Raw genomic sequence first — 53419 nt, 5'->3', positions numbered from 1 at the left:
CGGTCTCTTGAAAACTCTTGGGGAAAGGCGGGAATCCGGTATTCGCGAGCGGCTTGCTTATTACAACAAGCTCGACGCCAACTTCGCAGTCACTCCCGCGGCTGTTGCGATCGGTCGGCTGCCGCTGGAAAAGAGCCTCTATTATTACGACCTCAAGGAGCATGCCCGCTATTTCGACCGGCATCTGCGGTTCGACTACCTGTTCGGCGACGTGGCGCACGTCCCTCCCGTGCCGACTCTGCTGAAGAGCAGGCCGATATCCGGAGATAACAGCAACTCGGTCCTGATGAACCTCGACAAGCTGCGGCACTTCAGGAAGGTCGCGGATCGGGTACCGTTCGACAAGAAACGTCCGATGGCTGTTTGGCGTGGAGCCGCGAACCACCCAAGGCGCGCCCCGTTCGTGGAAAACTGCATAGGTTTGGCCGCCTGCGACGTTGGTTTCACCAGCGGTGGCAAGGTCGAGCACCGCCGGCCTTATATGTCGATCGCCGAGCAGCTGGACTTCCGTTACGTCATATCGATCGAGGGTTATGACGTGGCGACCAATCTCAAATGGATCATGGCCTCGCAATCGCTGTGCATCATGCCGGAGCCGTCCTGCGAGACGTGGTTCATGGAGGGGCGGCTGGAGCCGGGCGTGCATTTCGTGCAGGTCAAGCCGGACTTCTCCGACTTGGAGGAGACGATCGACCATTTCGAAAGCTCGCCGCGCGAGGCACTGACCGTCGTTGCCAACGCCAATGCCCATGTAAGGCGCTTCTCGAATCGGGAAGACGAGCAACTCATCTCCCTGCTGGTCCTCTACAAGTATTTCGTCCTGAGCGGCCAGTTGGATCCGGACGTGGAGGTTGGACGGCGCTTCGACTTGGGTTTCGCTAACTCACCCTCTCATTTTCTTGCCAAGTCACTTCCCCGGTCGGACGACGAACGAAACCATGCCTGCCGAACCAGCTTGGGGCATTTCGGGACGGCTTGATCGTCACTCGGCTATCCCTTCTTCGTATTCGGCGGAAAGCGTCAGCCAGGTCTCTTCGTGGCCGGCCAGTGCATGGGAGAGATCCGAGCGTTCCTTGGCAAGCTGCGTAGCCGCGGTCGGGTCTTTTTCGTAGAGTTTGGGATCCGCTAGCTGATCCTCGATCCCGTCGATGCGCTTGCGGATCCGGTCCATCAAGGCTTCCGTCGCGCGGATCTGCTTTGCCAGTGGCTCCAGCGCCTGACGGCGCCGGGCCGCGTCGCGTCGCCTCTCTGCCTTCGACGCCTTCTCGGCCTCGCGTTTCTCGTGTCGGTCGGGCGCCACGCCCGTGACTTCCTGCCGGTAATCGCCGAGATCGCCGTCATAAGGACGGACGGAGCCGTCGCGCACCAGCCAGAGCCGGTCGGCTGTCGCTTCGATCAGATGCCGATCATGCGAGATCAGGATGACGGCGCCGGGAAAATCATTCAGCGCGTGCACCAGCGCCTCGCGCGAATCGATGTCGAGGTGATTGGTGGGCTCGTCGAGGATAAAAAGATTGGGGCCTTCGAAGGCTGCGAGTCCCATGAGCAGTCGGGCCTTTTCCCCTCCGGAGAGGTCCTTGGCTGCCGTGTTCATCTTTTCCGTCGCCAGTCCGAACTGCGCCACACGGGCCCGCACTTTCGACTCCGGCGCATCCGGCATCATGCGCCGGACATGTTCATAGGCGTTCTCCTCGGGACGCAGGTCGTCGAGCTGGTGTTGCGCGAACATCGACACTTTCAGGCCTGGCGCGATCGTCATCGTGCCGGTTTCCGATTCGAGCCGGCCCGAGAGCAGTTTGGCGAAGGTCGATTTGCCGTTGCCATTGGCGCCGAGCAATGCGATGCGGTCATCCGCATCGATGCGCAACGACAGCTTCTTCAGGATCGGATGTCCAGGCTGATAGCCGACCGACACGCCGTCCAGCGCGACGATGGGTGAGGCAACCGCCTTGACCGGCTCGGGGAAGCTGAACGGCCGAACCGTGTCGTCGACGAGCGCCGCGATCGGCTTCATCTTTTCCAGCGCCTTGATGCGCGATTGCGCCTGGCGGGCTTTGGAGGCCTTCGCCCGGAAACGGTCGACGAAGGACTGCAAGTGCTTGCGTTGAGCCTCCTGCTTGACGCGGCTCTTTTCCTGTAGCGCCTGCTGCTCGGCGCGCTGGCGTTCGAACTGATCATAGCCGCCACGCCAGAAAGTGAGCTTTTTCTGGTCGAGATGGACGATCGAATTGACGGCACGGTTCAAGAGGTCGCGATCGTGGCTGATCAGAAGCACCGTATGAGGATAGCGGGCGACGTAGTTCTCGAGCCACAGCGTGCCTTCGAGATCGAGATAGTTGGTCGGCTCGTCGAGCAGCAGCAGGTCCGGCTCGGCGAAAAGCACGGCGGCGAGCGCTACACGCATACGCCAGCCGCCGGAGAAGGAGGAGGCCGGCCGCTTCTGGGCCTCGGCATCGAAACCGAGTCCAGCGAGAATGGTCGCGGCTCGCGCCTCCGCGGAATGGGCGTCGATGTCGGCGAGCCGGATATGTATTTCGGCGATGCGATGTGGATCCGTCGCCGTCTTCTCTTCCTCGAGCAGGGCTGCGCGTTCCACATCGGCCCGGAGCACGATGTCGATGAGGGGCTCGTCCGTGCCTGGCGCCTCCTGGGCGACCTGGCCGATCCGCGTATTCTTCGGCAGACTTATCGAGCCGGTCTCTGCGGAAATATCTCCCGTTATCGCACGGAACAGCGTCGTCTTTCCGGTGCCATTGCGGCCGACCAGACCGGCCTTCGCTCCGGCTGGGAGGCTGAGAGAGGCATGATCGAGGAGAAGGCGTCCGGCGATCCGGAGCGAAAGATCGTTGATGGTAAGCATGGTTCAAGGCTTTTGCACTGGATGCGAAGGCGGCGCAAGAAGCGGAGCTCACGCGAAGGCGCGCCCTTCCTCCGTCCGTTGGAAGGCGACAAGGTCGAGCACCGGTGAGGGCTGGCCGAGAGCCGTGAGCACCGCATGAGCCTGGCCTCGATGATGAGTCTGGTGGTTGAAGAAATGGGCGAGCGCCGGCGCCAGTCGCTGCGAGATCGTGCGCATATCGGTCGCCGTCATATAGGTGAAGCGTCCGGAAAAGGACTGAGTGGTAAGCGAGGCGATCCAAGTGATGATGCGCGCGTCCTCGGCCTCACGGGCAAGGCGTAGCCGATCGAAATCCTGGTGCAGGATCGCGTCGAGGGTCGTCGGCGCGTCACCTTCGCCGGTGAAGCGTTTCATCCAGATCCGGTCGGCCACCAATATGTGGTTGAGCGTTCCCATCAAGGATTTGAAGAAAACGCCGGCATCGCTGCGGAACTCCTCATCCGTGACCGCGGCTGCCGCCTCGTAGAGCCGGTTGTTGGCCCAACGATTATAGGCCGCGAACATCGTAAAATGCTGCTTCATGGGCTTCCCTTCGGAGAGCGAAACGGAAAATATGCGGCGAAACTAGACGGCCGAACCAGGGACGCCAATGGCCATTCTGCTTTACGATCTTGTCGGCGCTGATACATCGCGCCCGTTCAGCCCCCATTGCTGGAAGACGACGATGTCGTTGGCGCATAAGGGGCTCGCGTTCGAAACTGTTCCGACTCGTTTCCTCGATGTGCCGAGGGTCGAAGGAGGTGTGTCGAAGACCGTTCCCGTGATCCGGGACGGCGAAAGGATCGTCGCGGATTCCTTCGCGATCGCGCTCTATCTCGACGAAGCCTATCCCGATAGACCCAGCCTTTTCGGCGGCAAGGGTGGTGAGGCGCTCGCCCGCTTTGTAGAACGCTGGTCGCAAACGACGCTGCACGGTTATCTCGGGGCCGCCGCCCTGATGGACATTTATGACCGGCAGGATGCCGAGAACCAGGACTATTTCCGCAAGACGCGCGAGGTGCGTTTCGGCAAGAAGCTGGAGGGCGTTCCGGAAGGTCGGGACGCCGGGCTTGGAGCGTTCCGAGCCTCGCTCGAGCCGCTTCGCAACATGCTGACCTATCAACCCTGGATGGGCGGGGCCGGGCCGCTCTTTGCGGATTATGTCGTCTTCGGCGCCTTGCAATGGGTCCGGGTAGTGTCGCCATTCCGCCCGCTGGCGGAGGATGATCCCGTGGCCGAGTGGTTCGGCCGTTGCCTTGACCTCCATGGCGGGCTTGGGCGGAAAGTTCCGGCCGCCGCCTGAAATTGGGAACGGCGCCTTCGATCCTAGTGCGCTGCGGGCCTTGGCAATAGGGCAGGTGGCCTGTATAGAGCCGCCACCTTTCCAAAAACATTCCATCAAAGGGACCGACCATGGCGATCGAACGTACGTTTTCGATGATCAAACCCGACGCGACGAAGCGAAACCTTACCGGCGCGATCACCAAGATGCTCGAGGATGCGGGCTTGCGCGTTGTGGCCTCGCGCCGCGTATGGATGAGCCGCCGCGAAGCCGAGGGCTTCTACGCCGTTCACCGCGAGCGCCCGTTCTTCGACGAACTCTGTGAGTTCATGTCGTCGGGCCCGACGGTGGTACAGGTCCTGGAGGGGGAGAATGCCATTGCGAAGAACCGCGAAGTGATGGGCGCCACCAATCCGGCCAACGCCGACGAGGGAACGATCCGTAAGGTGCACGCGCTGTCGATCGGCGAGAACTCCGTTCATGGCTCGGATGCTCCCGAGACGGCCGCCCAGGAAATCAAGTATTGGTTTTCCGACACGGAGGTTGTCGGCTGAAATCCTTCTGCCCGATACAATTGATCTCGAAAGGCCGGGGCGCACGCTCCGGCCTTTTTCGCTAAAGAGGCGCGGTCAAGCGCCGTGTGAAAAATGCAGGATTTCCTTGCCGTCCTTGTCCTTGAGAGTCAGCCTGCCTTCCCTGATGTCGAAGCTTTCCGCTTTGCGCAGCGTCTCGAAGAATGCTCTCTCCCGATCCATGACGTCCGGAGCGCAGGCCATTCGGGTCGAACCCACTTCGCCGACCGCAATGGTTCCATCGCCTATTTCCGCAGTGCCGAAATAGCTGTTGCACGGTCCCTTGCCGAACATCTTGCCGTCCGTCTTGACCGAGAAGGTCGGAGGCATGCCGACGCTGGCGGGGTCCTCTGAAACCCAGATTGCATCATAGATATTTGCGGCCGGCGCCGGCGTTTCCGATCTACGGACCATCTTCAACAGGAGCGACGGCGCCGTGTCGGTCAGGGGGGCGATCGTGTAGCGCGCGTCGTTGATGAACCACAGCGTATCGTTCACTGTGATGCGGGCCTGCAGCGCATATTGCATGTTCGGCTGGATGACGGCCGGATCGAAGCTGATGGTGAACTTGATCGGGACCTGCCCGGCAGGGTCGATCACCTGCTTGCCGATGATCGACGCCGGCGCGTCGGCGAGCGAGACGTCGGCCAGTTCGACGGTGAGAACCGCGTTCGGAGGCAGCGCGATGCGTTCACGATAGAGGATTTCGCCCGAGATCGTTTTTTCGGCAGCGAGCGGCGCAAACGGAAATGCGAGGGCGCCGACCACGAACGGCATAAAACCGAAGATGAAGAATTCCGCGATCCGCCCCAGCATGGCACGCCTCCTCCTGGTTTCTTGTTCGGAAGCGGATCAGACGATTACGTTTGTTTCGTGACCTCAGTTTTTCGCCAGCGCGCGGCCGCCTCGTCATCCACCGCCTTGGCCTTCACCCAGTTTCCGGCGTGACCATCGGCGCGATGCTCCTTTTTCCAGAAAGGCGCCCGCGATTTCAGGAAATCCATAAGGAAATTCGCGGCATCGAAGGCGGCCTGACGGTGCTTCGAGGCCGATACGACGAGCACGATGTTCTCGCCGGGACGGATCTGGCCATGGCGATGGATGACTGTCAGTCCCGAAAGCGGCCAGCGTTGCGCCGCCTCGGCGGCGATGCGGCCGATTTCAGCTTCGGCCATGCCGGGATAATGCTCGAGTTCCAGCGCGGACAAGCTTCCGGCCTCGTCGCGGCACAGCCCAGTGAAGGTCACGACGGCACCGACATCGGCCCGCCCCTGTGTCAAGCGCCCGATCTCGGCAGCCGTGTCGAAATCCTCGGCCTGGATGCGCACCATCGGCGCGGCCGGCATGCTAGCCTCCCGTCATTGGCGGGAAGAGCGCGATCTCGCGCGCGCCGGCGACTGGCTCGCGATGCTCGACATGCTCCTGGTTGATAGCGACGCGAATGACCTCCGGATGGGCAAGGGCGTTCTCGTAGCCTTCTCCGCGCGACTTCAGCCAGCCGAGTAGGTCGGCGACAGTCATGACGGTTTCTGGAAGCGTCACCTCTTCCTCGGGCTTGCCGATCCGCTCGCGCACCCAGGCAAAATAGATGAGCTTGGTCATGTTCGTTACTCGTCCACGATGTGCTTCAGCCCCGCACGGAAGTAGTCGTACCCTGTATAAAGGGTGACGATCGCGGAAATCCAGAGCAGTACGATGCCGGCTTCGGTCGCGTAGGAGATGATCTTGTCGAGGGCGGGGCCGGCGAGCAGCACGGCGATCGCGACCATCTGGATGGTGGTCTTCCACTTGGCAAGCTGCGTCACCGGCACGCTGACCTTCAGCCCGGCCAGGTATTCGCGCAGGCCCGATACAAGGATCTCGCGGCAGAGAATGATGATCGCCGCCCAAAGCGACCAGCCGGCGATCGTGCGGTCCGTGTCGGCGGCAAGCAGCAGAAGGCAGGTCGATACCAGCAGCTTGTCGGCGATAGGGTCGAGCATGCGGCCGATATTCGACGTCTGCTGCCAAGCGCGCGCCAGGTAACCGTCGAAATAGTCGGTGACGCTTGCCGCGATGAAGATGGCGAGCGCCGACCAGCGGGCGAAATCGCTCGATTGAAGGCGCCCTTCCAGGAAGAAACAAAGCACGACCAGCGGCACCGCGAGGATGCGGCCGTAGGTGAGCATATTCGGGAGGTTGAACGCGCGCCTTGCCATCGAAAAACTCTTTTGCCTCGTCTACTCAAAACAGATGGGAATGTACCGGGTCAATCGGCAGTAACTGCTATGCAGGCCAATTTTAAGGGATCGTGGCTCAACTCTCGTGAAAATGATTGTAGACCAGCCTCGCCGTCGATTCCGAAATACCTTCCACCGCCATAAGATCCTCGACCGCGGCCCGGCTCACCGCCTTGGCTGTTCCGAAATGATGAAGTAGGGCTCGTTTGCGGCTGGGGCCGATCCCTGAGATTTCATCGAGTGGGCTCTTGACGAGCTCCTTCTTGCGGCGGGCGCGATGCGAACCGATCGCGAAACGGTGTGCTTCGTCGCGCAGCCGCTGGACGAAATAGAGCACAGGGTCGCGAACCGGCAAGGTGAAGGAAGGTTTGCCCTCGACGAAGAAGCGCTCGCGGCCGGCCTCACGGTCTTGGCCCTTGGCAACCCCGAGTGCCACGATCTTGTCGGCGATACCGAGTTCAGAGAGGATCGCCCGGACCGCCGACATCTGACCTTGTCCGCCGTCGATCAGGATGACGTCCGGCCAGGCCGGAAAGGCGGAATGTCCGGCATCCTCACTGTCTTGCTCGGCTGCCCCATCCGTGGGCGCGCCGTGTTCCCTGAGCAGGCGCGAGAACCGCCGCTGCATCACCTCGCGCATCATGCCGAAATCGTCGCCGGGGGTGATGTCGGTCGAGCGGATATTGAACTTGCGGTACTGGTTCTTCACGAAGCCTTCCGGCCCAGCGACGATCATGGCACCTACCGCGTTGCTGCCCATGATATGCGAGTTGTCGTAGACTTCGATCCGTTCGGGCGTCCTGTCGAGGCCGAAGGTCTCGGCGAGACCTTCCAGCAGACGGGCCTGCGTCGACGTTTCGGCGAGCCGCCGCCCGAGCGCCTCGCGAGCATTTTGAAGAGCGTGATCGGTGAGGTCCTTCTTCTCGCCCCGTTGCGGCACGCTCACCTGCACCTTGTGGCCGGCCTTCGTCGAGAGCGCTTCGCCGAGGAGTTCCTGCTCGTCCACGGCCCGCGACAGCAATATGGCGCGTGGCGCGGGTTTGTCGTCGTAGAACTGCGCCAGGAAGGAGCCGAGCACTTCGCCGGGCTCCAGCGCCGGATCCGCCTTGGGAAAATAGGCGCGGTTGCCCCAATTCTGGCCGGTGCGGAAGAAGAACACCTGGATGCAGGTCTGGCCACCTTCCTGATGGATCGAGAAGACGTCCGCCTCGTCGACGGTCTGGGGGTTGATGCCCTGATGGCTTTGGACATGGCTGAGCGCCGCGAGCCGGTCCCGATAAATCGCGGCTCGCTCGAAATCGAGATCCTCTGCCGCTTGCTGCATCGCTCCGGAGATTTCCGCCTTCACGCTCTGGCTGCGTCCGGAGAGGAAAGCCTTCGCTTCGGCGACGAGTTCGGCATAGTCGGCGGGCGAAATCTCACCGGTGCATGGGCCGGAGCAGCGCTTGATCTGATAGAGCAGGCACGGTCGGGTGCGGCTTTCGAAAACGGAATCGGTGCAACTGCGCAACAGGAAGGCGCGCTGCAACGCGTTGATGGTCCGGTCCACCGCGCCGGCCGAGGCAAAAGGCCCGAAATAGTCGCCCTTGCGCGAGCGCGCTCCACGGTGTTTGAAGATGCCGGGAGAGGGATGATCTCCTGTCAGGAGGATATACGGGAACGATTTGTCGTCCCGCATCAGCACGTTGAAACGAGGCCGCAACCGCTTGATAAGATTGGCTTCGAGCAGCAGGGCCTCGGTCTCGGTGCGGGTGACGACGAATTCCATCGTCGCGGTCTCGCGCACCATCCGGCCGATGCGACTGGTGTGGAAGCGGCCCTGCGCGTAGTTGGTCACGCGCTTTTTCAGGCTTCGTGCCTTGCCGACATAGAGCACGTCGCCGGCGGCATTCATCATACGGTAGACGCCGGGCGAATTGGGAAGGCGTTTCACAAGCGTCTGGATGACGTCGGCGCCGATCCTGTCGTTGGCAGTGCCCGTGACAGTCGTTTCCCAGTCGATCCGCGTGAAAGGCAAAGAAGGCCCACCCGCCGCTTCAGCCGGGATGTCCTCCTCTTCCTCGCCGTCAGGCATGTAGCCGGCGACGTCGTCGGAGGCGATACCCTGGCGGGTTCGCGCGAGTGGCGGCTGATTCTTCTGCTGATAGCCTGTCATTCCTTCATGCCTGTCACATCCGGCGTCTGCCACGCAAGGTGCTGTCCTCCGTCGAGTGCGATCATCTGACCGGTGATCGAATGCGTTTGCCAGAGATAACGCACCGTCGCGCCGAATTCGGCCAAAACAGGGCCATGACCAAGGATCAGCCCGTCGACCTGCGCCTGAAAATCCTCGGGTTTCTGGCGCGAATTGGCGAGCGTCGGACCGGGCCCTATCGCATTCACCCGCACCCTCGGCGCAAGCGCCTGCGCCATCGTCTGCGTCGCGGTCCAAAGGGCGGATTTCGACAGCGTATAGGAAAAGTAGCGAGGCGTCGGGCGCCAGACACGCTGATCGATGATGTTCACCACGAGGCCCTGGGCGCCGGCTGGCAAGGCTGCGTCAAGGTTGCGGGCAAGGAGCGAGGGAGCCTTCAGATGCACGTCGAAATGACGGTCCCACAAATCCCATGCGAAGTCTCGTATCGAATCGTCTTCGAACAGCGAGGCGTTGTTGACGAGAATGGAAATGGGGCCGATGGCCGTCTCGGCCTCGCGAAAGAGACGCGCCGCCGCGTCGAGATCCGCAAGATCGGCTTGGACCACCACTGCCTTGCCGCCTCGCTCGCCGATTGTCATGGCGAGCTGTTCGGCCTCGTCGCGCGAGCGGTTGCAATGAATGACGACGCCGAAGCCATGCGCCGCGAGATCCTCCGCGATGGCCCTGCCGATTCGTCTCGCAGCACCTGTTATCAGAACATTGGTCGTTGAGTTCACGCTGTTTTCCACCTTGTCATAATCGCGTAACTTTCTGGGCGGGACTGTGGCGAGATTTTCGGTCCGGGCACTGTATATAGGGAGGCTTCGAGGCCTGGCCAAGCGACCAAGGCCTTGGAAAACATAGGCTTCCTGACAATGCTGTTGCCGAAAGGCAACGTCTATTTTCCGCCACTTTGGCGCCAGGGAATGATCGAATTTCAGGTGCGCTTCAGCCGCAATTCGAAACCAAATTCGGGTTGTTGGGCGCCCGAACCGTTCTCCCCTAAATGGTAGGGACGCTCCGAATGGGACTCGTATCGGAAATACCCAGTTTCCTGTGGTTAATGGAGTAATATCAATGTCAGCCATGATCAATTTCGCCCGGCCGATGGCCGCGGCCCTCGGTCTCGCTGTCCTCGCTGGCGCGGTGCCTGCCTATGCTGCCGACGCCATCGTCGAGATGCCGCCGGCACCGGCTGCACCGATGATCGAAGCGCCGGTCGCTTCCTGGGCGGGCCCGTATGCCGGTGTTCAGCTCGGTTACGGCTTCTCGGGCCGCACCGAAACGCCGGCCGGTGACATGGACACGGACGGTTTCATCGGCGGGGCGTTTGCTGGCTATAACTTCCAGAACGGCATGTTCGTGTACGGCGGCGAAGTCGACCTGAACTACGCCAACCTGGAGGGCGACATGCCGGGCGTGGAATCGAAGACGACCCTCGATGGCTCGCTGCGTGCTCGCCTCGGCATTGCCGCCACCGACAGCATCCTCGTTTACGGCACCGCCGGTGGCGCTGCCCAGAGCCTCAAGATCGAGGACGCTTTCGGCAGCGACCGCAACACGCTGCTCGGCTGGACGGCCGGCGCCGGCGTGGACGTCAAGGTCACCGAGAACATCTTCGCCCGTGCCGAATACCGCTACACCGATTTCGGCAGCAAGGACTTCAACACCGGCAGCGGTGCGCAGTCCGTCAGCTCGCGCGACAATCGCGTGATGTTCGGCCTCGGCATGAAGTTCTGACGCTGCGGCGTGCAGGTTCCAGCCCGGTACGGCTGAAACCATGTTGTTGCGTAAGCGCGCTTAAAGCGTTGGGAAGCCGGGCCTTGCGCCCGGCTTTTTCACTTGGGAATCAGCGCGGCGAGCTCCGGGAACTTCGTGTCGAATCGGGCTGCCCAGCGGGTAAGCTTGCCGCGGCCGCGTTCCCACTGGCCGCCAAAACGCAGCGCCAGATAGCCGAGCGTTGCACGCAGCGCGATGTGACCGGCTGTGATCTTCTTGGGCAGCTTCGGCGGTTCCGCGTTGAGCCTGTCGAGTGCGCGCAGGGCTTTCGACCATTGCTTGTCCAGCCACGCCTGATGGATCTTGTCCTCGGGCCGCGACCGCCGCTCGTAGACATGGGCGAGCAGACAGTCGCAAATGCCATCGGCCAGCGCCTCTAGAACCTCGGCGTGCGTCCTCTTGTCGGCGTGGCGCGGGAAGAGAGCATTGCCTGAAACGCGGTTGAGATATTGGGTGATGGCGCGGCTGTCATGGATCGACTGCCCGTCGTCCGTGATCAGCACGGGAATCTTGCCGAGCGGATTGGAATCGATCAGCTCGGAAGGCTCGGCATTCGTGTCCACTGCCACCGCCTGCACCGGCAAGCCGGCATAGGCGGCCGCCATGCGGACCTTCGCGCTGTAGGGGGACGCGGACGAATAGAGAACTTTGGGCATGCGGGCCGCTCCTTTCTGCTGCAAATGCTTTAATCGAGAATTTTCCGCCTCACATCGCGCTCTCACGCCGATGAATTGCGCCAGCCAGCGAGCTCATACGGCCTCATTCCGTGGCCGATGGCGTCGCTGATCGGCCACGTATCGGCGGCATGACTGCCTTGTCCAATCGGCAGGCCCGCCGATCGATCTCGGGGCAGGGGCGGAATCCCAATTCCTTGGTGAGGCAGATGCGGACCTCTCTCACATAACGATCGTCGCAGGTGACGGCGATGCCTGCCGGCTGAAGCGAGGGATTTGAGCGCAAGAACGCATCTTCAGCCTCGGTCGGCGCGACAGTGCGGTAGGTGTCGAGGCCGTTGAAACCCTCTGGGATGACGACCTTGTCGCGCGCCGCGCGCAAGGTCGCGAAATAGTCTTCCTGCGAAAGACCCGAGCAGGTGCCGTGCTTCTTCCATTGGTGACGGATAAGCCCCGCCGAGGGCATCAAGTCGTAAAGCCCGCGAAGCGCCTGGTCGGGAACTTCCGTGCGGTCGGTCGGGCAGTCCTGCGGGTAGCCGCGCTCGAATTGCGGCCACAGCCCGTGGACGATGAAAGCATGGTGCCGACCGGACGCGCATTGCTGGCGATTGGCATCGGCGCCCTCGGCCTCGCAGTAGGAGGGAGACCAGGACAGGGCAAGCACGTAGAAATCGAACCCGGTACCGACGGCGCCTGACGGTCTCGTGGAGGGCGCCTCGGCGATTGGATTTTCGTCGGCGCCCCGCTGGTCCAGCCAGATTACGAATCCGGTCGCGACCAAGAGGGCCGCTATGGCGACCACGCGCAATATCTGTCCCGGCCGAAAGGCCATATTCTGAGATGTTTCCGGCTAGCGCAGGACCCTGCAGGCGCCGTTATAGACATACCACCGATCAAATCCCGCAACGCAGAACTCGACATTGTCGCCGACGCCGGCGAAGCCCTGTCCCTCTTCGATAAGGTACCAGATGTCGCGGTTGTAGCCGTCGGACAAAGCTACCGTCGCACCGCAATAGGTGCGTCCGATCGGATGGTCTTCATCGGAAGGAAGGTAACGGCGTTCGTGGATGCCATGGAAATCGGCGATCGCAACGTTCGGCAGATTCGGCACATGAGTCACCTGGTGGCGGAAACGATGGGTGATCGCCCGCAGGACCCACGATTGAGAGCATATGCCGGAATACTCGACATAGCTGCGGGCGAGATCGGCGGCCGCCGCCTTGCCGCCGCCCGTGAACGCCGTGCCGGCGGCAACCAGGGCGGCAAGCGCAAAAGGAGCAAGGCGGTTCATGATTTCCCTCCATCGCAGCTGCGATTCAGCACAGCCGTCCGGTGCACTCTGCTTGCGAAGTTGCACACGGTCAAGTCGGCCGCTCAGGCGCTGCGCGATCGCCGGGTCAGCGATAGCCCGTCACGTCCGAAGGCTTACCTGCTTCCCGCACCTCCTGGATGTAGCGCCAGCAGTCCGGCTGCGAACCATCGAGATCGGTGAAACCATATTCTCGCGCGAGCTGGCCGCTCGACAGGGATTGGCCATTCCAGCGGGAGACATGATCGTCCGCCGCCAATGCCGCTATCGCACGGCCGACGAAACGAGGCGTCTCCGAGATGGCGAAATCGGGCTGGGCGGTGATGGCGTCGCGCCATGTCGGCTCCGTAACATTGTAATGTTCGAGCATCATTTCTGAGCGCATCCAGCCCGGCGTTATCGAGACCGCCGTGGCTCCATACGGCGCAAGATCCTTGGCGTGAGCCCAGGCCATGCGATCCACGGCTACTTTGGCGAGATCGTAGAATACGGAAAGGCGGTAGTTGCGGGCGTTGTAATCGCGGGTGCCGTCGGTCACCTCGACCAACAGGCCGCCGGGACGCGAGATGAGGAGGGGCAGCGCATAGTGAGCTGTGATGAGATGGGTGTCCACGGCCAGACGCAACATCTTCAAGCCGTTATCGAGATCGTGGTCCCAGACCGGCTTGTTCCATTCCATCAGCAGTTCACCGCCCCAGATGTCGTTGACAAGCACATCGAGCCGGCCATGGTCGCTGCGTATTCGTTGGATCAAGTCCCGCACCGCTTCCTTCTCGAGATGATCGACCCGAACCGGAATAGCGGTTCCGTCTTCGGCTGCGATGATCTCGGCAGTCTCTTCGATCGTCTCGCTGCGGTTGATCTCGGATTTTTGCGCGCGTGTCGAGCGCCCGGTGGCGTAGACCGTGGCGCCTGCGATGGCCAGTTCGACCGCAATGCCACGTCCCGCACCACGCGTGGCGCCTGTGACAAGCGCCACCTTTCCAAGCAACGGCTTCATCCTGTCCTCCTTTCCCGGCAAAACGGCAACGCAGGCGCAGCTACGCTGCTCCTTGCTCCTTTCCTCGAAAATATATAAACGAATATTCACTTATATAACGGAAACTGCCGTGCCGCGCAAGAAAACTCTCTCCGATAATGATCTCCTGGACCGTATCCTGGGCCTTATGCATCGTGCGGGACCGGACGGTGTGACTTTCGCGGCCGCGGCATCGGAAACTGGCCTCTCCGCTGCGACCCTGGTGCAGCGTTTCGGCACGAAGGACGCACTGCTCCATGCGGTCCTTTTGCGCGCCTGGGACCTGCTCGAGCAACGCACTGAGGCGGCGATAGCGGCTGAGCCCAGGACGCCGAAAGGGGCGGTGGCGATACTCGTCGCCTTGTCGGGCGACTATGGCTCCGGGGAAGACTACGCGGAGGGCCTGCTCGTGTTGCGCGAAGATCTTCGCAATGCCGAGTTGCGGGCGCGCGGCGAACGTTGGGGTGGGAGACTGGCCGATGCGCTAGGAGATTGCCTAGCCGATACCGAGGGCCCGCGCGCCGATCTCGGACGCTTGCTCGCAGGGCAATGGCAGGGCGCGTTGTTGTGGTGGGGCTTTTCCCGCATCGGAACGCCGGCCGAAGCCATCGAACGCGACCTTCTCGCATTCTGCGCGGCGATCGGCCGAAGAATATGAGGCTATGGCACCCGCTTAGGTCCGAGTCGAAAAATCAGCTCCTCAACCCGACTGCACTTCGCCGGCAAGCCATTCGACCGCCCATCGCGCCTGAGGCGTTTCCGCCAAGGCAGTCTTCAAGGCGGGCAGCAGCATCTGCAGTTCGCGCTGCAGCGGGTAGGGAGGATTCACCACGATCATGCCGGTCCCGTCCAGGCGCGCCTCCGGCGAGGGCTGGCGGATATGGAAGCGGATGTCGAGGATCTTTTCGATGCCCGTGGCTGCCAACTCCGCGCGGAAGCTATTCACGGCCGCCCGATCCTTTATGGGGTACCAGAGTGCATAGATGCCTCCTGGCCAGCGGCGATGGGCCTTTGCCAGGCCGCTGACCAGCCGCCTGAACTCCCCCTCCTTCTCGAATGGGGGATCGATGAGCACCAGTCCGCGCTTTTCCTTGGGTGGCAGATGCGCGCCCAGCGCCAGCCAACCGTCCAGTTCGATCACACGCGTCTGGAAGTCGCCCTCGAAGCGCTTCTTGAGGGCGGCGGCATCCTGGGCGTGGAGCTCGATCGCGGAGAGCCGATCCTGCTTGCGCAGGAGACGGCGTGCGACCATTGGCGAACCCGGGTAAAACCGCAGTCCGCTTTGCGGATTCATTGCACGAACAACGTCGAGCAAAGGCTTCAAAAGATTCGCTGTTGCCGGATCGAGCTTGGCACTGAGCAGCTTGCCGATGCCGTCCCGCCATTCCCCGGTCTTCTGTGCCTCGTCGGACGACAAGTCATAGACACCGATCCCCGCATGGGTGTCGATGATGCGGAATGCTTTGTCCTTGAGTTTCAGATATTCGACAATGCGGGCGAGCACCGCATGCTTGACCACATCGGCGAAGTTGCCGGCATGATAGGCGTGGCGGTAGTTCATGATGGCTTTCCCATGCCTTGCCTGTGACAATCATTTTCACGGCCCGCGTCTACACGGCCTCGAAGAAAACCGCTAGCTTCGCGCCATGAACCAACACGCCAACGTCAGAATCGGGCATTCGGCATGCCCGCACGATTGTCCTTCGACCTGCGCGCTCGACGTCGAGATCGTCGACGGCAAGCGCATCGGACGCGTCCACGGCGCCAAGGAAAACAGCTACACGTCCGGCGTCATCTGCGCGAAGGTGGCTCGCTACGCGGAGCGTATCCACCATCCCGACCGGCTGCTGAAGCCGCTGGTGCGCGCCGGCGGCAAGGGCGACGGCAATTGGAAGGAGGCGAGTTGGGACGCCGCGCTTGATCTCGTCGCGGAAAAGTTCATCGCGGCGGAAGAGGCATATGGCAGCGAGACGGTCTGGCTGAATTACTACGCCGGCACGATGGGCCTCGTGCAGCGCGACGGCATCAACAGGCTGCGCCATGCCAAGAAATACTCCAATCTCTTCGGCACCTTCTGCACCAACCTGGCTTGGACCGGTTTTACCATGGGTACCGGCAGGCTCATCGGGGCCGACCCGCGCGAGATGGCCAAGTCTGATTGCGTAGTGATCTGGGGCACCAATGCAGTGGTCACCCAGGTCAATGTTATGACCCATGCCGTGAAGGCGAGGAAGGAACGCGGCGCCAGGATCGTCGTCATCGACGTTTACGAGAATGCGACGATGAAGCAGGCCGACATGGGCATCGTCGTGAAGCCCGGGACCGACGGCGCGCTGGCCTGCGGCGTCATGCATGTGCTGTTCCGTGAGGGGCTTGCCGATCGGGCCTATCTCGAACGCTACACCGATGATCCCCTCGGACTCGAGGAGCATCTGCGGTCGCGTACGCCGGAATGGGCCTCTGCTATATCGGGTGTTTCCGTCGCTGAGATCGAAGCCTTTGCGCGCCTCGTCGGCACCACCAAACGAACCTTCTTCCGCCTAGGGTTCGGCTTCTCGCGTCAGCGCAACGGCGCGGTCAACATGCACGCCGCCCTTTCGGTCGCGGCAGTGACCGGCTGCTGGCAATATGAGGGTGGTGGCGCGTTTCATTCCAATTCAGACATCTTCAGGCTGGATAAGTCCGAACTGGAGGGAAGCGCCTATCTCGATCATGGTGTCCGGTATCTCGATCAGTCCAAGATCGGCCGCGTTCTGACCGGCGATAGCGAGGCTCTTTACGGCGGGCCGCCGGTGACGGCGATGCTGGTCCAGAACACCAATCCCGCCAATGTCGCGCCCGAGCAGAGGCTGGTTCGACAAGGCCTGATGCGCGAGGATCTCTTCCTGTGCGTCCATGAGCAGTTCATGACGGATACGGCCAAATTCGCTGACTTGGTGCTGCCCGCGACCATGTTCATGGAACATGACGATATCTATCGGGGGGGCGGGCATCAGCACATCGTCCTTGGACCGAAGCTGATCGAGCCTCCGGCCGGTCCCCGCACCAATCATTATGTCGTCGAGGAACTCGCCAAACGCCTGGGTGTCGGCCATCTGCCGGGCTTCGGCTTGACGGAACAGGAGCACATCGACCTCATGCTGCGCAAACGCGGGCTCGGCACATTCTCCACTTTCAAGGAGGAGCGCTGGGCGGACGTACAGCCTCCCTTCGAGGAGGCGCATTTCGTGAAGGGCTTCGCCTTTCCCGACGGCAAGTTCCGTTTCCGCCCAGATTGGACCGGCAGTCCCGCGCCCAACAGGCCGCCGAAGAGCATGGGTCTGCAAGGATCGTACGAGCGACTGCCTGAATTCCCCGATCATGTCGACCTGATCGAGATCGCCGATGCCGAGCATCCGTTCCGGCTTGCGACATCGCCGGCCCGCTCCTTCCTCAACTCGACCTTCACCGAAACCCCGAGTTCTAGGGGCCGGGAGGTGCGGCCCGAACTGCTGGTCCATCCCGATGACGCTGCCGCCCTCGGCTTCGCCGACGGCGATCGTGTCGAGATCGGCAACCGCCGCGGCGAGGTGGTTCTACACGCCAAGCTCTTCGATGGGGTGCGGCGTGGTGTAGTGATCGCCGAAGGCATCTGGCCGAATGCGGCGCATGAGCGAGGCGAGGGGATCAACGTGCTGACCGGGGCCGATGCGAGCGCGCCTTATGGCGGCGCGGCGTTTCACGACAACAAGGTCTGGCTGCGGCCGGCCGGTTAGCCGGAACTCAGCCCAGATCTTTGGGCCGCAGGCAATGGGTGAGCTGGGCTTCGGCCAGCCCTTGCCAAGTGCCTTCGAACACGAAGCGGGCGACTGCGGCAGTCGGGAATTTTTCGCCCAGGCGGGCGAGGGCCCTAGCTTCGGATCCCTTGTCGGCAATGGCGAGGGCAAGGTTTTGGAGGCCAGGGTTGTGGCCGACGACGAGCAGCGTTTCAGTCTTTTCTTCCACGCCATGCAATTCGGCTAGCAGTTCGTCGGGCGTGGCGTCGTAGAGAGATTCGACCGCGACTACCGTCGGCCCGCCGGAAAGCTCCCCAGCAACGAGTTCCCAGGTCTGCTGTGTCCGAAGCGCCGGCGAGACCAGGACCAGGGTCGGCACCCACCGGCGGGAGACGAGCTCGCGTCCGATACGCTTCGAAGCCTTTATGCCTCGCTGCGCAAGCGGGCGTTCGAAATCGGCGAGGGACGCATTGTCCCAGCTCGATTTCCCGTGGCGCATGAGAAGCAAGGTCTTCATCGGCCCGTCACGGCGTGAAACGCGCGAGGTCTTCCAGGCTCCTGGCTTCGCTCCACAGTTCGGGAGCCATGATGAATTGGGCGCCATTGCGCTCGGCGAGACCCGCGGGATCGAGAGCGGTGCGCCCGTTCTCCATTCGAGCCTTGCCTTCGCACAAAAGCGCCAGCGCCATCGGGTAGAGCCGGTGCTCGACCTTGAGGACGCGCGCTGAGAGGCTCTGTTCCGTGTCACCCGCGAGCACCGGGACCGCGGCTTGAGCGATGATCGGGCCGTCATCCATCTCAGGCGTCACGAAATGCACGGTGCAGCCATGGATCCTGCAGCCGGCATCGAGTGCACGGCGATGCGTATCGAGCCCTTTGAAGGCGGGCAGCAGCGCGGGATGGATATTGATTATGCGCCCTTGCCATCGCTGGACGAACGGAGCACCAAGGAGGCGCATATAGCCGGCGAGGGCAACGATTTCGGCCTTGAAGCTCGCGAGAGCCGCGTCCATCGCCGCGTCATGGGCCTGCTTGTCCGGATGGTCACGGCGGGCCACGACCCTGGTGGCGATGCCGTTCGCCGCCGCGACGGAGAGACCGGCAGCGTCGGGCTTGTCCGAGATCACGCCGACAATTTCGGCTGGATAGGAAGGCTCCTTGGCCGCCTCGATCAACGCGGCCATGTTCGAGCCGCGTCCGGAGATCAACACTGCGACGCGCTTGCGTGTGCTTTTCATAGCGAGATCGATCCGCGATAGATGACGCCGGCGTCGCGTCGCGGCACGATCCGACCGATCGGCGCGACCGTCTCGCCCGCCTCCTGCAGCACCGCGGCCACCTGGGCCGCCTGGCCGCGTGCCACCACGGTCACCATGCCGATGCCGCAATTGAAAGTCCGCATCATTTCGTTGGCAGCGACGCCGCCCGTTTGCGCCAGCCAGGAGAAAACCGGGGGGACGTCGATCGTGTCGAGATCGACTTCGGCTGCGAAGTCCGCGGGCAGCACGCGCGGTATGTTGTCGGGAAAGCCGCCGCCCGTGATATGCGCGAGCGCCTTGATCCCATGGGTGCCGCGGATCGCCTTCAGGATCGACTTGACGTAAATGCGGGTCGGCTCGAGCAGTGCTTCGGCCATCGTCTGTTTTACCGCGAAAGGCGCGGGATCCTGCCACGAGACGCCAGCCTGCTCGACGATACGGCGCACCAGGGAGAAGCCGTTGGAGTGCAACCCGGAGGAGGCGATGCCGAGCAACACGTCGCCTTCGACGATATCGTCGCTGGGCAGCAACTGGCCGCGTTCGGCAGCACCGACGGCAAATCCGGCAAGGTCATAATCGCCTTCCCTGTAAAGTCCCGGCATTTCAGCGGTCTCACCGCCGATCAGCGCACAACCCGCCTGCCGGCAGCCTTCGGCGATGCCGGCCACGATCGAGGCGCCCTGGTCGGGATCGAGTTTACCGGTGGCGAAATAGTCGAGGAAGAACAACGGTTCGGCGCCCTGGACGACGAGATCGTTGACGCACATGGCGACGAGATCGATGCCGATCGTATCGTGCTTGCCGGATTCGATGGCTATCTTGAGCTTGGTGCCGACCCCGTCGTTGGCAGCGACCAGAATCGGGTCGACGAAGCCCGCCGCCTTCAGGTCGAACAGCCCGCCGAAGCCCCCGATCTCGCCATCGGCCCCGGGCCGCCGGGTCGATCGTACCAGCGGCTTGATCTTCTCGACCATGGCGTTGCCTGCATCGATATCGACACCTGCCGCAGCATAGGTCAGCCCGTTCTGCCGTTTGCTCATGGTGGCTCCGTCCTTCTCTTCGGCGCTCTTCGCACGAAGCGCCGACTGTCGCAAGAACATGGCACGAAATCGAGCGCCCGGGTGAGTAGAGCAGCCGGTTCTGGCATTGCCATCTTGCGATCCCAAACTCGCTGGATCATCTATCGTTATGCGTGGCGGGCGGTTCGGAAAGGAGCAATGGTGACAATTCCCAACATGATCACGCTGTTGCGCCTGCTGCTGGTGCCCGCTGTGATTCTGGCCTTGCTCACCGGTCGAATGGGGTGGGCGCTGGCAGGTTTCCTGGTAGCGGGCGCGTCGGATGCCGTGGACGGTTTTATCGCCCGCAAGTTCAACCAGCGTTCCGAACTTGGCGCCTATCTCGATCCGATGGCCGACAAGCTCCTCCTCGTGAGCGTCTTTGTCGTGCTCGGCTACATGGGGGAATTGCCCCTCTGGCTGGTCGTCGCCGCCGTCTCGCGCGACGCGCTGATCGTCGGCGCGGTGTTGTTGTCCACAATCATGGCCCATCCGGTAGCGGTGAAGCCGTTGACCGTGTCCAAGGCCAACACCGCCGTCCAGATCGTGCTGGCGGCTTTCGTCCTCGGCGAACTTGCGTTTGGAACCGCCTTTGAGACGCTTCGATACCTGCTGGTAATGGGCTCCGGTATCTTGACCGTGGCTTCGGCCGCAGCCTATCTCGTAGCTTGGCTGAGGCATATGAGCGGCTATGGCGGAACCACGAAACCGGATGGATGAGGGCGGATCGACGCACCTCGCGATGGCGGCGTTCCGTCGCCAGCTCCGCTTCTGGCTGCTCGCAGCCCTCTTTTTAGCGGCCTTCGTCTATCTCTTCAGCGACATTCTCCTGCCCTTCGTGGCAGGAATGGTCCTCGCCTATTTCCTCGACCCCGTGGCCGACCGGCTGCAGCGTCTCGGCATGTCGCGCTTCATGGCGACGGTTCTTATTCTGATCGCCTTCGTGATCGGGCTGACGCTGGCGCTGATCATCCTGATCCCCTTGCTCGCCACTCAGCTCACCGATTTCATCAGCAGATTGCCGAGCTATTTGAGCCAGTTGCAGGGACTGATCACCGAGATCGATCCGAGCTGGCTGGAGCAGCGTTTCGGCATCAATCCGGACAGCCTGCGCGACGGGCTGAATTCGCTGTTGAGTTCGAGCGTTGGTTTCCTGACGACAATCATGCAGTCCATCTGGGATTCAGGGATTGCGCTGTTCAACATCGCCGGCCTGTTCGTTGTCACGCCTGTTGTCGCCTTTTACATGCTGCTCGACTGGGACCGCATGGTTGCCAAGGTCGATAGCTGGGTGCCGCGGGACCATGTCGAGACCGTCCGCGAGATCGCAGCCGACATTAATGTCGCAACCGCCGGCTTTGTCCGCGGGCAGGGTACGCTCTGCCTCGTGCTGGGCGTGATGTACGCGGTCGGACTGACGGTCGTCGGGCTGAATTTCGGCATTCTGATCGGCCTCTTCGCCGGGCTGATCAGCTTCATCCCTTATGTCGGCTCGCTGGTCGGTCTTGTTCTGTCGATCGGCGTCGCGATCGTCCAGTTCTGGCCGAATTACTATATGGTGGCCGCGGTCGCCGGCATTTTCTTCCTGGGCCAGTTTATCGAAGGCAACATCCTGCAGCCGAGGCTGGTGGGCAAGAGTGTCGGCCTGCATCCGGTCTGGCTGATGTTTGCCCTCTTTGCCTTTGGCGCGCTCTTCGGCTTCGTTGGTCTTCTGATCGCCGTGCCGGCTGCGGCGGCGGTCGCGGTTCTTGTCCGCTTCGCGATCACACGGTATCTCGAATCGCCGCTCTACACGGGAAATCATGAAGACGATCCGGGCAAGCCGGCTCCCGCGTCACAACCGAAGCCGCGCGCAAGAAACCATGTCCGGAAATAAGCCGCGCCAATTGCCCCTCGACCTCGTCCATGCGGAAGGCCGCTCGCGAGACGATCTGGTCGTGTCGGTGGCGAATATGGATGCAGTGTCGCTGATCGACCGCTGGCCGGACTGGCCCTCGCCAGTGGTCGTCCTGGCCGGCCCGGCCGGAGCGGGGAAGTCGCATCTCGGCGCGATCTGGTGCGAGATCTCTGCCGCGCGCTCTCTCTCGCGGCAGGATCTCGGAGCCGAGGCGGTGGATGCCGCGACGGCCGGCCCGGTGTTCGTCGACGACGCCGACGCCGGAGGGTTGGACGAGAGCGGATTGTTCCACGTGATCAACGCGGTACGCGCGGCGGGCACCCATCTCATGCTGACCTCGCGTCGTTTTCCCGGAGCCTGGGGCGTCAAGCTGCCTGATCTTGCCTCACGGCTGAAGGCGGCGGCAACGGTGGAGATCCGTGAACCGGACGACGTGCTGCTTGCCGGGGTCATCACCAAGCTTTTCGCCGACCGACAGGTCGAGGTCGAGCCGCATGTCGTGCAGTATCTGGTCCGGCGCATCGAACGGTCGCTGTCGACCGCCATTCGAGTGGTCCAGCGCCTCGACGCCGCCGCGCTCGAGCAGCAGAGCAGGATCACGCGTGCAATGGCGGCCGAGGCCGTCAGCGCCCTCGACGAGGGCCAGGGTGAACTGTTCTGAGGGCGTGCTGCCGGGTTGCCGAAACGTTAAAAAAGTGCCAACCGCAGGCGGACAGGGAAGGTGGGAAGTGGTCGGAGTGGCAGGATTCGAACCTGCGACCCCCTGATCCCAAATCAGGTGCGCTACCAGGCTGCGCTACACTCCGAGCCTTGCGGGCTCATAGGGTTTGCGTGTTTGGAAGGCAACCCCCGGAAACACAAAAACCGAACAAACGGCACTGTTTGCGTCCGTCCGAACCAAAAGTACCACGGAAAGCCACACGGAAAATTCCGTTGTGTGTTCTCCAGGTCCCTCGTTCGTCAGCAACGCTGGCGAATCAGCATACAAGCTGGGGACGGGGGTGGGGGAGGGACCTCTGAATGATCACATATGAGTGCCGCGGTGCAATGATTCCAGAGAGGCATGGGACATCGGCTGGTCACTCGTCGTCGGCCTGCTGCAGCGCACCTGAGCGCCAACGGTCGACCACCTGCTTCAGCCATTAACCATTCGTTAACTTTGCGCGAGCGTCGCTGGGGGATTTCGCCTAGCTAGTCATTGTTGGGGTGACTGGAGATAGGGTGATGACCACCGCTGAGACGAGCAACGATGCAGGTACGGCAATTCCGGCCTATGACCCCTACCGGGATGCGGATAGCTTGGAGTTCAAATTCCGGGCGAAAAGGTTCCGAGCGATTCAGGCGCTAATCGAGGCGGTGCTGGCCGAGCGCGGCCGCTGCGATATTCTTGATCTCGGAGGCACCGAGACTTACTGGCTGATCGGCGATCGTTTCATCCGGGAGAACCGCGGCCGCGTCACGATCACCATCGTAAACACCGAGGAGCAGACGCTTAGACGCACGGATCAATTTCGTTTCCTGTGCGGCGATGCAACTAAGCCTGACCTTTTTGCTGGGCGCCAGTTTGACCTTGTCCATTCGAACTCGTTGATCGAGCACGTCGGCTCGTGGCGTCAGATGGCGATGTTTGCCGCCAATGTAAGACGCCTTGCCAGCCGCTACTATGTGCAGACGCCGAACTATTGGTTTCCGTACGAGCCCCACTTTCGCGTGCCGGGATTCCAGTTCCTGCCAAAGGCAATGAGAGCTCGATTAATTATGCGCTACGCCCTTGGCTTCTTTCCGAGGATCACTGAGCGTTCCGAAGCAAACCAAATCGTCTTACATCACCAATTGCTGTCGACCAGGCAAATGCGCGCACTTTTCCCAGACGGAGTGATCTCGCATGAGAAGTTCATGCGCATGAATAAGTCGATCATCGCTACCCGCGACATAGCATGAGGGCTTCCGCTAAGCTGTCTCTGAGGTGGCACTAAACAATCTGGCGCTCACCTAGTTCGGAGGCCGGTAGCTATTCGAGTAGGCTGTTGACCCGCCGCTACGCTGTCTTCGCCTCGTTGGAACGAGGATCACATGGCCAAAGCAATAGCCGCGGCGACGATGATCAGTAGTGTCATTCCCATTACGATTACGGTGACCGTTCGCATTTGCGTCTCCGGCCTGTCTCGAACTTATAAGCGAAGCGGACGTTCCCGCGATCTTTGCCTCTCTCCCGTGCCGGTCGGCGGGCAAATTCCACGAGGCTGTCAGTTATCGGAGCTCGCCCTGAGGTTGCTGTGACAGCAACCGGCGATCCCGGCTTCGGCCCGTCGCGGAAATCCACCGCTCGGCCAGCAGCAACGCGGCGGCACCGTAGACCAACCCGGCAGGCATCCACATGACCAGTCCCGCCAATTGCTGGTCTTCGAGTGCGCTCAAGCCCCATTGTTCGACTTCGAGGGGAGCGGACGGATACCAAAGGCGGGGCGACACGAAAAGAAGGACGCCAAGCAAGCCCGTGTGCAACGATGTCAGGAAGAGGTGCAGGACAGCAGTCCCTTGCGCTCGGGTCCTGGCGTTGCGCGGCAGGATCGTCCACCAGAACAGAAGTCCGGTGCCGAGGAAACTCGCATGCTGAGCATAATGCAGGGGGCCGCGCTCCAGTGCCGCTTCGAACAATATCGGCAGGTGCCAGAGCCAGATGGCGAGCCCATGCAGAACTGTTGCAACGGCAGGAAGGGTGAGGACAACCCAAGCCGATGAAATGAGGTGTGCGCGTGTCACGCGGGCCAGTGTCAGTCGCCAAGACTGGGGAAGTGCCCACAACATTTCGGCAATTGGCGCGGAGGCTGCCAGGAGAGGGGCGGAGACGACCATCATCATCTCGTGCTCGATCATATGGGCCGTGAACAAACGTTCGCTGAGTGCGTGGAGCGGTGTGACCAGCGCGATGGCCAGTGACAGCCAGCCGGCCCAGAATAGGCCGATGCGCGCCAGGTTCGTCGGGCGTCCGCGGCGGCTTCTTCGCCACAGCCGCTGCGCCCCTGCGCCATAAAGAAGCGCCGTCAGTGCCAGCGGCAGGGTTATCGGCAGCCCGATCGTCCATCCTGCCTGCGTGCTGGCTGAGCCGAAGCAGATCGATGGATCGAGCCAGTTCATCTTGTGCAACTGTCCAAGACGAGCGAGGCGGCGCCCTGCATCAGGATGACAAGCGCAAAGAGCAAGGCTGACAGGATACCGAGCAGAGCCAGGAAACGTTCGGTGCCGATCGTGCGGTCCGGTTGGGAGGATGCCCCTCCGAGGCGCAACGCCTGCCAGGACAGGCTGCCGCCGGCCGCGCAAATCAAGACAAGCGCCAGCGCCACGAGCGGGATGACCGGCAGGTCATGTGCACATTGCCAGGAGACGAGCGCATAGTTGAGCTGGGTCGACAGTGCCCAGGCGAGCGGGCCGGCCAGCAGCCCGGCCCAGGAAACACCTGTGCGAAGAGCTCGCATTATCCCATCCTCGGGGCCCAATAGATGAGGAAGTAGATCGGCAGCCAGGCAAGGACCACGAAGTCCCAATAGAAGACGTTGTCCTCGACGTCCGCGAAGCGCCTGCCGCTTCTGCCGTAGCGGGTGAACATGAGTACCGTCAGGACCAGCGTGTCGCCGACGTCGGTCAGCAGATGCGTCGTATGGAGGCCGAGCAGCACCCAAAGCATGGAGCCATAGGCATTCGCATCCCAGTAGACGTTGAGCGCGGGAAACTCGAACCAGCGGACGACCAGGGGCGCGATCCCGAGCAGGGACATCACGACCAGTCCTATGCGCACCGGCAACAATGCGCATTCCTTGGCATAGCGGTTCAGGACGTGATTGGGAACGATACTGACGACGAGCAACAGGGTGACGATCGTGCCGGGCCAATGGTTCGGAAGTGGCGCGTTCATTGGCCACTCCGGCGCGAGATAGGCGAGGTAGAGATAGGCACCGGCTGCCAGAGCGAAGCCGGTGCCTTCCAGTGCGATGAAGCCGAGGGTTCCCCACCAGGTGGGGCTGCGCGGACCGGACGCGAAGGTAGGCAATCCGGAAAGATCAAGAGTGGTGCGCTGCCGCGTCATTCGTCCTCCGGCTCTCCCTTGGGCCAGAACCATCCGATGAGGGCGACCGCGATTGGCGGGGCGCCCCATACAACGGCCCAGGGAGTGAAGATCGAATAGAGAAATGTTCCACCCACGGCGGCGGCCGCGAAAAGTGGCCAGATCGACGGCGCGGCCGATTTTTCCCGGACATCGGCATGTGCTTCCGCCACGGTGGAAATCACCAGTTCGCGCGCATCGACGCGAAGCCCGCTTGCAACGGAAAGGCCGTCTCGCTCTGCCCATAGCGGTTCGGCATGGCCGACGACCGGTATGCGCGCGAAGTTGTAGCTCGGAGGGGGAGAGGCGGTGGCCCACTCCAACGTACCGGCGGCCCAGGGATTGTCGCCGGCGAGTTCTCCGACAGTGGCGCTCCGCCCCAGGTTGAATGCGAACAGAACGAAGCTGAGGAAGAGTATGACAGCGCCCGTGGTGATGAATAGGTTGATGTCGCCCCAGCCTACATCGGCGGGATAGGTGTAGACCCGCCGAGGCATTCCCCACAGGCCGACGATGTGCATTGGGAAGAAGGCTGCATTGAAGCCGATGAAGGCCAGCCAGAAATGCCACTGGCCGAGGCGCTCGCTCATCCTTCGGCCGGTGATCTTGGGGAACCAGAAATAGGCGGCGCCCAGCATCGGGAACACCGAGCCGCCGATCAGCACATAGTGGAAATGAGCGACGACGAAATAGCTGTCGTGCACCTGCAGGTCGAGCGGAACGGAGGCCAGCATGACGCCGGTCAGGCCGCCGGCCACGAAAATGAAGAAGAAGCCGAGGACGAAGAGCAACGGCGTGCGGATGACAGGCCGACCACCCATCAAGGTGGCGAGCCAGCAGAAGATCTGCAGCCCGTTCGGGATGGCGATCAACATGCTCGACGCCGTGAAGAAACTCGCGCCGAGTTTGGGCAGCCCGGTCGCGAACATATGATGAACCCAGAGGCCGAAGGATAGGAAACCGACAGCGATGAGCGAAAGCACCAAAGCGAGATAGCCGAAGACCGGTCGGCGAGCGAAGGCAACTATGATGGAGGACACCATGCCGGTGGCGGGCAGAAAGATGATGTAGACCTCCGGATGACCGAAGAACCAGAACAGGTGCTGAAACAGAATGGCGTCGCCGCCTTCGGCGGGATTGAAGATATGAGTTCCGACGAGCCGGTCCAAGATCAAGAACGTCGAGGTGATCATCACTGCGGGCATTGCGAAGACGACCACGAAGGAGGTTACAAGCATGGCCCAGACGAAGAGCGGCATGCGATCGAGCGACATGCCGGGCGCGCGTTGCTTGAGGATGGTCACGATCGTGGCGACGGCCACGGCAAGGGAAGAGACTTCCGTATAGGTAATCATCTGGGCCCACACGTCGGACCGCTTGCCGGGGCTGAATTCGGGGCCCGAAAGCGGGACATAGGCAAACCAGCCGACGTCGGGTCCCATATTGAGGACGAAGGACACCCAGGCGAACACGCCGCCCGAGAGATAGACCCAATAGCTGAAGGCGTTGAGGCGGGGGAAGGCGATGTTGCGTGTTCCGACCATCAACGGCACGAGATAGATGCCGGCCGCCTGCACCATGGGCACGGCGAACAGGAACATCATGGTTACGCCGTGCATGGTGAAAAGTTGATTGTAGAGGTCCGGTCCTACCAGGCTGCGTTCCGGCCCGGACAACTGCAGCCTCATAACAACGGCACTCAGCCCACCGAGGCAGAGAAACATGAAGGCCGTTATGAAATAGCGTCGTGCGATGACCTTGTGGTCGACGCTCGACAGCGCCCCGATGACACCGCGTTTCGTCCGCCATGTTCGCGAAAGCTCGCTGTGGAGCGCGTCATCGGCGAGACCTGTATCGAGAACGCCGCCTGGTTCGGGAGCAAGATCGGCGCTGGTCATTTCAGCCTGTCCAAATAGGCCACGATCGAGCGTAGCTCGTCGCCGCCGAGGTCGACCACCGGCATGTGCGCTCCCGGCTTGATGCTCTGCGGATCCGTGATCCACGCGGCCAGGCTGGACTCGTCCATCGGCAAGGTGCCTGCCGCAAGCGTCGTTCGGCTGGAGACATGTGTGAGATTGGGCCCGACAATGCCGCCCGCAGTGGTGCCTCCGATCTTGTGGCACATGACACAGGGCCTGTTCATGAACAGGTCGTGGCCTGCCTGCTCCTCGCCGGAGGCGGGTTGAGGAGCAGGTTGAAGCTGATGTTCGAGCCAGGCGTCGAATTCCGCGCGCGGTTCGGCGATGATCACGATGCCCATGTGGGCATGTTGAAAACCGCAAAACTCCGCGCACTGACCGCGATAGACACCGGGCTTGTCTGCCCGGAGTTCGAGTACGTTCTCATGGCCGGGGATGAGATCGAGCTTGCCGGCAAGGCTTGGCACCCAGAAGGAATGGATGACGTCGGTTGAGGCGAGCACCAGCCGCACGGGTTCGCCTGAAGGGATGTGGATTTCATTGGCGGTTGTCAGCACTCTGCTGGGCTGCTCGTTTTCGTAACGGATCTCCCACCACCATTGGTGGCCCGTTATACGAATGGTGAGGGCCGCATCGGCGCCGATCCCGGCGAGCGTGCGGTTTGAGAAGTAGCTCAACAGCGTCAGGCCGATAAGAACGATCGCCGTCGCCCCGGTCGCGACGGTCACCCAGCCTGTCGCCCTGCGTTCCCGCGAGGCGTCCAGCGCCAACGGATCCGCGCGCGCCCGGTCTCGCCGGACGAGGGCTGTAATCATGACGCCAATGACCGCCAGCCAGATCACGGCGCTCAATGCCGTGAAGAACCAGATGAGCCTAAAGAGCTCGGCGGAAGCCGGCCCCATGGGTTCGAGAGCCGATTGGGTGGCCCCCGATGCTGGAGCACATCCCTGAAAAGCGGCAACGCAAACGATTGTCAAGAAGCGTCTCATGGGGATTTGCCGAGCGTCGACGCATTCGGCATGCGGTTTTCCGACGGTCGCGCCATCATATCGTCGTTCCGGCTGGGAGATGCCGCGGAGGGCGCATTGCCGCCGAGCGAGCGGACATAGGCGGCGATCTCCCACATCTGGTCGTCGGGGATCTTGCCGGAAAATGTCGGCATGCCGTTCGGGCGGCCGTCCCGAATGCTGGCGTGGATGCTTTCTATAGCGCCTCCATAAATCCATTTGTCGTCCATCAGCGCCGGGCCCATGCCGCCGCCGCCATTTGCGTGGCAGCCCGAACAATTGAACCAGCTGAACAGCCGCTTGCCTTCGCTGAGGTGGAAGGCATTCGCCTCGAACGCCCGCGGCTTTACGCTCCAGAAGGCGGGCCGTTGCCCGCCCGGCGCCAAAGTCGTGAGCGGGACGGGTGTCTGGCCATCGCCAAGGGATGACTGAGGGCGCGTTTCCCGTTCCTCCCGCTGGCACGCTACGACTTGAAGCGCGACAAATAGAAGGGCCAGGAAGAGCTGAATTTTCATCTTTGCGCCCTTCGCTCGATCGTGAGGCGAGGTACGCCGTAAGTGGAAAGGATTGCGTCTATTTCCGTCCGGCGCTTGGCGAGAGCAGTTTCGATTTCCCCTCGCAAGGCGTCCTCCCCACGACGCACGCCCATCGAAATATCGAACGCCATCGAAGGGGAGGGCCCGTCATGGGCGGGCGAAACGAGCGTCGTCCGCAGGGGAACCGTTTGTCGTTCCGCGAAGTACCCCGCCAGAGGCCCCCATACGATCGCCACATCGATTTCTCCGCGGGCGACAGCCTCGATGATCCGCGCGGGCGGATTAGGCAGCGAGTAGTCGCCATAGACCGGGTAGCCCTTGAGGTGGCCGACGATCCCGCGCCGGCCGAGAGCTTCGACCGGAGGAGGGTTCGCGCCGTCGTCGCCGATGAGCTGGACACCGATGCGCAGTTGCCGCAGGCGAGGGTCGTCGAACGACGCTATGTCCGGCTCGTCCCACCGTGTCACGAACACATAGGAAGAGCGATAGTAGGGGGCTGTTGTGCGCAACATCTCCAGGTCGGTCGGCGTCCCGGGGACCACATCGCATAAACCAGCCTTGAGCGTGTTGCGGATGAAGCCGCGGCGCTGCGCCCACCAGACATAGGTCACTTTGGCGTCGAGCTCGCGAGCGACAAGCTCGACGATCTTGTTCTCGAAGCCTTCCCCTCGCTCGTTTGAGAAAGGCAGGTTGTTCGGGTCCGCGCAGATTTTGAGCTCGCGGGCTTCGGCGGTCGCTGCGAGCACCAGCGCGCTTGCGGCGGCCACCCATCGAACCCACGCGCCGGACCGGGATTTGTCAGGGCAGCCGGAATACATAGAGTGAACCTCCGGCTGCAGTGACGTCCTTCAAGTCCTTCATCGCGTTGGCGAAACCCAATGCGGCGGTTGCGTCCCGCGGATCGAGATCTCCGGTCACGACCGCCCCGGCCCAGCCTCCGACCCCGGCAAGGACCGCGACATATTGATGGCCGTCCGGACCACGATAGGTGATCGGCTGCCCGATGATTCCGGACGACGTCTTGAATTGCCAAAGGAGCTTGCCTGTGCGCGCGCTGATCGCCTTGAACCAGCCTTCCATGGTTCCGTAGAAGACCACGTCGCCCGCCGTCACGAGCGCGCCGCTCCACACAGGGAAGTTCTCCTTCAGGCTCCAGACGGGCTTCGCCGCGGCAATGTCCCAGGCCGTGAAAGCGCCTCGATGGCCGCCCGGACCGGGGATCATGCGCACGTTCATGCCGACATAGGGCGTGCCGGCGATGTAGTTCACCTCTGTACCCTCTGCATCCATGCACAGATTGTTGTGGGGAATGTAGAGAAGGCCCGTTCGCGGAGAGAAAGCGGAGGGCTGCCAGTCCTTGAGCCCCGAGGCGGTGGGGCAGATGTCGCGCACAACCTTTCCGGTGCTGGTCGCCTTCTCGGAATTCACGATCAGCAGGCCGGTCTTGAGATCGACACCGTTGCTGGAGTTGACCGGCCCGAAAGGCTCGGCCGAGAGAACCTCACCTGTGGTGCGGTCGAGGACATAGACGTAGCCGTTGCGCTCGGGCCGGACGAGCACCTTTCGTGGCTGTCCGTTCCAGGTCATGTCTAGCAGGATCTGCTCATTGATGCCGTCGTAATCGTGAAGGTCGTGAGGGGTCCATTGATAGAACCACTTGGCCTGCCCGGTATCCGGATCGCGGGCGAAGATGCCGGCCGTCCACTTGTTGTCTCCGGGACGCAGATCGGGGTTCCACGGACCGGGATTGCCGGTGCCGTGATAGATCAGGTTGAGCTCGGGATCGTAGGAAATCCATCCCCACATATTGCCGCCACCGATTTGCCAAGCGTCCGGTGGCCAGGTGGTCACGCCCAGATCCTTGCCGCGGTCCTGCTGGTAGAAAGGTTTGAAGTCGGGGCCGATCAGCACGTCCGCGTCAGGGCCGGTACTGTAGGCGGTCCAGACAACATGGCCGTCTCCTGCATCGAGGGCCTTGATCCAGCCTCGGACTCCCAGCTCTCCGCCCGAGTTCCCGACGAGCACCTTGCCTTTGACGACGAGCGGCGCCATCGTGACGGTCTCGCCGATGTTGATGTTGCCGATCTTCGTGTTCCAGACCTGCTGGCCGGTCTCGGCGTCGACCGCGATCGCGTGGCCGTCCAGTGTGTTGAAGTAGATACGTCCCGCGAAGAAAGCAGCACCTCGATTGACGACGTCACAACAGGCGACCCCCTGGGAAGCTGGTTCGGGCCTCGGCTCGAACCTCCACTTCATCGGTGCGCCCGGCTTGGACAGGTCGAGCGCATAGAGAATGTTCGGGTATGGCGTGACGACATACATGGTCTGGCCGACGACGAGGGGGGCGGCTTCGTGCCCCTTGTTGATGCCGGTCGAGAAGGTGAAGACCACCTGAAGTTTGCCGACATTCTCCTGCGTGATCTCGGTAAGTTCGCTATAGCGGGTCGATGCATAATTCTTGGCAGGCATCGTCCATTGGCCGTCGTCGGGCGGCGCGGCTGCCATGGGGGGCGAGATTTCCGGCGTGGCCTCCTGAGCCATCACCGCGGGAATAGGCGCGAGTAAAAGCAGCGCGAGATAACAGGCCCGACGAAGCGCCTTCGGGAGAACGACGCCGGGTGTAAGCGCCGCGCCAGGCAGGGTCAGCGCCTTCATTTCGGCAGCGCGCCTCCCACGCCGGCGCCGAGCTCGGCAGCCACGTCTGCCTCTGTTCCCGCGCATTTCGGATGGCCCCAACCGGAAGCGCTTTTCCCGCCCGGATCCAGGTCGTATACGATGGCATCCTTCGCTAGAGGATTGATCCCGGCCGGAACCTTGTCGAGCCCGAGGGCCCGGCGGACGCGCCACGCGACGTTGTGATCGGCGCAGGAAGAGTCGCCGCTTATGCCCAGCCCTCCAACAATGCCGGTATCGTCGTAGAGTGCGAGACCTCCGCCGAACGCTACAACACCTCCGATCGGCGCTCCGAGCAGTGGATCGTCCGGTGTTCCGAAGGCGCTTGGGTCGCCGGCGAAGACCACGGCCTGGTTAGGTGGATTGGTGTTCTCCAGGCCGAAAAGCGGCCCTCCTGCCTGTACCGGCGCATAAAGATTGCCGGTGGAAAGAGCCATCTGATCGACGCTGAGACCGTTGGCTGTGTTGGCTTTTTCCGCTGCAACCAATCTGCTGCCCGGCCATTGCGCATCCATTGTCGGCCCGCTGAAGGCCACGGCGCAGACGATGCCGGTCCGGTCGACCACCGCTGCCCATTCGTTCGTATCGAAGCCGCCATTGGCTGGCCCGCCACTGGCCTTCACGCTTGCGCGAAGGGCTTCCAGCAACTTGGCATGCTGCACAGGGCAAGCGGTCTGGGCTGCTGCCGATCCGCTCGAAAATACCGGAAGAAGCAAGACAAGAAACAAGAACCGCTGCATGGCGAGAAGTACCGAATTTCCCGCCCGAACCCGCGATGATAATCTTTGTTCCTTATTTCGAGCTCATCATCGACCGGAGCGGTTCCTCGGCGATGTTCTTCCTGATCTCTTCCTGGCCAGGAGTGTCGGCCAGGGCCCTCCGGAAATTTTCCGCGTAGTCCCGCGGCATCTTCGGAGGCATCATCGGCTCATAACGGTCGACGACTGCCTCGATCACCACCGGCCCTTCGGTCGCGAAGGCTTCATCGATTACTGCGCCCACCTCTTCCGGACGAGATACGCTGTAGCCGATCCCGCCCATCGCTTCGGCCGCGAGGGCGAAGTCGATGGGCTGCAATTCGCAGGCGAATTGCGGATTGCCAAGAAACATCATCTGTTCCCAGGCGATTTGGTTGAGCATGTTGTTCTTGAGCACCAAAACCTTCAACGGTATCCCGTACCGGACGGCCGTGGAGAATTCGCCGAGCTGCATGGCAAAGCCGCCGTCACCGACCACGGCGAACACCGGTCTGCCGGGGAATGCGATGCCGGCTGCGATCGCGTAGGGTAGTCCACATGCCATGGAGGCGAGGGCACCCGACACCGAGAAGTCCTGGCCGTTCCTTATGTCGATGTGGCGTGCGGCCATTTCCGTGTTCTGGCCTGAATCCGTCGCCAGGATGGCATTGGCCGGCATTCTGTCGCCGAACGCCCTGACTACCACCTGCGGCTTCAGGGGAACGTCGGGCTTGGTTTCGGAGATCGCCATCATATCGCGCCAGCGGCGCATGCCTTTCTGCGCCTGTTCGAGGAAGCTGCGATCGCTCTTGCGGGCGAGTTTTTCGTTGAGCAGGCGCAACGATTGGACCGCGTCTCCCACGAGGCCGGCCTCGACCGGATACCGCAAGCCAATTCGCTGGGCATCCCGGTCGATCTGGACGCCACGCGCTTTTCCGGGCTCGGGATAGTATTCGATGTAAGGGAATGTAGAGCCGACGATGAGCAAGGCGTCGCATTGCTGCAGGGCTTGTTGGGAAGGCTCGGTCCCCAATATCCCGATGCCGCCCGTGCCATGGGGATGGTCGTCCGGCAAAACCGCCTTGCCGAGCAGGGCCTTGGCGACGGGAGCGGCGAGAAGATCCGCCGCGCGCTCGAGTTCGGCCCGAGCCGTCAGCGCGCCGCGACCAGCCAGGATGGCCACTTTGGCCGCCTGGTTGAGGATCTCGGCGGCCCTTTCGACTTGGGCTGGATCCGGCAGGTCGTTGCCGTGGAACCATCGGTCCGGCGTATGGGCCGGACGGTTGCGCTTGGAACGTTTGGCCTGCTGAAGATCCTGTTCCTGCACGTCGCTCGCGATGGATAGATGCGCAACGCCGCGGCTCGCCAAGGCCGAACGGCAGGCAAGGCTGGCGAGATTTTCCATGTGGGCGGCGTCCGAGACCTGTGCATTGAAAGCTGCGACGTCGATGAAAGCCCGTGTCAGGTCCACGTCCTGCTGCGTGAAAGTTTCGATCAGGTCGTGGAATTGCATGCCGGTGATCGCGAGCACCGGGGCCTGATCGAGCTTTGCGTCATAAAGGCCCGTGAGCAGATGGGTGCCTCCAGGTCCCGATGTAGCGAGGCAGACACCCAGCCGTCCTGTCCATTTCGCATAGGCGCAGGCCATGAAAGCCGCCGATTCCTCATGCCGCACCTGGACGAACCGGATGCGGTCCTGCCTGGTGCGCAAGGCTTCCATGATGCCGTTTATGCCGTCGCCCGGCAGACCGAACACGACATCGACGTTCCAGGCGATGAGAGTTTCGACGAGAATATCGGCTGCGTTGGGCATGGGGCACCTCCTGCTGCCCAACCTCCTTGGTAGACGGAGGTTCCAACGCAGCTTGCTAGAGGCGTTGGCCACTCAACTTATATTCGCTGAAGCTGGCGATCGGTGCGACAGTCGGGTCCGCGGGCTCAACTTGAAAACGTGGGGCGATGATTGTCGAGGTGAAGGTAATCGCAATTGAAAAGCGCTTCGCGTTCCAAGGCTTCCAGGTTGTCGATCCTCAAGATACCGTTCCGGAGCGATACCAGCCCGTTGCGCCGAAGGTCCTGCAAGGTCCGATTGACATGAACGCTGGATAGGCCAAGCGTGTCTCCCAAGGCAGTCTGAGTGAGAGGGAAGCGGCAACTCAGTCCCCTGGTCTGTCCGATCGCGCGAAACCTATGGAACAGCTCGCAAAACAGATGGGCCATGCGTTCGTAGGCCGTTCGCTGTCCCGTATTGACCACCCACTCCCTGGTTATGGCCTCGTCCAGGAGGGTCGACCACCACAAGGCGCGTGTCAGATTGGGAAACTCATCGGTGAACCGAAGAATACGAGCCGGCGCGATTATAGCCACTTTTGAAGGAACGAGGGCGGCAATCGAATGGTCCATTCGGTTGATCAGGAAGACGTGGAGATCGCAAAGGTCGCCCGGCAGCAGATAGGCGAGAATTTGACGCCTCCCGTCTTCAAGAAACTTGAACCGGCAGGCAAACCCTTCAAGGAGAAGATTGACGCCGCTGACCTTCTCCCCCCTGGACGCGATTTCGTCGTTTGCTTGCAGCGATATCGTTTTAGTCGTGGCATCGGCGATCGCTCTCTGCTCTTCGAGCGAGAGCTTGGTGTAAATCGACAGCTTTCGGATGAGAGGATGATCGGGCACTTCGATGCCAAGATTGCCGCCAAGCGTTTGGGAAAGTGCCTTGCCGCTCATGACTGTGCTAACTGGACGGGTCAAGCGTATCCCCTTCGAGTTCGATGACCGAGGAGAGGTTACGCAGCCCTTTGACAAGCGCGACCACTGTGAGCTTCACCGAAACAGCGCCCACTCCGTCGTGGGGAGTGGCAGCGTGGATGGCGAGTTGCAGGTCGTCTGCCGACATATATGTCCTCCTGCCAGCCAGAGGCTTTTGCAGAGACTTTGAAGCGACCTACGACACTGAGCAGAGGTTTCGAGTAGTCTTGTGAAACTAAATCTGGAACCTTAAGGCATGTCGTCCTGCCCTTCAGGTCGGCCTTCCGCTCCTGAACGCATGTAGTTCGCCGTACGTTCCATATGTCGCGCTGAAAATTACTGTGGCTCTTGGGTGTTTGTGCCGCCGGTCGTGGTTCCATCGGGGTCGGCGGTTTGGGACTCGCCTCCCGTTCCGGTCTGAGGAGTCGGATCTCTGTCGACCGGCGTGTCCTGGCCAGGTGCTTCAGGAGTGGGCGACGACGCCTCTTGTTCGCTACAAGCGGCTATGCCGAACGCTATTAGAGCCATCGACAGCAGTACCTTCGTGTTCATGGCAGGCCTCCCCTGAATCTCTGGATCGGGCTTGCGGGTCCTCGTCCAACCGCACGGTATCCGGATTGTTCCCGCGGCTGCCGGAGACATATAGCCTATTCCCGGGGGCAACCGATGGCCGGACAGTGCGTTGATCGGGAAACCTGAATGGAGGTTCCTATGACTGCGTCAGCCCGAAATCCGCAGAGGGGAGAGCCGGAAACAAAGCGAGAAGCATCCGGCGGCCCCAATATCGAGGAACAGGAATGGGAAGCGCTCGAAGGCGGGGAACTCGAACCGGTAAGCGCGCCGGAAAATGGCGACCTTCGCTACCCCGAACGAAATGACGAACATTCCGGGGAACTGCCCGAGGAAGACGACGACAATCCATATCAGGAGAGTGATGCCGCCTTGCCGGACGATCCCGAAGAACAAGCCATCGCAGGAAATCCGTCGCGGGATGATCAACGATTTCATGATTGATCGAGCTTCCCCCAGGTGCCTTCACGACCATCTCGGCAGGAACAATCCGTCGGCGTTCTTGTTCGGGACGCGAAGGCTTTTGACGGAGGAAAACATGGCACGGAACAGAGATCGACACGGCGAACGCGGCAGCTACGAGTCCGAGCAGCGCCGCCACATGGGAAGGCAAGGCGGCGGATTCGGCTCGGATCGTCACAGAGACGAGCAGTTCAGACGGCAGCATCAAGGCGAACGATTTTCTGGCGGCCAACAGGGCGGCTGGTCGGGTGCGGAATACGGCCGTGGCCAGGGTTGGTCCGGTAGCGAGTATGGTGGTCGTGGTCAGGAAGGCTGGGGCGGACCCGACTACGGGGAGCGAGGCCAAAGCGGCTATGGCCAAGCTGGCGGATATGATGAATGGTCCCGCGGTCGAGACTATCCGTCTCGTGGGCGTGGTCGAGGCTATGAAGGAGGCTTCGGCGGCTACGGCTACGCCGGCGACAGAATGCCAAGCCGAAGCGAGCGCGACTGGTCGGGGCACGAGCGGGGCTTTTGGGACAAGGCCAGCGACGAGGTTTCGTCCTGGTTGGGCGACGAGGATGCGGAGCGGAGGCGCCATCAAGATCAGTATCGTGGACGCGGGCCCAAGGGTTATGTACGCTCCGACGAGCGGATCAGGGAGGATATCAACGATCGATTGACGGACGATTGGGCGCTCGACGCCACGGACATCGATGTGCAGGTCTCCGAGCGCGAGGTGACATTGACCGGAGAGGTGGGCAGTCGCACCGACAAGCGTCGAGCAGAAGACATCGCCGAATCGGTTTCCGGCGTCACGAACGTCCAGAACAACCTGCGGATAAAATCGCAGACGACAGACACCGATATACCGGCGGTGAGTTAACGTCGGCGCGTCTTGCGACGACCCGCAGCCAGGGACCCGACTGTTTGGGTCCCTTTTTAGATCTCGATCAGGGCATAGGGCAGCCCTGTCGGCTTCTCGATATGCATTGCAACGTTGAACACGGCCGCGCCGCCCGGCGTGCGTCCTTCATAGGTGCCGCGATGGGCATGCCCGTGCACCACTGCGCTTACCTTGAAGCGGTCGATGGTTTCCGCCAGCCGCGAGGATCCTAGAAAAGGATAGATCTCGAGCGGCTCCCCGATCACAGTGTCTTCTGTCGGCGCATAGTGGAGGACAATGAGCGTGCGCTCGCTGCGCGACTGCCGCATGGCGTTTTCCAGCCGAATGGCTTCGTTCACGCTTTCGGCTACCATCGCCTTGATAGCCGGCTCGCCGAAGGAACCGAGCATGCGTCGCCCGAAACCGCCGACGAAGCCTTTGACGCCGACGAAGCCCACTCCGTTGATTTCCGTTGCCTGCCCGTCCAGCAAGTGCACGCCGGCGCGGCGCAAGATATCGCTGATCTCCGAGACGAGATCGCTCTCGTAGTCATGATTGCCGAGAACCGCGACCACGGGGATAGAACAAGCCCGCAGGTCCTCGGCAAGCATTTCGGCTTGCCGCGGCTTGCCCGTGTCCGTCAGGTCGCCCGCCAGGACAAGCACATCGGCCGCCTGAGAGATCTCGCCGAAAAGGCTGCGGTACGACGTTCCATCCTCGCTGACATGGAGGTCGCCAATCGCCGCGATCTTGAGACTATCCTTGGCTTCGGCCATGGACACCGTTCTCTCCTGGCAAATACTTCATTGCGCTGCGTCGCCATTCCCTTTGACGTCTCTGAAGCCCCAGCGCTTCACGTCGATCTCATAATCTTCCGAAGACATCAGCCGACCACGGCAAAGCTTCGTATGATGGGGAGGCTCGAGGCGGCGGGCCGCCAGTCGTCTCAGCAACTCGTCCATGAGCCATTCCGGCAATTTCGATCGTTCGGATGGGTAAATCCACTGGAAGTTCAGGAGGTGAATAAGCAGCACCTCCCAATGCGCCTCCATGTAGTGGAAGAGCCGGGACCAGTCGATCTGATCGCTGGCTCTCAGGATGATGTGCGCGACGTCGGAACCATCATAACGATCCCGGGCCTGGATGAAACACTTCGACCAGACGAGCTCCGTGGGGCCGATTACGTTCACGGCGGTTCCGAAGATTGTGCTTTGCCTGGCGTGTTCGAACCATCTCTCGTCGATCGGGATGGCGCCGTTCGACGAAGCGAAGATCACGTCCAGGAACACCCTTCCTTTGAATACCTTTGCAAGCCAGCGGTCGTCTTCGATAGCGATGCGATAGCCCAGTCGTTTGAAATACGAGAGAATCTGCGGGTAGTCGCCCGGTTTGCAGAAAACATCGATGTCCTTGGTCTGCCGGCTGATCCCCGTATAGGCGCTCACGGCGTAGGTGCCCGCCAGCAAGAACGGCACGCCTGAGGAGGCAAGTTGCCGGATCGCCTCGGCATAGAAACCTTCTGCCTCGGGGTTCAGGAGGGTCGGCTCTGCCTTGGGCTGCAACGACGGCAGCGTTTCTGGAGTAGCGGTCAACAATCTGGATGCCCTTGCTTAGTTCTTCGCTCTCAAATCGGGGGTGAAGTAGGCTGGCAAAGGCATCGGCGTTGGCTCCCTTAGGAGATTGATCAACAATCGGTAAGGCAATTCGTTCCCTCGGCCGTGTCCTGCCTCTGCCTTCTTAAAGAAACCAGGTCGCGACGAGACCGGCCGAGGCCGAACCTTGCGACGGTCGTTGTCCAGCCGAGGACATTCGTGCTGGTGCTGTTCACCTTGTCCCTCATGGTCCTGCGGGTATTGGTCATCAGCATGATCAGCAGAAGCAAAGGTGGGGTGGAGAAGCGCTGCCGAGCAATCGTCGTCGGCTCCCCCTCTATCAAGGCCGAGCGCTCGCCGATGCCGCCGTCCGAATTTCCTTGCTTGCCTGGCTGGGGCCCGTCGATCGTCCCGCTCATGCAGCACGGACAAATGCTTGAGGAATTGGACAAGAAAGCCGCAAGGAGATAGCCGGCGATCATATCGGCAGACGGCCGTTCCGGCGATCAAGGCTCCCGCTTTGCAAGAGCTTGGTTGCTCAATTCGGCTGTCAGGATCCGGGCGAGCTCGAGATGCTGGAGGACTATAGGCAATGTCTCCGAGGCGAAACGCTGGAGTTCCGCGTCCTGACCGAAACCGATTTCCCACTCGAGCAGTTGAGCGGTCTTCTGGTGATCCACGACCTGAGCTCGCATGTAGGCCAGATCAAATCCGTCATCCCGCTTTTCGAGATCCTCCCGGATTTTCCGATGATCGCCATCGAGTTCCGTCGGCAACGGGATCTTGCTCTTGTCGGCGATACGGGACAGCTTCTCGTTCGCGGAAGTGTGGTCGTCGACCATGCGGTTCGCGAATTCCTTCACGGTGGAACCGCGTGCCTTGCCCGCCGCGAGCTTTCCCAACTCCACTTCCGCCATCCCGCCTGCGGCAATCAATTGCGCGAAAAGGCGGTCCTGCGTGTTGGTCTGGTTGGGCGCTGGTACGCCTGGTGCTTCCAGCCGCGTATCGGGAGCCCACCCTGCGGGATTGCCCATCTGCGCAAACGCCGGGAAGGCAACAGCGATGCCCGAAATCAGAATGAAAAACCGCATGCAATCCTCCCGTGTTTCCGCTGCGCTTCAGAGCGTCAGCAAATAAGCGACGAGGGCCTGTTTCTCGTCTTGGCTGAGCTTGGTTCCCAGGACCAGATTGAAGAATTCGACAGTATCGGCGAGCGTCATCAGCCGCCCATCATGCAAATAGGGGGGAGAATCCTTGATGCCCCGCAAGGTGAACGTCTTGATCGGCCCGTCAGGCAGCGCCACGAAGTCGTTCACCGTCTGCCCGACGCGGTAGAAACGCTCGAGCTTCAGGTCGTGCATGTTGTTGTCCATGAAAGACAGTTGCGGGACGTGGCATTCCGCGCACCGTCCCTTGCCCATGAACACCTGCTCGCCTTTTAATTCCTGCTCGCTCGCCTTGGTCGGATCGAGACGCCCGAACGGATCGAGCTTGGGAGCTGGCGGGAAGTCGATGATGTTCTGCATCTGAGCCATCATTGCGACTTGGTTTGGCCGGTCGGGAAGATGCACACCCTTCCTGGTGGCGCTGACGTGATCCCCATTGAAATAGGCGGTGCGTTGCTCGAACTCGGTGAAATCCTCGATAGAGCGCAGCGATCGTTTGGAGCCGTGAATCTGTTGGTTGAACACACCGCGCAAGCTGGTGGTGTCGAGGCGGAACCTCGCGGCCTGGGGGCGGACATCGGGCGTTTGATGGAACGCCGCGTTGGTATGGAAGTTGGAATGACAATCGAGACACGTCACGCCCAGACTCTGCTGAGCCACCTTACGGTCCTCGGTCTGGTTGAATTCCTCCTGGGGGAAGGGGGTCAGGAGAAGGCGCAGACCCTCCATCTGCACCGGCGTGATGATGCCGTTCATCAGTTCGTAGAAATTCTTGATCGTGAGCAGTTCGCCGCGTGAGACATCTCCGAGTTCGGGATGGGTGGTGAGAAAGATTGGGGGCGGAAACTCCGGGGTAAGATGCGCGGGAAGGTCGAAATCGACATCGAAACGCCTGAGGTCCCGCGCTTCCTGCCGGCCGATCTCGTCTATCTGCTCTTGCGGGAAGACCTGCCCGCCGGTGGCCTGCTTCACATGCGGCAGGGGCATGAAACCAGCAGGCAGCAATCCCTTGTCGCGGATTTCCTCGGGTGATTTCGAGCCCAGGCTGTCCCAGGTCTCTCCCTCGGGAAGCTTAACGCGAACGCCTTCTTGGACGGCCTTTCGGCCACCAGACATCGCGGTGTTCGGCATCGGGCGATTGGCGAGATCATAGCGTTGTTCCAGTAACGACCTCTGGCGCTCCATAACACGGGGTTTTTGAGCCTCGTCGTTTTCCCTCACTTGGGAAAGCGGAAGCGTCGGCAGCGGACGATAGGTCGTGTCGGGCGGCAATGGATCCGAGAAGGCGGCAAGGCTGAACGCTGCAACACAAACGGTCGTGGGCAGAAGGATGTCGAGAACGCGCGGCATGATCCCCTCCCAGAAATACGGGCGATCCGAAGAAACCGAAGGCGCTCCAAACTGCCGTGGCGGAGGTTTGTTCCCATTTGCTGGAACGTCTTGAAGGGAGGAAGAGAGGGCATTGCTGCCCTGTCGTTGAAATACTGTTCTTCAATGCGGGGAAGCTTGTCGGCAATTGGCTTTACAGCGCAATAGACACGGCAGATGTTGTGAGCGCGACATCGCGAGAATGGGATGGCCTGTGGGCCACCGCTGCCACTGCTCTGAAGAGGAGGAGCCGATGGAACCGCCAGCCGATATGGATGCCGTACTGAACAGCCTGCCGCTACGAATAGGCGCCTACATACCGGACGACCTCCTCGAGGATTGGTTCGCGCCCGGCACCGGAATGAATCCGCCTTCGCAGCAGGCGCTTGCCGCAGCTGCAGCCTACGGGCGGCGTTTCGAGTGCGAGTTCAAGCACTACCCGGATCGCAAGGAAGGCGTCTTCTGGAAGTGGGTGCCGGCAATATGAGCGACCGGTTGAAGGGCCGGCAGATCTCGTATGTTGTTGTCGCATCGTTTTCGCGGGAGCGCCGCAAAATGCTCGTCAAAGCATCGGGCGCCCGCCGGTAATTTCGTAAAGCGCGCCGGTCGTGTAGCTCGATTCGCCGGAGGCCAGGAGAACGAAGGTGGCCGCCAACTCGGCGGGTTGGCCGGGCCGGCCGAGAGGAGTGTTCTTGCCGAAATTCTTCACCTTCTCGGCCGGCATCGTCGAAGGTATGAGGGGTGTCCAGATCGGGCCGGGCGCGACAGCGTTCACCCTTATACCCTTTTCCGCTATCAGCCCCGCCAGTCCGGCCGTAAAGTTGGCAATCGCTCCCTTGGTCGTGGCATAAGCGAGCAATCCCGGCGAAGGATCCGTGGCATTGATCGACGACGTGTTGATGATGGTGCTGCCCGGCTTCATATGCGGTATAGCTGCCTTACAGAGATAGAACATCGCGTAGACATTGGTTCGGAAGGTGATGTCCCATTCTTCCGGCGTGAGTTCCTCCAGGCTGTTTACCGTCATCTGGTGCGCGGCGTTGTTTACCAGCACATCGAGCCTGCCGAATTCGGTCAAAGCCTTCTCTACGATAGATCTGCAGTGAGTATCATCCTTGATGTCGCCGGGAATGAGGACGGCCCTGCGACCCGCATTTTCGATCCAGTCGGCCGTCTCCGCGGCGTCCCGGTCCTCGCTGAGATACGAGATGACCACGTCGGCACCTTCCCGCGCAAATGCGATCGCGACCGCGCGGCCAATTCCGGAATCGCCGCCCGTTATGATGGCGGCACGTCCGTTCAGCCGACCATGTCCTTTGTAGCTTTCTTCTCCGTGGTCGGGCGCGGGCGACATCCTGTCCGTGGCGCCGGGGACCGGTTGGCTCTGCTCTGGGAACGGGGGTTCCGGATGTGTCCCGCCTGCTTTGTTGCTCATGGTCGTCTCCATCGATGCTTTCGGCCCGAACGACGATGCCTATGCGATGTTCCCGCCGTGCCCCCACCGGTTACCACCTGAGAGAAGCGGTATCGCCGGGATGCCTGTTGTTCCAGCGGTTGGGCGGACGCCCGAACCATGGACGATAGCTGTGGACAGCCCCGAGAATCCCGGCGCACTCGCGATGGAACGCTTCCTCGACGTCGAGCCTTCCGCCGGCCATGGGCTTGATCAGCCTCGACGTTCATAAACTCCCACCAGACTCGCGGTCTCGATGGCATGCTGGTCGGCTTCCTTCCAGATTTCGAGCACGCCGATATCGGCCGGAATGCTCAGATTTGGAACGTCGAGTGCGGCCAAACGGAAATGGTAGTGGTGAGGCCCGTGCCCGACCGGCGGCTCCGGACCGTCGTAGTAGGCATTTCCGAAGCCGTTTTTGCCCTGCCGCAACGCGCCAGAGCCGGGCTTGCCGCTATCGGCCTCCGAGAGTTGCCCGATCTCGGGACTGAGATTGAAAACCGCCCAATGTCCGAAAGTCCCGCTGGGCGCGTCTGGATCGTCCATGACCACGACCAGACTCTTCGTGCCATCGGGCACGCCTGACCAGCGTAAAGGCGGCGATACGTTCTCTCTTTCGCGGGTGTACCGACGGGGAATCGTTTCGCCTTCGGCGAATGCCGGGCTAGTGAGCGTAAGAGCCATGATTCCACTCCTCGAAATTTGCTCAAAGCGATCGCCGCATCAGGATGTCAGGCTCAAACCCGGGGAAAGGCCGATCCAGGCAAGCGCGAGCAGCGGCATGGGTGAAACCGGCGCAGTCCGCCGATGTTCCCGAAGGAAGCCGAAAGCGCTTCCGCGTCGGAGTTTTGTTTCCGGGGGCTGGCGTAGGCCGTTGGAACAATTTCGCCGCCGGCCACTTTGGTCGTCAAAAGCGGGAGTCGAAGCCATGTCCGATGACAGCGTCAAGACGATTTGGGGCATCTTCTCCACACGAGAAGATGCAGACCGTGCGGTGGAACATCTCGTCCAGGAGCATGGCATCGACCGCGCCGATATCTTCGTCCAGGCGAAGGATGCCAGGAATACCTCAGGCACAGCTCCTTCCGGCGCGGATGTTTCGCGGAACGAGGGCGAAGCTTCTCCGATGGACCCTGCACTTCACGGATCGATTCAAGTGTCCGCCGATGTCGGCTGGAATGAAGTGGAGAAAGCCGAGCGAGCCTTCCGCAACGCCGGCGCGACGAATGTTCTGACACGGTGACCTTGTCATGAGCGAACTTGGCGCATTCGAACTTGAGGGGCGGATCAATGGGCTGCGTGAAACCATTGCTATTATCGCCGCGCATCTTATCGAGAACGGCGCCGGCGATATCAGGCAGTCGTTGGAAGATCGGCTGGCATTTTTGAACCATCAGGAAGATCCCGGCGCCGTGCCGCAATCCTCCTTTGCAGTGGAGGCAGCTGCCACGCGCGAGATCGAACTGCTCCTGCAGGAGGTGTTGGCGCGAATCAAGTCCTGAGCGCTGCTGCTTGCCACCCGAGCATCTGCGGTCGCGAGACGCTTGCGCCGAGGTTAGACCTTGCAGCGATGTGGATTCTTCCCCGCAGCTTGAGTGGCCGCCCGGCAGTCTTCGCCAGCCCCAGTTTTGGCGCAGAGGGCCCGGAGCGGTTCGTCCGAGGCATTGAGCTGGTCGGGTTCGAGGGCCTCAATAAATCGCTTCGGCTGCGCGGAACAAGGCGCGCAGTCCCCAGTTCGGCCTTCAGGAGGAACGGCACATGAACAGCGTCATTTATCTGATCGGTCTGGTGGTCGTAGTGCTGGCGATCCTCTCCTTTCTCGGCCTCTCATAGGAGATCCCCAAATGGCTGAAAAAAGAGACCAGGGCTCCCAAACCGATTTCGAAGCAGCTGAACGCAACGTTGCCGGCGCCTTGGAAGAAGGCAAGCAATCCGCAACGAGAGCCTTGCACGATATCCGTGACGACTTGGGCCAGAAAACGTCCGACATCGCCGCTGAGGCGAAGAATGCGACAGTCCGCAAGGTCGAGGAAGCACAGCATGGCGTAGGCGCCGGTCTCGCCAGTCTTGGCGGTGCGTTGCACGCGGCTAGCGACCATCTTGCAGAGCAAGAACAGGGTACGGCTTCCAAGCTGCTCCAGGAGACAGCTGACGGCATCGAGCGGCTGGCTTCTTCCCTCAGAGACAAATCTCTCGAAGAGGTCATCAGCGAGGTCCGAACGTTCGGACGAGACAATGCAGGCGCCTTGATTGCCGGTTCTGCCCTGGCCGGACTTGCGCTGGGTCGCCTCGTCCGGACCACAAGCCTGGCTCGTCCGGACGGCCGAACGTCCGTCCGGGGGAGTCAGGCTGCCCATTCTCCGGCATCCTCTCCCAAAGACAGACCTGCGGGTGGAAAAGCCGGAACGTCCGGTGCAGGGGGGCAGCAGACATGAACGACACTCAGGACAATCGTGGCCTCACAACCCTGATCAGCGATCTTGCCCAGCAGACGACAACACTCCTGCAAACCGAGGCTCGTCTGTTACGCACCGAATTGTCGGAAAAGATGAGCGAGGCCGCCACCGCCGCGGTCGGTGTTCTTGCAGGCGCAATCTGCTTGCTCGCAGCGCTGATGATCCTCCTTCAAGCGCTTGTCATAGCACTCGCGAATGCCGGGCTGGGTGCGGGTTGGTCGTCGCTCCTTGTCGGCATCGTCGTGGCTGTTATTGGCGCAATCCTTCTACGTACTGGATCTTCCGGACTTCAACCTTCGCAGCTGACACCCGATCGCACCCAGGATCAGGTCAGGCGGGACGCAGGTCTCGTCAAGGAGCAACTGAAATGACCGAACAGACTTCCGCGGAACTCGAACGTGAAGCCGAACGCGCCCGCGCGCGCGTGGCCGACACGGCTGAAACAATCAAAAGCAAGCTCACGGCAGGGCAGTTGCTTGATGAATTCACCAACATGTTCTCTGGCAATGATGGTTCGCGTGCCCTCGTCAATCTGAAGAATCAGATTCGCGACAATCCTCTGCCCGTCGCTCTGGTGAGTGCGGGTCTTGCGTGGCTGGCTTTCGGAAGGGAGAGATCCGATTGGGTTGCGGCCGGCATGTCCGAGGAACGCTCGGATGGCGCGACCGGCACGATCCGATCGATGGCGTCCAGCGCCAAGGGTGCTGCAAGCGCCGTCGGCGGCCATGTGAGCGAGGCTGGCTCAACCGCCGCCGATGCCGCGGGCAGGATTGCCTCGACATCGGCCGATTATGCGGAGCGCGTGGCCGGCCGGTCCTCCGACTATTTGCATCAGGTGCGCAGTTCCGCCTCTGATTTAGTCGATCGGGAACCGCTCATTCTGGCGGGGCTGGGCCTGGCGATCGGAACTGCGATCGGGGCGATGTTGCCGGCCTCGCGCTTCGAGCAGGAAGAGTTCGGTGAACAAGCCGACCGACTGCGCAAGGGAGCGGAAGACTTCGTGAAGGAAGCTGCCGATGAAGCCCGGGATGTGGCTACAAAGGCTTACGACGCGGTCAACGAAGAGGCTGACCGGCAAGGGCTGCTGTCCGACGACGGCAGCTCAGTCGTGGACCGGGTTGGAGAGGTTGTGAAGTCCGCCGCGGGCGCGACCGAAGAAGCCGTCCGCGACAAGCTGGGTTCGGGGAAGCCGGGTACGGCCGAGCGGTAGCCTTGGTAGCGTGAGCCTCAGCGAGCGTCTTGGCCCGCGTCGCTGTCTCATACGGATGTCAGCAAATGGAGACCTACGATGACGACTGCGGGTGAAAGGCTGGATCAATGGTTGCGGGACGCCCATGCCATGGAAGAACAGGCCGAGCAGATGTTGAGCGCGCTTGCCGGCCGGATAGAGAATTATCCTAAGCTCAAGGCCCGGATCGAGGAACATCTGGAGGAGACCAGGAGACAAGCTCAAAGGGTGAGATCCTGCATCGAGCGCCGGGGCGCTTCAACTTCCACGCTTAAGGATGCAGCCGGCAAGATCATGGCCACCATGCAAGGTGTAAGCGGCGTATTCGCAGGCGATGAAATCGTCAAGGGCACGCTTGCCGGCTACACGTTCGAACATATGGAGATCATGTCTTATCGCGTGCTGGCGCAGGCAGCGAAAGCGGCGGGTGATGAAGAAACGGCGCGCGTCTGCACCGAGATCATGGACGAGGAGCAAGCCATGGCCGACTGGTTGTTCGAAAACTCTGCGGATGTGATCAGTCAATACCTGATACGCGAGGAACAGGATTCGGAGCAGGCGAAACGCTAAAGCTTGGTCGGCTCATCTGAGATGGCGAGGATTTTTTCAGGATCGCTTGCTTTTGGTTCAGCGTGCTGAGCGTCGGCCGCGTAACTGCCGAGTGGGATCGGCACGTCGGCAGTCGTTTGTCTCCAAGGTTCCCGCACGCACGCCGATCTGCACTGAAAAGCACACGAAAGCGGAGAAATTCGGCTGAATGGGTGGATCGCAGGTTGATAGGGAACAAAACGCGCCGCCAGCCGTATGACTTGACATCATCAATCGTGATCAAACCGAGATGTCACCCAGAGATCGTTCGCGCCGCCAAGCGACCATGGCAATTGCCGGGCATCCAATACACCCGATGCTTGTCCCATTCCCTATCGCCTGCTTCACGTTGGCACTTTTGACCGACATCGCCTATTGGCGAACGTCCAATCTTATGTGGCTGCACTTTTCCGAATGGCTGCTTTTGGCAGGTCTGGTGATCGGAGTTTTTGCCGCCGTCGCCGGAGCCGTCGACTTCCTGGCGAACTCGGAAATTCGTGCCCAACGGCCCGCCTGGCCGCATGCGATCGGCAATGCGATCGCGCTCATCCTCGCCTTCGTCAACAATCTCGTCCACACCGCCGACGGTTGGACAGCCGTCATCCCCTATGGCCTGATCCTTTCCGCGCTGACCGTGCTCATCTTGCTGGTCACGGGCTGGCTGGGCGGGTCGATGGTGTATCGCCACGCTGTCGGAGTGCGCAGCCATGAATAGGCGCCGAACTACAGTCCGCGGGATCGTTCTGGGGGGAAGCTGTCTCGGTTTGCTGGCGCTCGCCGGTTGCGGCGACAATGGCGCCGATTTCGATGTCTCCAGCCAGATCGGCCCCGATCCCGTTTTGCCAGAACCCAGCAACGATCTTCTGCCCGACCTGAAGGTCGCGGAAGTTGTCGGATGGCAGGAAGGGCAGACGCCCACCGTGCCGGAGAATCTCGTGGTTACGGCTTATGCGAAGGATCTCGTCAACCCGCGCACCGTCCACACGCTGCCGAACGGCGACGTGCTTGTAGTGCAGTCGCGGGAACCCTCCGGCAAACCGATCAATCGGCCAAAGGACGTGATCCGCGGCTGGATCATGTCCATGGCCCATGGCGGTGGCAGCGGACCTGAGAAGGAGAGCAATCTCGTCACGCTTCTGCGCGATACCAATCGCGACGGGCAGGTGGACGAACGACACGATCTCCTGACCGGCCTCAATTCCCCGTTCGGGGTCGCATGGTACGAGGGAACGCTTTACGTCGCCGCCGCCGATGCGATCCTGGCTTATCCCTATGAACTGGGCCAAACCGAGATCGCAGCCGAACCGTCGGTCTTGGCGCCGCTGCCTGGCGGGCCGATCAACCACCATTGGACGAAGGACTTGGCGCTCAGCCCCGATGGGCGCTACCTCTATGCCTCGGTCGGCTCCAATTCCAACGCGGCGGAGCGCGGGTTGGAAGCCGAAAAGGATCGGGCCGCGATCTGGCAGGTGGATCGACAGACCGGCGCCAGTCGTCTTTACGCTTCCGGTTTACGCAATCCGAACGGACTGATCTTCCATCCTGAGACCGGTATCCTCTGGACCGTTGTGAACGAGCGGGACGAACTCGGCCCCAACCTCGTGCCGGACTATCTGACATCGGTGCAGGAGAATGCCTTCTACGGCTGGCCGTGGAGCTATTATGGCAATCACGTTGATGCGCGAATCCACCCGCCGCGGCCGGACATGGTGGCGAAGGCCATCCCGCCCGACTACGCGCTGTCAAGCCATGTTGCCGCGCTCGGCCTTACATTCTCAAACGACTCCGCTTTGCCGGAAGCTTATGCGAACGGCGCGTTCATCGGAGAGCACGGAAGCTGGAACCGTAACACCTTCAACGGCTACAAGGTTATTTACGTGCCGTTCGAGAATGGCAGCCCGGCTGGGAAGGCGCAGGACGTCGTGACCGGCTTCATCGAGGGCGATCAGGCGCGTGGTCGACCGGTCGGTGTTGCGATCGATGGCACTGGTGCCCTTCTAATAGCCGACGACGCGGGCAACACCGTCTGGCGTGTCGCGGCGGCTGATGGTTCGGTCACACCGCAGCCGATCGGCACCGATCGGGTAACGACCGCCACACAATAGGCTGTCGGTGCCCGTTGCTCGCCTAGCTTTGCTACGTTTGCTGGAATGGAGCCTGATATGAAGCATCAAATCCCTGACGAGTTCATCACAACTTCCGAGCTCATCCCACTGCTTGATCGTTCTGCCAAACTATCGCGTCGAGAGCGTCTGGATCTTTGGGCGGATGCCCTCGAGCGCCACCACGGACAATTGAGCGCGTTGAGGCGGCTGGAATACCTTTCCCCTGACGAGCTCCGTACCTACCGGGGAGCCAATACGCCGCTCACCATTGCCTTCGATGATCCTGCATTGCGTGCTGCAGGCCTGTCCGGCGACAGTCTAGGCGATGCGATGGACTTCTTCGAACTGACCGATCGAGATGCCCACCGGCTGCTCTGCGACTGCCACTATCACGGGGCGATGACCGGCCGCGGCCTCGCGCGACGTCTTCGCCGTCATGCCCGCAGCAGCGAGCGCCGCGCCAGATGGATTGGTGCCTTCAAACGAGTGCTGGGCAGGGCGGCGTAGATGGAACGTGATCATGCAATGCTTCAAGGCACCCGATCTTGAACGATCCAACCTGGCTCATGCAACGCTAGAAGGGCGCCCGGATCGAGACGTCTCAGGAATATTGTCCGGCGTCATCTGACGCCGATTGAGTTGGATCACTGCCTCGCTGGCCTCGGCTTCATCCAAGCCGGTCAGCGGCATCTCATCGACGACCACGACATCTTCGCTTTCGCTGTCATAGACCTCCCAAAGGCCATCCTCATTCCGGCGTTTGTCGTAAATGGTTGCCATCACTCACTCCATTGAGGTTTCCCGGCGGGGTCGCTATTGAACGCCCGCCACCCACTCCATGGCATCGGCCTTTTCGTCCTCCGGGAAGACCCGTGCCTCGATCTGCGGGAAAAGCGCGTCTGCGATATCGGTAGCTGCCCTGATCCACTGTTTGTCGGAAATCACCGCCGCGCGTCTGAAACGGTGGAACTCGCCAAGCTTGCTCAGCCCGTACTGCAGATCACGGCGTAAAGCACCGCCAGTCATGTCCTTGAAATTCGTCAGATCCGCCAGGACGCCGATATTCGGGTGATCGCTGAGTTTCTTTTCGATCGCCGGGATGATGTCATCGTAGTCCTCGGCTGTCACGGTATCGGCGACACGGAAAGCGGCTACATTCTCGGGAGCGGGAATGATCTCGATCATTGTTTCTCCTTTCGATCTTATCGCCTTGGCCGCTCAACTCGAAAAGACCACCGGATGTTCCCATGCCGCGCTCGCTTAGGCGAAGTCATGTCCATCTGGTGCTCTCACCGGCCCTTAGCGCTTCCGTGATAGCCGTGTAACGCGTGATCGGGCCTACTCGGGCCTTCTCTCCACGAAAATGGATGTCCGCTTTTCAGGTGGTTCGCCGTATCGGGAACCAAGCTTCTACGAGGAGCATTTCTCACTCTCGCAGGAGACGATGTGAAAGGGGCGGATATGGCGCAAGTGGAAGACTTGGTCAGATACGGCCCCACGCCGCGCGAGTTCTGGATAGGATTGGGACGTGCATTTGCCGGAGCTCTGATCTTTGGGGTGCCGGTGCTGATGACGATGGAGGCCTGGGCGCTGGGTTTTCACCTCCACCCGCTCCGTCTGGCTCTGTTGTTGGCGGTTACCGTGCCGACATTGATCCTGCTGCATAAATACGGCGGATTTCGCCATACGATCGCACTTCGCGACCGTATCGCGGATGCCTTCGTGGCTGTCTTGGTTGCCGCCGTGGCAGCGATCGTGGTGCTCTATATTTTCGGCATTGTGCACGCAGATATGCCGTTCCGGGAGGTGATCGGGAAAGTTGCCGTTCAGGTGGTGCCGGGCAGCCTCGGCGCGTCGTTGGCGCGCGCCCAGCTCGGTGCCAGCCCATTGGAGGAAGATGATATTCCGGAACCCGGTTATGCCGGAGAATTGTTCCTGATGGTCGTGGGGGCCCTTTTCCTGTCCGTGAACATCGCGCCAACGGAAGAGGTGGTGTTGATCGCTTACAAGATGACTGCTTGGCATGAGATCGCGCTTGTGGTGATGACCCTCGCGCTGATGCATGGCTTCGTCTACGAATTCGAATTCCGCGGCTCTCATAATCCGGAGCCAGGTGCTGGTTTCGTCAGCATATTCTTTCGGTACGCGGTCGTCGGCTACGTGCTTGTGATGCTTGTGAACCTCTACATCCTGTGGTCTTTCGGCAGGACCGACGGTGCGGGGTTTTCAGAGACCCTCAGCGCGGTCGTAGTCCTCTCGTTTCCCGGGGCACTCGGAGCGGCGATTGCGAGGCTGATACTTTGACGAAGAACTCCACAGGGAAAGCTAAGCCAGAGGGGCGGCAATCCGATAAGGCCGCAGCTCGGAAACCCGGCACCTCGATTGCCGAGTGGATAGTTGCGGGCATCAGTTGCGCGGCCCTGTTGTCGGTCCTCACCTATCTCGTCATCGACGGCTTGAGCGCACCTGATGGCACGCCAGAGATTGTTGTGGTGCCCGTAGGGACGACGCCTGGCAACGACCGCTATGTGGTCGAGTTTTCCGCCTCCAACCGGGGGGGCAAGTCGGTTGCCGCGGTCGAGATCAAGGGCGAGCTGCGCGACGACAAGGGGGTTGTCGAGGAAAGCAGCGTGGTGCTCGACTATGTCCCTCAGAAGTCCGAACGACGGGGCGCATTGATTTTCACTGCCGATCCCAATCGCCACCAGCTACGTCTCTTCGCCGGCGGCTATATCGAGCCCTGACAGCGCATCCGAGGGGCCTTGTCCACGCAATATTATGTCGGCGATCAGCGGCAAGTGATCCGACGCTGTTCGGGCAAGCCCGGTGCGGTGCACGCCGCCATTCGACACCTCGATCGAGTGGTCGAGAAAGACGTGGTCGATGCGCAGCAGCGGAAGCCGCGCCGGGAATGTCGGGCCGGGCTTGCGAGGATGAAGATCGACGTAAAAATCCTTCATGCGCTTGGCGAGCACGCGATACGCGGCCGATCTGGGCACGGCGTTGAAATCGCCGACCAGAACCCGCGGGCCTCGGCAGGAAGGATTGCCGAGCCAGACCGGGCCTAGCAAGTTCGCCACCTGATTGAGCCGTTCGCGTCGTGACAGACCGAGATGCGTGTTGAACACCTGGAGTTCGACACCGCCCACATCCACCGATATCCAGATCGCGCCGCGCGGCTCGCCCATCGAGGGTAGCGGGCCTGCCTTGACCAGATCTGCCGGGAGAGCTGTGAGGATCGCATCGCCATATTGCTCCTCTTCGACATGCAATGCCGGATGGAAATGCGCTGTCATGTTGAGATGCGCGGCAATGGCATGCGCCTGGTCGATGCCGCCCGTCCTGGCGCGTCGCACGTCGAGTTCCTGAAGTGCGATGATATCCGCCCGGCAATCGGCGATCACCTCGGCGATCCGCGCCGGATCCGACCTCCGGTCCGAACCGACGCAGCTATGGACGTTATAGGTCAGGATCCGAACCATTCTCTCGTCCCCCAACAGGTCGAAGTCACTCATTTCTGGCGGAACCGACGCTCGACCGATTCCGTTCCCCAATCGATTGGCCGCCTCGGCTGCTTTGCCGGATCAGAGATAGAGAAACTCCCGATGCACTATGGAAGATGGCTGACGCGTGCGCTGGTGGTCGCAGCGATCGGCCTTGCCTGTTTCCTTCTCTACAGGGCGCTCAGTCGCTACAGCTTCGAAGAGGTCGTGGCTTCGATCCGGTCGGTTCCGCCCATCCGGCTCCTGGCAGCTTTCGGATTTGCCGGCTGCAGCTATTTGTGCCTGACGCTCTTCGATGCGTTCGGCGTCAGATATGCCGGCAAGCGCCTGCCTTACATCAAGACCGCCCTTGCCTCGTTCGTCAGCCTCTCGATAGGCCACAATATCGGCGTGGCGGCATTGAGCAGCGGAGCCATCCGGTACCGGTTCTACTCGAATTGGGGACTGAATGCAGAGGAGGTGGCGAAG

Annotated in this window: 62 protein-coding genes, 1 tRNA gene and 1 pseudogene (1 of these 64 only partly in view); 23 read left to right on the top strand and 41 right to left on the bottom strand. The window is 61.4% G+C overall.

Features of this window, described 5'->3' with window-relative positions; genetic code table 11:
- Window positions 1–7 precede the first annotated feature (7 nt).
- Window positions 8–979, top strand: a complete 972-nt coding sequence (locus ACCO56_RS11270; protein WP_433640592.1) for a glycosyl transferase family 90 — start codon at window positions 8–10, stop codon at window positions 977–979.
- Between the two features lie 3 nt (window positions 980–982).
- Here the strand turns inward: ACCO56_RS11270 and ACCO56_RS11265 are convergent, their stop codons facing one another.
- Together ACCO56_RS11265 and ACCO56_RS11260 are read right to left on the bottom strand one after the other, a co-directional pair.
- Window positions 983–2860, bottom strand: coding sequence for an ABC-F family ATP-binding cassette domain-containing protein (locus ACCO56_RS11265; protein WP_433640590.1), 1878 nt, complete (start codon window positions 2858–2860; stop codon window positions 983–985).
- 48 nt (window positions 2861–2908) lie between these two features.
- Window positions 2909–3421 (bottom strand): DinB family protein, encoded by a 513-nt coding sequence (locus ACCO56_RS11260; protein ID WP_433640588.1) that lies wholly within the window; start codon window positions 3419–3421, stop codon window positions 2909–2911.
- A 67-nt stretch (window positions 3422–3488) separates the two neighbouring features.
- Between ACCO56_RS11260 and ACCO56_RS11255 the strand changes: the two genes are divergently transcribed.
- Together ACCO56_RS11255 and ndk are read left to right on the top strand one after the other, a co-directional pair.
- Window positions 3489–4181 carry a glutathione S-transferase family protein gene (locus tag ACCO56_RS11255; protein ID WP_433640586.1) on the top strand — a complete coding sequence of 231 codons (693 nt, stop codon included), beginning with the start codon at window positions 3489–3491 and terminating at the stop codon, window positions 4179–4181.
- A 110-nt stretch (window positions 4182–4291) separates the two neighbouring features.
- Window positions 4292–4714 (top strand): nucleoside-diphosphate kinase, encoded by a 423-nt coding sequence (ndk, locus tag ACCO56_RS11250; protein WP_433640585.1) that lies wholly within the window; start codon window positions 4292–4294, stop codon window positions 4712–4714.
- 75 nt (window positions 4715–4789) lie between these two features.
- Here ndk and ACCO56_RS11245 read toward each other — a convergent pair whose 3' ends face one another.
- The 6 genes from ACCO56_RS11245 to ACCO56_RS11220 form a co-directional block, all read right to left on the bottom strand.
- Window positions 4790–5548: a YbaY family lipoprotein gene (locus ACCO56_RS11245; RefSeq protein ID WP_433640583.1), complete on the bottom strand. Its 759-nt coding sequence runs from the start codon at window positions 5546–5548 to the stop codon at window positions 4790–4792.
- A 44-nt stretch (window positions 5549–5592) separates the two neighbouring features.
- Entirely contained in the window at window positions 5593–6078 is a 486-nt protein-coding gene (locus ACCO56_RS11240) for a molybdenum cofactor biosynthesis protein MoaE (protein ID WP_433640582.1), read from the bottom strand.
- Window position 6079: 1 nt separating this feature from the next.
- A complete protein-coding gene (moaD, locus tag ACCO56_RS11235; RefSeq protein WP_433640581.1) occupies window positions 6080–6334 on the bottom strand; it encodes a molybdopterin converting factor subunit 1 in 255 nt (84 codons plus the stop codon).
- 5 nt (window positions 6335–6339) lie between these two features.
- Window positions 6340–6930: a CDP-diacylglycerol--glycerol-3-phosphate 3-phosphatidyltransferase gene (gene pgsA / locus ACCO56_RS11230; RefSeq protein WP_433640579.1), complete on the bottom strand. Its 591-nt coding sequence runs from the start codon at window positions 6928–6930 to the stop codon at window positions 6340–6342.
- 97 nt (window positions 6931–7027) lie between these two features.
- Window positions 7028–9106, bottom strand: coding sequence for an excinuclease ABC subunit UvrC (uvrC, locus tag ACCO56_RS11225; protein WP_433640578.1), 2079 nt, complete (start codon window positions 9104–9106; stop codon window positions 7028–7030).
- Window positions 9103–9864 (bottom strand): SDR family oxidoreductase, encoded by a 762-nt coding sequence (locus ACCO56_RS11220; RefSeq protein ID WP_433640577.1) that lies wholly within the window; start codon window positions 9862–9864, stop codon window positions 9103–9105. Before ACCO56_RS11220 ends, uvrC begins: the two co-directional genes overlap by 4 nt.
- A gap of 340 nt (window positions 9865–10204) precedes the next feature.
- On the opposite strand from ACCO56_RS11220, the gene ACCO56_RS11215 reads away from it, so the two are divergent.
- Window positions 10205–10867, top strand: a complete 663-nt coding sequence (locus ACCO56_RS11215; RefSeq protein WP_433640576.1) for an outer membrane protein — start codon at window positions 10205–10207, stop codon at window positions 10865–10867.
- Between the two features lie 98 nt (window positions 10868–10965).
- On the opposite strand, the gene ACCO56_RS11210 is transcribed toward ACCO56_RS11215, so the two are convergent.
- The 4 genes from ACCO56_RS11210 to ACCO56_RS11195 all read right to left on the bottom strand — a co-directional run bounded on the left by ACCO56_RS11210 (window position 10966) and on the right by ACCO56_RS11195 (window position 13889).
- A complete protein-coding gene (locus tag ACCO56_RS11210) occupies window positions 10966–11562 on the bottom strand; it encodes a glutathione S-transferase (protein ID WP_433640574.1) in 597 nt (198 codons plus the stop codon).
- A 103-nt stretch (window positions 11563–11665) separates the two neighbouring features.
- Window positions 11666–12391 (bottom strand): ribonuclease T2 family protein, encoded by a 726-nt coding sequence (locus ACCO56_RS11205; RefSeq protein WP_433640898.1) that lies wholly within the window; start codon window positions 12389–12391, stop codon window positions 11666–11668.
- 39 nt (window positions 12392–12430) lie between these two features.
- Window positions 12431–12871: a hypothetical protein gene (locus tag ACCO56_RS11200; protein WP_433640572.1), complete on the bottom strand. Its 441-nt coding sequence runs from the start codon at window positions 12869–12871 to the stop codon at window positions 12431–12433.
- A 106-nt stretch (window positions 12872–12977) separates the two neighbouring features.
- Entirely contained in the window at window positions 12978–13889 is a 912-nt protein-coding gene (locus ACCO56_RS11195) for an SDR family oxidoreductase (RefSeq protein WP_433640570.1), read from the bottom strand.
- Between the two features lie 109 nt (window positions 13890–13998).
- Between ACCO56_RS11195 and ACCO56_RS11190 the strand changes: the two genes are divergently transcribed.
- Window positions 13999–14565, top strand: coding sequence for a TetR/AcrR family transcriptional regulator (locus ACCO56_RS11190; protein ID WP_433640568.1), 567 nt, complete (start codon window positions 13999–14001; stop codon window positions 14563–14565).
- Window positions 14566–14607: 42 nt separating this feature from the next.
- Here ACCO56_RS11190 and ACCO56_RS11185 read toward each other — a convergent pair whose 3' ends face one another.
- A complete protein-coding gene (locus ACCO56_RS11185; protein WP_433640565.1) occupies window positions 14608–15468 on the bottom strand; it encodes a 23S rRNA (adenine(2030)-N(6))-methyltransferase RlmJ in 861 nt (286 codons plus the stop codon).
- A gap of 85 nt (window positions 15469–15553) precedes the next feature.
- On the opposite strand from ACCO56_RS11185, the gene ACCO56_RS11180 reads away from it, so the two are divergent.
- On the top strand, window positions 15554–17662 hold the full coding sequence (locus ACCO56_RS11180) for a molybdopterin-containing oxidoreductase family protein (protein ID WP_433640563.1): 2109 nt from the start codon (window positions 15554–15556) through the stop codon (window positions 17660–17662).
- A gap of 7 nt (window positions 17663–17669) precedes the next feature.
- On the opposite strand, the gene ACCO56_RS11175 is transcribed toward ACCO56_RS11180, so the two are convergent.
- Genes ACCO56_RS11175 through purM form a run of 3 tightly spaced genes read right to left on the bottom strand, consistent with a single transcriptional unit; the run spans window position 17670 to window position 19961 of the window.
- The gene (locus tag ACCO56_RS11175; protein ID WP_433640561.1) at window positions 17670–18179 is read right to left on the bottom strand and encodes a SixA phosphatase family protein; all 510 of its coding nucleotides are present in this window, start codon (window positions 18177–18179) and stop codon (window positions 17670–17672) included.
- Between the two features lie 7 nt (window positions 18180–18186).
- The gene (purN, locus tag ACCO56_RS11170) at window positions 18187–18900 is read right to left on the bottom strand and encodes a phosphoribosylglycinamide formyltransferase (protein WP_433640559.1); all 714 of its coding nucleotides are present in this window, start codon (window positions 18898–18900) and stop codon (window positions 18187–18189) included.
- Window positions 18897–19961, bottom strand: a complete 1065-nt coding sequence (gene purM, locus ACCO56_RS11165; protein WP_433640557.1) for a phosphoribosylformylglycinamidine cyclo-ligase — start codon at window positions 19959–19961, stop codon at window positions 18897–18899. Before purM ends, purN begins: the two co-directional genes overlap by 4 nt.
- A 180-nt stretch (window positions 19962–20141) precedes the next feature.
- On the opposite strand from purM, the gene ACCO56_RS11160 reads away from it, so the two are divergent.
- The 3 genes from ACCO56_RS11160 to hdaA are packed head-to-tail and all read left to right on the top strand — an operon-like array spanning window position 20142 to window position 22537.
- Entirely contained in the window at window positions 20142–20699 is a 558-nt protein-coding gene (locus tag ACCO56_RS11160) for a CDP-alcohol phosphatidyltransferase family protein (RefSeq protein WP_433640897.1), read from the top strand.
- Window positions 20692–21855 carry an AI-2E family transporter gene (locus ACCO56_RS11155; protein WP_433640555.1) on the top strand — a complete coding sequence of 388 codons (1164 nt, stop codon included), beginning with the start codon at window positions 20692–20694 and terminating at the stop codon, window positions 21853–21855. Before ACCO56_RS11160 ends, ACCO56_RS11155 begins: the two co-directional genes overlap by 8 nt.
- Window positions 21842–22537: a DnaA regulatory inactivator HdaA gene (hdaA, locus tag ACCO56_RS11150; protein ID WP_433640553.1), complete on the top strand. Its 696-nt coding sequence runs from the start codon at window positions 21842–21844 to the stop codon at window positions 22535–22537. Before ACCO56_RS11155 ends, hdaA begins: the two co-directional genes overlap by 14 nt.
- Window positions 22538–22605: 68 nt before the next feature.
- On the opposite strand, the gene ACCO56_RS11145 is transcribed toward hdaA, so the two are convergent.
- Window positions 22606–22682, bottom strand: a tRNA-Pro gene (locus tag ACCO56_RS11145).
- 418 nt (window positions 22683–23100) lie between these two features.
- Between ACCO56_RS11145 and ACCO56_RS11140 the strand changes: the two genes are divergently transcribed.
- A complete protein-coding gene (locus ACCO56_RS11140; RefSeq protein WP_433640551.1) occupies window positions 23101–23817 on the top strand; it encodes an SAM-dependent methyltransferase in 717 nt (238 codons plus the stop codon).
- A 309-nt stretch (window positions 23818–24126) separates the two neighbouring features.
- On the opposite strand, the gene ACCO56_RS11135 is transcribed toward ACCO56_RS11140, so the two are convergent.
- The 13 genes from ACCO56_RS11135 to ACCO56_RS11075 all read right to left on the bottom strand — a co-directional run bounded on the left by ACCO56_RS11135 (window position 24127) and on the right by ACCO56_RS11075 (window position 36603).
- The gene (locus ACCO56_RS11135) at window positions 24127–25014 is read right to left on the bottom strand and encodes a cytochrome c oxidase assembly protein (protein ID WP_433640549.1); all 888 of its coding nucleotides are present in this window, start codon (window positions 25012–25014) and stop codon (window positions 24127–24129) included.
- Window positions 25011–25352: a hypothetical protein gene (locus ACCO56_RS11130; protein WP_433640548.1), complete on the bottom strand. Its 342-nt coding sequence runs from the start codon at window positions 25350–25352 to the stop codon at window positions 25011–25013. Before ACCO56_RS11130 ends, ACCO56_RS11135 begins: the two co-directional genes overlap by 4 nt.
- Window positions 25352–25960, bottom strand: a complete 609-nt coding sequence (locus ACCO56_RS11125; RefSeq protein ID WP_433640546.1) for a cytochrome c oxidase subunit 3 — start codon at window positions 25958–25960, stop codon at window positions 25352–25354. The genes ACCO56_RS11130 and ACCO56_RS11125 overlap by 1 nt, the downstream gene beginning before the upstream one ends.
- A complete protein-coding gene (ctaD, locus tag ACCO56_RS11120) occupies window positions 25957–27876 on the bottom strand; it encodes a cytochrome c oxidase subunit I (RefSeq protein ID WP_433640545.1) in 1920 nt (639 codons plus the stop codon). The genes ACCO56_RS11125 and ctaD overlap by 4 nt, the downstream gene beginning before the upstream one ends.
- Window positions 27873–28886: a cytochrome c oxidase subunit II gene (gene coxB, locus ACCO56_RS11115; RefSeq protein WP_433640543.1), complete on the bottom strand. Its 1014-nt coding sequence runs from the start codon at window positions 28884–28886 to the stop codon at window positions 27873–27875. The genes ctaD and coxB overlap by 4 nt, the downstream gene beginning before the upstream one ends.
- A complete protein-coding gene (locus ACCO56_RS11110; RefSeq protein WP_433640541.1) occupies window positions 28883–29419 on the bottom strand; it encodes a c-type cytochrome in 537 nt (178 codons plus the stop codon). The genes coxB and ACCO56_RS11110 overlap by 4 nt, the downstream gene beginning before the upstream one ends.
- Window positions 29416–30258 (bottom strand): substrate-binding domain-containing protein, encoded by an 843-nt coding sequence (locus ACCO56_RS11105; protein WP_433640538.1) that lies wholly within the window; start codon window positions 30256–30258, stop codon window positions 29416–29418. Before ACCO56_RS11105 ends, ACCO56_RS11110 begins: the two co-directional genes overlap by 4 nt.
- Complete coding sequence (locus tag ACCO56_RS11100) at window positions 30239–31981, bottom strand: methanol/ethanol family PQQ-dependent dehydrogenase (protein WP_433640895.1); 1743 nt, start codon at window positions 31979–31981, stop codon at window positions 30239–30241. The genes ACCO56_RS11105 and ACCO56_RS11100 overlap by 20 nt, the downstream gene beginning before the upstream one ends.
- A 110-nt stretch (window positions 31982–32091) precedes the next feature.
- A complete protein-coding gene (locus ACCO56_RS11095; protein WP_433640537.1) occupies window positions 32092–32760 on the bottom strand; it encodes a GlcG/HbpS family heme-binding protein in 669 nt (222 codons plus the stop codon).
- A gap of 145 nt (window positions 32761–32905) precedes the next feature.
- The gene (locus ACCO56_RS11090) at window positions 32906–34663 is read right to left on the bottom strand and encodes a thiamine pyrophosphate-dependent enzyme (RefSeq protein ID WP_433640536.1); all 1758 of its coding nucleotides are present in this window, start codon (window positions 34661–34663) and stop codon (window positions 32906–32908) included.
- Window positions 34664–34788: 125 nt separating this feature from the next.
- The gene (locus ACCO56_RS11085; RefSeq protein ID WP_433640534.1) at window positions 34789–35598 is read right to left on the bottom strand and encodes a Crp/Fnr family transcriptional regulator; all 810 of its coding nucleotides are present in this window, start codon (window positions 35596–35598) and stop codon (window positions 34789–34791) included.
- Entirely contained in the window at window positions 35582–35743 is a 162-nt protein-coding gene (locus ACCO56_RS11080; protein ID WP_433640532.1) for a hypothetical protein, read from the bottom strand. Before ACCO56_RS11080 ends, ACCO56_RS11085 begins: the two co-directional genes overlap by 17 nt.
- A gap of 572 nt (window positions 35744–36315) precedes the next feature.
- Window positions 36316–36603 (bottom strand): hypothetical protein, encoded by a 288-nt coding sequence (locus tag ACCO56_RS11075; protein ID WP_433640530.1) that lies wholly within the window; start codon window positions 36601–36603, stop codon window positions 36316–36318.
- 100 nt (window positions 36604–36703) lie between these two features.
- Between ACCO56_RS11075 and ACCO56_RS11070 the strand changes: the two genes are divergently transcribed.
- Complete coding sequence (locus tag ACCO56_RS11070; RefSeq protein WP_433640528.1) at window positions 36704–37492, top strand: BON domain-containing protein; 789 nt, start codon at window positions 36704–36706, stop codon at window positions 37490–37492.
- Between the two features lie 56 nt (window positions 37493–37548).
- Here the strand turns inward: ACCO56_RS11070 and ACCO56_RS11065 are convergent, their stop codons facing one another.
- The 5 genes from ACCO56_RS11065 to ACCO56_RS11045 form a co-directional block, all read right to left on the bottom strand.
- Complete coding sequence (locus ACCO56_RS11065; protein WP_433640526.1) at window positions 37549–38268, bottom strand: metallophosphoesterase family protein; 720 nt, start codon at window positions 38266–38268, stop codon at window positions 37549–37551.
- A 27-nt stretch (window positions 38269–38295) separates the two neighbouring features.
- Complete coding sequence (locus ACCO56_RS11060) at window positions 38296–39084, bottom strand: nucleotidyltransferase (RefSeq protein ID WP_433640524.1); 789 nt, start codon at window positions 39082–39084, stop codon at window positions 38296–38298.
- A gap of 92 nt (window positions 39085–39176) precedes the next feature.
- Entirely contained in the window at window positions 39177–39566 is a 390-nt protein-coding gene (locus ACCO56_RS11055; protein WP_433640523.1) for a hypothetical protein, read from the bottom strand.
- Window positions 39567–39590: 24 nt separating this feature from the next.
- Window positions 39591–40175 (bottom strand): DUF4142 domain-containing protein, encoded by a 585-nt coding sequence (locus tag ACCO56_RS11050; protein WP_433640520.1) that lies wholly within the window; start codon window positions 40173–40175, stop codon window positions 39591–39593.
- A 27-nt stretch (window positions 40176–40202) separates the two neighbouring features.
- Window positions 40203–41600 (bottom strand): cytochrome B6, encoded by a 1398-nt coding sequence (locus ACCO56_RS11045; protein WP_433640517.1) that lies wholly within the window; start codon window positions 41598–41600, stop codon window positions 40203–40205.
- A 271-nt stretch (window positions 41601–41871) separates the two neighbouring features.
- Between ACCO56_RS11045 and ACCO56_RS11040 the strand changes: the two genes are divergently transcribed.
- Window positions 41872–42105, top strand: coding sequence for a hypothetical protein (locus tag ACCO56_RS11040; RefSeq protein WP_433640515.1), 234 nt, complete (start codon window positions 41872–41874; stop codon window positions 42103–42105).
- A 75-nt stretch (window positions 42106–42180) separates the two neighbouring features.
- On the opposite strand, the gene ACCO56_RS11035 is transcribed toward ACCO56_RS11040, so the two are convergent.
- On the bottom strand, window positions 42181–43053 hold the full coding sequence (locus ACCO56_RS11035) for an SDR family oxidoreductase (protein WP_433640513.1): 873 nt from the start codon (window positions 43051–43053) through the stop codon (window positions 42181–42183).
- Window positions 43054–43284: 231 nt separating this feature from the next.
- Window positions 43285–43755, bottom strand: coding sequence for a YbhB/YbcL family Raf kinase inhibitor-like protein (locus tag ACCO56_RS11030; RefSeq protein WP_433640510.1), 471 nt, complete (start codon window positions 43753–43755; stop codon window positions 43285–43287).
- A gap of 244 nt (window positions 43756–43999) precedes the next feature.
- Here ACCO56_RS11030 and ACCO56_RS11025 point away from each other — a divergent pair, with 244 nt between their 5' ends.
- Entirely contained in the window at window positions 44000–44314 is a 315-nt protein-coding gene (locus ACCO56_RS11025; RefSeq protein ID WP_433640507.1) for a hypothetical protein, read from the top strand.
- A 7-nt stretch (window positions 44315–44321) separates the two neighbouring features.
- Window positions 44322–44573, top strand: a complete 252-nt coding sequence (locus tag ACCO56_RS11020; protein ID WP_433640504.1) for a hypothetical protein — start codon at window positions 44322–44324, stop codon at window positions 44571–44573.
- A 270-nt stretch (window positions 44574–44843) separates the two neighbouring features.
- Here ACCO56_RS11020 and ACCO56_RS11015 read toward each other — a convergent pair whose 3' ends face one another.
- Window positions 44844–45428, bottom strand: coding sequence for a hypothetical protein (locus ACCO56_RS11015; RefSeq protein ID WP_433640501.1), 585 nt, complete (start codon window positions 45426–45428; stop codon window positions 44844–44846).
- 74 nt (window positions 45429–45502) lie between these two features.
- Between ACCO56_RS11015 and ACCO56_RS11010 the strand changes: the two genes are divergently transcribed.
- From ACCO56_RS11010 to ACCO56_RS10985, 6 genes and pseudogenes are all read left to right on the top strand, one after another.
- Complete coding sequence (locus ACCO56_RS11010) at window positions 45503–45898, top strand: phage holin family protein (protein WP_433640499.1); 396 nt, start codon at window positions 45503–45505, stop codon at window positions 45896–45898.
- Window positions 45895–46737 carry a hypothetical protein gene (locus tag ACCO56_RS11005; protein ID WP_433640496.1) on the top strand — a complete coding sequence of 281 codons (843 nt, stop codon included), beginning with the start codon at window positions 45895–45897 and terminating at the stop codon, window positions 46735–46737. The genes ACCO56_RS11010 and ACCO56_RS11005 overlap by 4 nt, the downstream gene beginning before the upstream one ends.
- Before the next feature lie 78 nt (window positions 46738–46815).
- On the top strand, window positions 46816–47325 hold the full coding sequence (locus tag ACCO56_RS11000; RefSeq protein ID WP_433640494.1) for a ferritin-like domain-containing protein: 510 nt from the start codon (window positions 46816–46818) through the stop codon (window positions 47323–47325).
- 268 nt (window positions 47326–47593) lie between these two features.
- The gene (locus ACCO56_RS10995; RefSeq protein WP_433640492.1) at window positions 47594–48058 is read left to right on the top strand and encodes a DUF2231 domain-containing protein; all 465 of its coding nucleotides are present in this window, start codon (window positions 47594–47596) and stop codon (window positions 48056–48058) included.
- A pseudogene (locus tag ACCO56_RS10990) lies at window positions 48051–49424 on the top strand (PQQ-dependent sugar dehydrogenase); the annotation flags it as partial. The gene ACCO56_RS10995 and the pseudogene ACCO56_RS10990, both read left to right, overlap by 8 nt.
- Window positions 49425–49505: 81 nt before the next feature.
- Entirely contained in the window at window positions 49506–49955 is a 450-nt protein-coding gene (locus tag ACCO56_RS10985) for a hypothetical protein (protein ID WP_433640490.1), read from the top strand.
- 57 nt (window positions 49956–50012) lie between these two features.
- Here the strand turns inward: ACCO56_RS10985 and ACCO56_RS10980 are convergent, their stop codons facing one another.
- Together ACCO56_RS10980 and ACCO56_RS10975 are read right to left on the bottom strand one after the other, a co-directional pair.
- Window positions 50013–50228, bottom strand: a complete 216-nt coding sequence (locus ACCO56_RS10980) for a hypothetical protein (RefSeq protein WP_433640488.1) — start codon at window positions 50226–50228, stop codon at window positions 50013–50015.
- A 33-nt stretch (window positions 50229–50261) separates the two neighbouring features.
- Window positions 50262–50633 carry an STAS/SEC14 domain-containing protein gene (locus ACCO56_RS10975; RefSeq protein WP_433640485.1) on the bottom strand — a complete coding sequence of 124 codons (372 nt, stop codon included), beginning with the start codon at window positions 50631–50633 and terminating at the stop codon, window positions 50262–50264.
- Window positions 50634–50909: 276 nt separating this feature from the next.
- On the opposite strand from ACCO56_RS10975, the gene ACCO56_RS10970 reads away from it, so the two are divergent.
- Window positions 50910–51752: a TIGR02587 family membrane protein gene (locus ACCO56_RS10970; RefSeq protein ID WP_433640893.1), complete on the top strand. Its 843-nt coding sequence runs from the start codon at window positions 50910–50912 to the stop codon at window positions 51750–51752.
- On the top strand, window positions 51749–52192 hold the full coding sequence (locus tag ACCO56_RS10965) for a TIGR02588 family protein (RefSeq protein WP_433640482.1): 444 nt from the start codon (window positions 51749–51751) through the stop codon (window positions 52190–52192). The genes ACCO56_RS10970 and ACCO56_RS10965 overlap by 4 nt, the downstream gene beginning before the upstream one ends.
- Here ACCO56_RS10965 and ACCO56_RS10960 read toward each other — a convergent pair.
- Window positions 52157–52930, bottom strand: a complete 774-nt coding sequence (locus tag ACCO56_RS10960; protein WP_433640479.1) for an endonuclease/exonuclease/phosphatase family protein — start codon at window positions 52928–52930, stop codon at window positions 52157–52159. The genes ACCO56_RS10965 and ACCO56_RS10960 overlap by 36 nt on opposite strands.
- Before the next feature lie 123 nt (window positions 52931–53053).
- Here ACCO56_RS10960 and ACCO56_RS10955 point away from each other — a divergent pair, with 123 nt between their 5' ends.
- On the top strand, window positions 53054–53419 hold the 5' end (the start) of the coding sequence (locus ACCO56_RS10955) for a UPF0104 family protein (protein ID WP_433640476.1). The gene runs 651 nt beyond the window's last position; only the first 366 of its 1017 coding nucleotides appear in the window; the start codon lies at window positions 53054–53056; its stop codon lies beyond the right edge, outside the window.

It is taken from the genome of Mesorhizobium sp. 1B3 (assembly GCF_050958605.1).
In the GTDB taxonomy this organism is placed as follows: domain Bacteria; phylum Pseudomonadota; class Alphaproteobacteria; order Rhizobiales; family Rhizobiaceae.
The sequence above is the reverse complement of the archived record's forward strand: the minus strand, read 5'-3'. Positions and strand labels throughout refer to the sequence as shown.

Coding starts and splice junctions, on each gene's coding strand:
- ACCO56_RS11265 (WP_433640590.1), bottom strand. CDS start 2,860: ATGCTTACCATCAACGATCTTTCGCTCCGGATCGCCGGACGCCTTCTC.
- ACCO56_RS11260 (WP_433640588.1), bottom strand. CDS start 3,421: ATGAAGCAGCATTTTACGATGTTCGCGGCCTATAATCGTTGGGCCAAC.
- ACCO56_RS11255 (WP_433640586.1), top strand. CDS start 3,489: ATGGCCATTCTGCTTTACGATCTTGTCGGCGCTGATACATCGCGCCCG.
- ndk (WP_433640585.1), top strand. CDS start 4,292: ATGGCGATCGAACGTACGTTTTCGATGATCAAACCCGACGCGACGAAG.
- ACCO56_RS11245 (WP_433640583.1), bottom strand. CDS start 5,548: ATGCTGGGGCGGATCGCGGAATTCTTCATCTTCGGTTTTATGCCGTTC.
- ACCO56_RS11240 (WP_433640582.1), bottom strand. CDS start 6,078: ATGCCGGCCGCGCCGATGGTGCGCATCCAGGCCGAGGATTTCGACACG.
- moaD (WP_433640581.1), bottom strand. CDS start 6,334: ATGACCAAGCTCATCTATTTTGCCTGGGTGCGCGAGCGGATCGGCAAG.
- pgsA (WP_433640579.1), bottom strand. CDS start 6,930: ATGGCAAGGCGCGCGTTCAACCTCCCGAATATGCTCACCTACGGCCGC.
- uvrC (WP_433640578.1), bottom strand. CDS start 9,106: ATGACAGGCTATCAGCAGAAGAATCAGCCGCCACTCGCGCGAACCCGC.
- ACCO56_RS11215 (WP_433640576.1), top strand. CDS start 10,205: ATGTCAGCCATGATCAATTTCGCCCGGCCGATGGCCGCGGCCCTCGGT.
- ACCO56_RS11210 (WP_433640574.1), bottom strand. CDS start 11,562: ATGCCCAAAGTTCTCTATTCGTCCGCGTCCCCCTACAGCGCGAAGGTC.
- ACCO56_RS11200 (WP_433640572.1), bottom strand. CDS start 12,871: ATGAACCGCCTTGCTCCTTTTGCGCTTGCCGCCCTGGTTGCCGCCGGC.
- ACCO56_RS11195 (WP_433640570.1), bottom strand. CDS start 13,889: ATGAAGCCGTTGCTTGGAAAGGTGGCGCTTGTCACAGGCGCCACGCGT.
- ACCO56_RS11185 (WP_433640565.1), bottom strand. CDS start 15,468: ATGAACTACCGCCACGCCTATCATGCCGGCAACTTCGCCGATGTGGTC.
- ACCO56_RS11180 (WP_433640563.1), top strand. CDS start 15,554: ATGAACCAACACGCCAACGTCAGAATCGGGCATTCGGCATGCCCGCAC.
- ACCO56_RS11175 (WP_433640561.1), bottom strand. CDS start 18,179: ATGAAGACCTTGCTTCTCATGCGCCACGGGAAATCGAGCTGGGACAAT.
- purN (WP_433640559.1), bottom strand. CDS start 18,900: ATGAAAAGCACACGCAAGCGCGTCGCAGTGTTGATCTCCGGACGCGGC.
- purM (WP_433640557.1), bottom strand. CDS start 19,961: ATGAGCAAACGGCAGAACGGGCTGACCTATGCTGCGGCAGGTGTCGAT.
- ACCO56_RS11155 (WP_433640555.1), top strand. CDS start 20,692: ATGGATGAGGGCGGATCGACGCACCTCGCGATGGCGGCGTTCCGTCGC.
- hdaA (WP_433640553.1), top strand. CDS start 21,842: ATGTCCGGAAATAAGCCGCGCCAATTGCCCCTCGACCTCGTCCATGCG.
- ACCO56_RS11140 (WP_433640551.1), top strand. CDS start 23,101: ATGACCACCGCTGAGACGAGCAACGATGCAGGTACGGCAATTCCGGCC.
- ACCO56_RS11135 (WP_433640549.1), bottom strand. CDS start 25,014: ATGAACTGGCTCGATCCATCGATCTGCTTCGGCTCAGCCAGCACGCAG.
- ACCO56_RS11130 (WP_433640548.1), bottom strand. CDS start 25,352: ATGCGAGCTCTTCGCACAGGTGTTTCCTGGGCCGGGCTGCTGGCCGGC.
- ACCO56_RS11125 (WP_433640546.1), bottom strand. CDS start 25,960: ATGACGCGGCAGCGCACCACTCTTGATCTTTCCGGATTGCCTACCTTC.
- ctaD (WP_433640545.1), bottom strand. CDS start 27,876: ATGACCAGCGCCGATCTTGCTCCCGAACCAGGCGGCGTTCTCGATACA.
- coxB (WP_433640543.1), bottom strand. CDS start 28,886: ATGAGACGCTTCTTGACAATCGTTTGCGTTGCCGCTTTTCAGGGATGT.
- ACCO56_RS11110 (WP_433640541.1), bottom strand. CDS start 29,419: ATGAAAATTCAGCTCTTCCTGGCCCTTCTATTTGTCGCGCTTCAAGTC.
- ACCO56_RS11105 (WP_433640538.1), bottom strand. CDS start 30,258: ATGTATTCCGGCTGCCCTGACAAATCCCGGTCCGGCGCGTGGGTTCGA.
- ACCO56_RS11100 (WP_433640895.1), bottom strand. CDS start 31,981: ATGGCTCAGGAGGCCACGCCGGAAATCTCGCCCCCCATGGCAGCCGCG.
- ACCO56_RS11090 (WP_433640536.1), bottom strand. CDS start 34,663: ATGCCCAACGCAGCCGATATTCTCGTCGAAACTCTCATCGCCTGGAAC.
- ACCO56_RS11080 (WP_433640532.1), bottom strand. CDS start 35,743: ATGTCGGCAGACGACCTGCAACTCGCCATCCACGCTGCCACTCCCCAC.
- ACCO56_RS11075 (WP_433640530.1), bottom strand. CDS start 36,603: ATGAAATCGTTGATCATCCCGCGACGGATTTCCTGCGATGGCTTGTTC.
- ACCO56_RS11070 (WP_433640528.1), top strand. CDS start 36,704: ATGGCACGGAACAGAGATCGACACGGCGAACGCGGCAGCTACGAGTCC.
- ACCO56_RS11065 (WP_433640526.1), bottom strand. CDS start 38,268: ATGGCCGAAGCCAAGGATAGTCTCAAGATCGCGGCGATTGGCGACCTC.
- ACCO56_RS11055 (WP_433640523.1), bottom strand. CDS start 39,566: ATGATCGCCGGCTATCTCCTTGCGGCTTTCTTGTCCAATTCCTCAAGC.
- ACCO56_RS11050 (WP_433640520.1), bottom strand. CDS start 40,175: ATGCGGTTTTTCATTCTGATTTCGGGCATCGCTGTTGCCTTCCCGGCG.
- ACCO56_RS11045 (WP_433640517.1), bottom strand. CDS start 41,600: ATGCCGCGCGTTCTCGACATCCTTCTGCCCACGACCGTTTGTGTTGCA.
- ACCO56_RS11040 (WP_433640515.1), top strand. CDS start 41,872: ATGGAACCGCCAGCCGATATGGATGCCGTACTGAACAGCCTGCCGCTA.
- ACCO56_RS11035 (WP_433640513.1), bottom strand. CDS start 43,053: ATGAGCAACAAAGCAGGCGGGACACATCCGGAACCCCCGTTCCCAGAG.
- ACCO56_RS11030 (WP_433640510.1), bottom strand. CDS start 43,755: ATGGCTCTTACGCTCACTAGCCCGGCATTCGCCGAAGGCGAAACGATT.
- ACCO56_RS11025 (WP_433640507.1), top strand. CDS start 44,000: ATGTCCGATGACAGCGTCAAGACGATTTGGGGCATCTTCTCCACACGA.
- ACCO56_RS11020 (WP_433640504.1), top strand. CDS start 44,322: ATGAGCGAACTTGGCGCATTCGAACTTGAGGGGCGGATCAATGGGCTG.
- ACCO56_RS11015 (WP_433640501.1), bottom strand. CDS start 45,428: ATGGGCAGCCTGACTCCCCCGGACGGACGTTCGGCCGTCCGGACGAGC.
- ACCO56_RS11010 (WP_433640499.1), top strand. CDS start 45,503: ATGAACGACACTCAGGACAATCGTGGCCTCACAACCCTGATCAGCGAT.
- ACCO56_RS11005 (WP_433640496.1), top strand. CDS start 45,895: ATGACCGAACAGACTTCCGCGGAACTCGAACGTGAAGCCGAACGCGCC.
- ACCO56_RS11000 (WP_433640494.1), top strand. CDS start 46,816: ATGACGACTGCGGGTGAAAGGCTGGATCAATGGTTGCGGGACGCCCAT.
- ACCO56_RS10995 (WP_433640492.1), top strand. CDS start 47,594: ATGTCACCCAGAGATCGTTCGCGCCGCCAAGCGACCATGGCAATTGCC.
- ACCO56_RS10985 (WP_433640490.1), top strand. CDS start 49,506: ATGAAGCATCAAATCCCTGACGAGTTCATCACAACTTCCGAGCTCATC.
- ACCO56_RS10980 (WP_433640488.1), bottom strand. CDS start 50,228: ATGGCAACCATTTACGACAAACGCCGGAATGAGGATGGCCTTTGGGAG.
- ACCO56_RS10975 (WP_433640485.1), bottom strand. CDS start 50,633: ATGATCGAGATCATTCCCGCTCCCGAGAATGTAGCCGCTTTCCGTGTC.
- ACCO56_RS10970 (WP_433640893.1), top strand. CDS start 50,910: ATGGCGCAAGTGGAAGACTTGGTCAGATACGGCCCCACGCCGCGCGAG.
- ACCO56_RS10960 (WP_433640479.1), bottom strand. CDS start 52,930: ATGGTTCGGATCCTGACCTATAACGTCCATAGCTGCGTCGGTTCGGAC.